Origin of the sequence: Aliarcobacter cryaerophilus ATCC 43158, assembly GCF_003660105.1 — a bacterium.
GTDB classification, from domain to species: domain Bacteria; phylum Campylobacterota; class Campylobacteria; order Campylobacterales; family Arcobacteraceae; genus Aliarcobacter; species Aliarcobacter cryaerophilus.
Genome location: NZ_CP032823.1, coordinates 1 through 57671, shown reverse-complemented (window position 1 = coordinate 57671; position 57671 = coordinate 1). Strand labels below are relative to the sequence as shown.

The 57671-nt window shown below is 28.0% G+C and carries 49 protein-coding genes and 1 other RNA gene (1 of these 50 running past the window's edge); 25 read left to right on the top strand and 25 right to left on the bottom strand.

What is annotated here, in order from left to right:
- From ACRYA_RS00250 to ACRYA_RS00215, 8 genes are all read left to right on the top strand, one after another.
- Positions 1-416 carry the 3' end of a tyrosine-type recombinase/integrase gene (locus ACRYA_RS00250; protein WP_121443255.1) on the top strand. 3310 nt of this gene lie to the left of the window's left edge, so 416 of the gene's 3726 nt are visible here — the last part of the coding sequence; its start codon lies off the left edge, out of view; its stop codon occupies positions 414-416.
- Positions 391-1131 carry a YaaA family protein gene (locus ACRYA_RS00245; RefSeq protein ID WP_105917787.1) on the top strand — a complete coding sequence of 247 codons (741 nt, stop codon included), beginning with the start codon at positions 391-393 and terminating at the stop codon, positions 1129-1131. Before ACRYA_RS00250 ends, ACRYA_RS00245 begins: the two co-directional genes overlap by 26 nt.
- Positions 1132-1253: 122 nt before the next feature.
- Entirely contained in the window at positions 1254-1871 is a 618-nt protein-coding gene (locus ACRYA_RS00240; protein WP_105917788.1) for a recombinase family protein, read from the top strand.
- A 78-nt stretch (positions 1872-1949) separates the two neighbouring features.
- Entirely contained in the window at positions 1950-3176 is a 1227-nt protein-coding gene (locus ACRYA_RS00235) for a DNA cytosine methyltransferase (RefSeq protein ID WP_105917789.1), read from the top strand.
- A complete protein-coding gene (locus ACRYA_RS00230) occupies positions 3169-5253 on the top strand; it encodes a DUF262 domain-containing protein (protein WP_207796774.1) in 2085 nt (694 codons plus the stop codon). The genes ACRYA_RS00235 and ACRYA_RS00230 overlap by 8 nt, the downstream gene beginning before the upstream one ends.
- A 9-nt stretch (positions 5254-5262) precedes the next feature.
- On the top strand, positions 5263-6303 hold the full coding sequence (locus tag ACRYA_RS00225; protein ID WP_105917790.1) for an AAA family ATPase: 1041 nt from the start codon (positions 5263-5265) through the stop codon (positions 6301-6303).
- Positions 6300-7187, top strand: coding sequence for a type II toxin-antitoxin system RelE/ParE family toxin (locus tag ACRYA_RS00220; RefSeq protein WP_105917791.1), 888 nt, complete (start codon positions 6300-6302; stop codon positions 7185-7187). Before ACRYA_RS00225 ends, ACRYA_RS00220 begins: the two co-directional genes overlap by 4 nt.
- Positions 7188-7189: 2 nt before the next feature.
- Entirely contained in the window at positions 7190-8395 is a 1206-nt protein-coding gene (locus ACRYA_RS00215) for a DNA cytosine methyltransferase (protein ID WP_165786101.1), read from the top strand.
- Positions 8396-8498: 103 nt separating this feature from the next.
- On the opposite strand, the gene yaaA is transcribed toward ACRYA_RS00215, so the two are convergent.
- Positions 8499-8888: a peroxide stress protein YaaA gene (gene yaaA, locus ACRYA_RS00210; protein ID WP_105917793.1), complete on the bottom strand. Its 390-nt coding sequence runs from the start codon at positions 8886-8888 to the stop codon at positions 8499-8501.
- 13 nt (positions 8889-8901) lie between these two features.
- Positions 8902-9543, bottom strand: coding sequence for a Crp/Fnr family transcriptional regulator (locus ACRYA_RS00205; protein WP_105917794.1), 642 nt, complete (start codon positions 9541-9543; stop codon positions 8902-8904).
- An 81-nt stretch (positions 9544-9624) separates the two neighbouring features.
- Here ACRYA_RS00205 and ACRYA_RS00200 point away from each other — a divergent pair, with 81 nt between their 5' ends.
- A complete protein-coding gene (locus ACRYA_RS00200; protein WP_105917795.1) occupies positions 9625-9972 on the top strand; it encodes a nitrous oxide-stimulated promoter family protein in 348 nt (115 codons plus the stop codon).
- 1 nt (position 9973) lies between these two features.
- Here the strand turns inward: ACRYA_RS00200 and ung are convergent, their stop codons facing one another.
- The 3 genes from ung to ACRYA_RS00185 form a co-directional block, all read right to left on the bottom strand.
- Positions 9974-10621, bottom strand: a complete 648-nt coding sequence (ung, locus tag ACRYA_RS00195; RefSeq protein WP_105917796.1) for a uracil-DNA glycosylase — start codon at positions 10619-10621, stop codon at positions 9974-9976.
- Positions 10622-10697: 76 nt separating this feature from the next.
- Positions 10698-12089, bottom strand: coding sequence for an aldehyde dehydrogenase family protein (locus ACRYA_RS00190; RefSeq protein WP_105917797.1), 1392 nt, complete (start codon positions 12087-12089; stop codon positions 10698-10700).
- A 73-nt stretch (positions 12090-12162) separates the two neighbouring features.
- Positions 12163-13815 (bottom strand): acetolactate synthase large subunit, encoded by a 1653-nt coding sequence (locus ACRYA_RS00185; protein ID WP_105917798.1) that lies wholly within the window; start codon positions 13813-13815, stop codon positions 12163-12165.
- Positions 13816-14026: 211 nt separating this feature from the next.
- Between ACRYA_RS00185 and ACRYA_RS00180 the strand changes: the two genes are divergently transcribed.
- The 3 genes from ACRYA_RS00180 (at position 14027) to ACRYA_RS00170 (ending at position 16446) form a co-directional block, all read left to right on the top strand.
- Positions 14027-14671 carry an HAD family hydrolase gene (locus tag ACRYA_RS00180; RefSeq protein ID WP_228199751.1) on the top strand — a complete coding sequence of 215 codons (645 nt, stop codon included), beginning with the start codon at positions 14027-14029 and terminating at the stop codon, positions 14669-14671.
- Positions 14672-14732: 61 nt separating this feature from the next.
- Positions 14733-15170: a Dps family protein gene (locus ACRYA_RS00175; RefSeq protein WP_105917800.1), complete on the top strand. Its 438-nt coding sequence runs from the start codon at positions 14733-14735 to the stop codon at positions 15168-15170.
- A 124-nt stretch (positions 15171-15294) separates the two neighbouring features.
- A complete protein-coding gene (locus tag ACRYA_RS00170) occupies positions 15295-16446 on the top strand; it encodes a multidrug effflux MFS transporter (protein ID WP_105917801.1) in 1152 nt (383 codons plus the stop codon).
- 22 nt (positions 16447-16468) lie between these two features.
- Here the strand turns inward: ACRYA_RS00170 and ACRYA_RS00165 are convergent, their stop codons facing one another.
- From ACRYA_RS00165 to ACRYA_RS00130, 8 genes are all read right to left on the bottom strand, one after another.
- Positions 16469-17548: a sulfite reductase gene (locus ACRYA_RS00165; protein ID WP_105917802.1), complete on the bottom strand. Its 1080-nt coding sequence runs from the start codon at positions 17546-17548 to the stop codon at positions 16469-16471.
- A 10-nt stretch (positions 17549-17558) separates the two neighbouring features.
- Complete coding sequence (gene cysN, locus ACRYA_RS00160; RefSeq protein ID WP_105917803.1) at positions 17559-18953, bottom strand: sulfate adenylyltransferase subunit CysN; 1395 nt, start codon at positions 18951-18953, stop codon at positions 17559-17561.
- Between the two features lies 1 nt (position 18954).
- Positions 18955-19866, bottom strand: coding sequence for a sulfate adenylyltransferase subunit CysD (gene cysD, locus ACRYA_RS00155; RefSeq protein WP_105917804.1), 912 nt, complete (start codon positions 19864-19866; stop codon positions 18955-18957).
- Between the two features lie 41 nt (positions 19867-19907).
- Positions 19908-20609 (bottom strand): phosphoadenylyl-sulfate reductase, encoded by a 702-nt coding sequence (locus tag ACRYA_RS00150; protein ID WP_105917805.1) that lies wholly within the window; start codon positions 20607-20609, stop codon positions 19908-19910.
- Positions 20610-20617: 8 nt separating this feature from the next.
- On the bottom strand, positions 20618-20848 hold the full coding sequence (locus ACRYA_RS00145) for a DUF2061 domain-containing protein (protein ID WP_105914120.1): 231 nt from the start codon (positions 20846-20848) through the stop codon (positions 20618-20620).
- 30 nt (positions 20849-20878) lie between these two features.
- Entirely contained in the window at positions 20879-21811 is a 933-nt protein-coding gene (gene cysK, locus ACRYA_RS00140) for a cysteine synthase A (protein ID WP_105917806.1), read from the bottom strand.
- 131 nt (positions 21812-21942) lie between these two features.
- On the bottom strand, positions 21943-22356 hold the full coding sequence (locus ACRYA_RS00135; RefSeq protein ID WP_105917807.1) for an RrF2 family transcriptional regulator: 414 nt from the start codon (positions 22354-22356) through the stop codon (positions 21943-21945).
- Between the two features lie 6 nt (positions 22357-22362).
- Entirely contained in the window at positions 22363-23634 is a 1272-nt protein-coding gene (locus ACRYA_RS00130) for an O-acetylhomoserine aminocarboxypropyltransferase/cysteine synthase family protein (protein ID WP_105917808.1), read from the bottom strand.
- Between the two features lie 194 nt (positions 23635-23828).
- On the opposite strand from ACRYA_RS00130, the gene ACRYA_RS00125 reads away from it, so the two are divergent.
- The 3 genes from ACRYA_RS00125 (at position 23829) to ACRYA_RS00115 (ending at position 27335) form a co-directional block, all read left to right on the top strand.
- Positions 23829-24146 carry a cupin domain-containing protein gene (locus ACRYA_RS00125; protein ID WP_105917809.1) on the top strand — a complete coding sequence of 106 codons (318 nt, stop codon included), beginning with the start codon at positions 23829-23831 and terminating at the stop codon, positions 24144-24146.
- 9 nt (positions 24147-24155) lie between these two features.
- Positions 24156-25385, top strand: a complete 1230-nt coding sequence (locus ACRYA_RS00120; RefSeq protein ID WP_105917810.1) for a BaiN/RdsA family NAD(P)/FAD-dependent oxidoreductase — start codon at positions 24156-24158, stop codon at positions 25383-25385.
- A gap of 90 nt (positions 25386-25475) precedes the next feature.
- Entirely contained in the window at positions 25476-27335 is a 1860-nt protein-coding gene (locus tag ACRYA_RS00115) for a methyl-accepting chemotaxis protein (RefSeq protein WP_105917811.1), read from the top strand.
- A 114-nt stretch (positions 27336-27449) separates the two neighbouring features.
- Here the strand turns inward: ACRYA_RS00115 and ACRYA_RS00110 are convergent, their stop codons facing one another.
- The 3 genes from ACRYA_RS00110 to ACRYA_RS00100 are packed head-to-tail and all read right to left on the bottom strand — an operon-like array spanning position 27450 to position 33075.
- Positions 27450-28814, bottom strand: a complete 1365-nt coding sequence (locus ACRYA_RS00110) for an efflux transporter outer membrane subunit (protein WP_105917812.1) — start codon at positions 28812-28814, stop codon at positions 27450-27452.
- Positions 28807-31947 (bottom strand): efflux RND transporter permease subunit, encoded by a 3141-nt coding sequence (locus tag ACRYA_RS00105; RefSeq protein WP_105917813.1) that lies wholly within the window; start codon positions 31945-31947, stop codon positions 28807-28809. Before ACRYA_RS00105 ends, ACRYA_RS00110 begins: the two co-directional genes overlap by 8 nt.
- 3 nt (positions 31948-31950) lie before the next feature.
- Positions 31951-33075, bottom strand: coding sequence for an efflux RND transporter periplasmic adaptor subunit (locus tag ACRYA_RS00100; RefSeq protein WP_105917814.1), 1125 nt, complete (start codon positions 33073-33075; stop codon positions 31951-31953).
- A gap of 133 nt (positions 33076-33208) precedes the next feature.
- Between ACRYA_RS00100 and ACRYA_RS00095 the strand changes: the two genes are divergently transcribed.
- Positions 33209-33562, top strand: coding sequence for a hypothetical protein (locus ACRYA_RS00095; RefSeq protein ID WP_105917815.1), 354 nt, complete (start codon positions 33209-33211; stop codon positions 33560-33562).
- Between the two features lie 37 nt (positions 33563-33599).
- Here ACRYA_RS00095 and ACRYA_RS00090 read toward each other — a convergent pair whose 3' ends face one another.
- Both ACRYA_RS00090 and ACRYA_RS00085 read right to left on the bottom strand, forming a co-directional pair.
- Positions 33600-41999: an immunoglobulin-like domain-containing protein gene (locus ACRYA_RS00090; RefSeq protein ID WP_121443254.1), complete on the bottom strand. Its 8400-nt coding sequence runs from the start codon at positions 41997-41999 to the stop codon at positions 33600-33602.
- Positions 42000-42143: 144 nt separating this feature from the next.
- Entirely contained in the window at positions 42144-43325 is a 1182-nt protein-coding gene (locus ACRYA_RS00085) for a YbfB/YjiJ family MFS transporter (RefSeq protein WP_105918202.1), read from the bottom strand.
- Positions 43326-43421: 96 nt separating this feature from the next.
- Between ACRYA_RS00085 and ACRYA_RS00080 the strand changes: the two genes are divergently transcribed.
- Positions 43422-44249: a LysR family transcriptional regulator gene (locus ACRYA_RS00080; protein WP_105918182.1), complete on the top strand. Its 828-nt coding sequence runs from the start codon at positions 43422-43424 to the stop codon at positions 44247-44249.
- Between the two features lie 167 nt (positions 44250-44416).
- On the opposite strand, the gene ACRYA_RS00075 is transcribed toward ACRYA_RS00080, so the two are convergent.
- Positions 44417-45664 carry an MgtC/SapB family protein gene (locus tag ACRYA_RS00075; RefSeq protein WP_105918183.1) on the bottom strand — a complete coding sequence of 416 codons (1248 nt, stop codon included), beginning with the start codon at positions 45662-45664 and terminating at the stop codon, positions 44417-44419.
- Positions 45665-45830: 166 nt separating this feature from the next.
- Here ACRYA_RS00075 and ACRYA_RS00070 point away from each other — a divergent pair, with 166 nt between their 5' ends.
- From ACRYA_RS00070 to ACRYA_RS00045, 6 genes are read left to right on the top strand one after another with little or no spacing between them, the layout of a single operon-like run.
- The gene (locus ACRYA_RS00070; protein WP_105918184.1) at positions 45831-46613 is read left to right on the top strand and encodes a TOBE domain-containing protein; all 783 of its coding nucleotides are present in this window, start codon (positions 45831-45833) and stop codon (positions 46611-46613) included.
- 9 nt (positions 46614-46622) lie between these two features.
- Positions 46623-47369 (top strand): molybdate ABC transporter substrate-binding protein, encoded by a 747-nt coding sequence (modA, locus tag ACRYA_RS00065; protein WP_105918185.1) that lies wholly within the window; start codon positions 46623-46625, stop codon positions 47367-47369.
- Between the two features lie 12 nt (positions 47370-47381).
- Positions 47382-47774, top strand: coding sequence for a TOBE domain-containing protein (locus tag ACRYA_RS00060; protein ID WP_105918186.1), 393 nt, complete (start codon positions 47382-47384; stop codon positions 47772-47774).
- Positions 47767-48462 (top strand): molybdate ABC transporter permease subunit, encoded by a 696-nt coding sequence (gene modB / locus ACRYA_RS00055; RefSeq protein ID WP_105918187.1) that lies wholly within the window; start codon positions 47767-47769, stop codon positions 48460-48462. Before ACRYA_RS00060 ends, modB begins: the two co-directional genes overlap by 8 nt.
- Positions 48459-49313, top strand: coding sequence for an ABC transporter ATP-binding protein (locus ACRYA_RS00050; RefSeq protein WP_105918188.1), 855 nt, complete (start codon positions 48459-48461; stop codon positions 49311-49313). Before modB ends, ACRYA_RS00050 begins: the two co-directional genes overlap by 4 nt.
- Positions 49314-49324: 11 nt before the next feature.
- Positions 49325-50131 (top strand): class I SAM-dependent methyltransferase, encoded by an 807-nt coding sequence (locus ACRYA_RS00045; protein WP_105918189.1) that lies wholly within the window; start codon positions 49325-49327, stop codon positions 50129-50131.
- Here ACRYA_RS00045 and ACRYA_RS00040 read toward each other — a convergent pair.
- The gene (locus tag ACRYA_RS00040) at positions 50126-50542 is read right to left on the bottom strand and encodes a YqaA family protein (RefSeq protein ID WP_105918190.1); all 417 of its coding nucleotides are present in this window, start codon (positions 50540-50542) and stop codon (positions 50126-50128) included. The genes ACRYA_RS00045 and ACRYA_RS00040 overlap by 6 nt on opposite strands.
- 91 nt (positions 50543-50633) lie before the next feature.
- Here ACRYA_RS00040 and ffs point away from each other — a divergent pair.
- Positions 50634-50730: signal recognition particle sRNA small type (ffs, locus tag ACRYA_RS00035), an RNA gene on the top strand.
- Between the two features lie 17 nt (positions 50731-50747).
- Here ffs and ACRYA_RS00030 read toward each other — a convergent pair.
- On the bottom strand, positions 50748-51335 hold the full coding sequence (locus ACRYA_RS00030) for a DNA-binding protein (RefSeq protein ID WP_105918191.1): 588 nt from the start codon (positions 51333-51335) through the stop codon (positions 50748-50750).
- Positions 51336-51348: 13 nt separating this feature from the next.
- Entirely contained in the window at positions 51349-51726 is a 378-nt protein-coding gene (gene queF / locus ACRYA_RS00025) for a preQ(1) synthase (RefSeq protein WP_165786118.1), read from the bottom strand.
- Between the two features lie 115 nt (positions 51727-51841).
- Between queF and ACRYA_RS00020 the strand changes: the two genes are divergently transcribed.
- Complete coding sequence (locus ACRYA_RS00020) at positions 51842-52810, top strand: NAD(P)-binding domain-containing protein (protein ID WP_105918193.1); 969 nt, start codon at positions 51842-51844, stop codon at positions 52808-52810.
- 1 nt (position 52811) lies between these two features.
- Here ACRYA_RS00020 and gyrB read toward each other — a convergent pair whose 3' ends face one another.
- From gyrB to dnaA, 3 genes are all read right to left on the bottom strand, one after another.
- Positions 52812-55127: a DNA topoisomerase (ATP-hydrolyzing) subunit B gene (gene gyrB / locus ACRYA_RS00015; protein WP_105918194.1), complete on the bottom strand. Its 2316-nt coding sequence runs from the start codon at positions 55125-55127 to the stop codon at positions 52812-52814.
- A 12-nt stretch (positions 55128-55139) separates the two neighbouring features.
- Positions 55140-56210: a DNA polymerase III subunit beta gene (dnaN, locus tag ACRYA_RS00010; RefSeq protein ID WP_105918195.1), complete on the bottom strand. Its 1071-nt coding sequence runs from the start codon at positions 56208-56210 to the stop codon at positions 55140-55142.
- Between the two features lie 147 nt (positions 56211-56357).
- On the bottom strand, positions 56358-57671 hold the full coding sequence (gene dnaA / locus ACRYA_RS00005; RefSeq protein ID WP_105918196.1) for a chromosomal replication initiator protein DnaA: 1314 nt from the start codon (positions 57669-57671) through the stop codon (positions 56358-56360).

The following is a 57671-nucleotide window of genomic DNA, read 5'->3' as shown; positions in this document are numbered from 1 at the left end:
CACAATATAATTTGAATAAGGTAAAAAACGATACCTCTTTAGCTAATTATTCGAATCAAATGGAAAACTCTATTTTTGCCTTGATACCATCTCTTAATATTGAACATGGATATCTAGAGATATTATCTGAGACCTACAAAAGAAAAATATATGATAATGAAACAGTTGTTGATATCACTAACATCATGGCAAATAAAATTATCAAATACACTATAAATAATAATTCTTATACAGAAATTGAAGATTTAAATAATGAAGAAATTATAAAATGGTTTTTACCAACTTATCAAAAGATATCAATTAATTGGCAAACAAATGAAAAAAACAAACAAGAACTTGAAAATTTATTGAAATTACTTGAAAATAAAAAATTAAAATTGGAGTATAAAAATGAAAATCCTATTCTCACCAAGTGAAACAAAATTTAAAGGTGGAGAAACTAAAAAAATTAACAAAAACAGTTTTCTTTTTCCAGAATTATTTGAAGAAAGAATAAAAGTAGTAAATTTATATCAAACTTTTATTAATAATGCATCAAATGGAAAATTAGAAAAATTATTTGGAACTAAAAAAGAAGATATGATTGATTATTATAAAGGAAATCTTCTAGAAAAAGAAATTATGAAAGTTATAGAAAGATATGATGGAGTAGCTTTTGACTATCTAAAATATTCAACTCTAAAAAATATTGAAAAGGCATACATTGATGAAAATGTAGTTATCTTTTCGAATTTAATGGGTCCAATTCTTGCAGGTGATATGGGAATTCCAGACTATAAGTTAAAACAAAATGAAAAAATTGGAGATTTTGAATTAGAAAAATTTTATAATGAAAAATTTTCTAATTCATTAGATAATTATCTTAAAGATGATGATATAGTTGATTTAAGAGCGGGATTCTATGAAAAATTTTATACAATAAAGAAACCATATACAACAATGAAGTTTATAAAAGATGGTAAAGTTGTTAGCCATTGGGCAAAAGCATATAGAGGTATAATTTTAAGGTTATTAGCTCAAAATAATATTCAGAGTATAGATGAATTAATGAATATAAATATTGATAATCTTTCAATTAAAGAGATAAAAAAACAGAAGTTAAAAACAGAAATTATTTATAATATAAAATAAGTAAGTATAGATGAACATTAAAAATTGTATTATTGTAAAGTAAATACATATTTTTAAATTTGTCATAATTGTAAAGTTTAGATATAATTGTCATATTTAAACTTACAATCTGTGGAAAAGCAATGTCTAATTCTTTAGTTTATGTATACACTAGAGTATCAACATCAACACAATCTACAAAAACCCAAAGAAGTGAAATACTTGAATATGCACATAAAAACAATTTTTTATTATCTGAAATTGTAGAAATAGATATCACTTCGTCAAAAAATAAGAAAGATAGATTAATAGACAAGACAATACATGAATTGAAAAAAAATGATATTTTGATTGTCACTAAGCTTGATAGATTAGGTAGAAGTACAATAGAAGTTTTAAGAATTATCGAGGAGATAAAAACAAAAGGTATTGTTTTACATATAATTCAAGATGGTTTAATTGTAGATGGTAGTATTTCAAATCCTATAAATGACATGATGCTTACATTACTAAGCTGTTTTGCCCAAATGGAAAAAAATTTTATAAGTGAACGAACTAAATCGGCATTAGCTTTAAGAAAAGCTCAGGGAATAAAATTAGGTAGAAAAAAAGGTGCCATTGTTAAATCTATCTATGATAAACATTTAGACAAAATTAAAGAATTATTGAAAAAAAAAGTTTCTATCTCAAGCATAAGTAAAATTATTGAAGTTGGAACTAGACAAAGTTTAAATAACTATATAAAGTCTAAAAAATTATAATAATTTTTTAGATATTAGCTATGAATAAAAATAAATTTAATTAAAAATATTTAAGAAAATTAAATAATGAAAGGCTAAATGAAAAACTATATTAATAATAAAATATTTACTTTTGTAGATTTATTTGCTGGTTGTGGTGGTTTATCAGAAGGTTTTCTACAATTAGGATTTGAAGGTTTATGTCACGTTGACATAGATGAAAAAGCGTGTGAAACACTATCAAATAGATTAAAATATTATGGTGGAGAATCTAGTCAAATAAAGAAAAAGGTATTAAATTATGATTTAACAAATCATAACAATATTGATAAAATTATAAAACTATTAGATGGAAAAGAAGTAGATATTCTTTTAGGTGGTCCGCCTTGTCAAGCATTTTCATCAGTAGGAAGGGCTCAAGACCCTAATTCAATGAAAAATGACAAGAGGAACTATTTATATAAACACTATATTGAATGTCTTACAAGAATCAAACCAAAAATATTTATTTTTGAAAATGTTACAGGACTATTAACTTCAAAACCAAATGGTTATAGAATTTTCCCAGAAATAATTAAAGAGTTTGAAAAGAATGGTTATGATGTTTATAATGATGAAGAAAGGATTGTATTAAATTCTGTTAATTATGGAGTTCCTCAATTAAGAAAAAGAGTTATTCTTATTGGTATAAAAAAAGAACTTAAGATTAAATCAAAAGATATATATAATTTAATAGAAAAAACACATTATGGACCTTGTGAAGAAGATACTAAGTTGTTAAAGTTTGTTACAGTTGAAGAGGCAATTTCTGATTTACCTAAATTATTTCCAGGGGAAGGAAAAGAAGAAGTTTCTTTTAAATCAAATAGTAATAATGATTATATTAAAATAATGCGAAAAGAAAATACAGATAAGTTGTATAATCATGTTGCAAGAAAACATAATGAAAAAGATAGAGAAAGATACAAACTTTTAAGTAAAAATAATTGGTTACTGAAAGATTTAGTTGACTTAAGACCTGATCTAGTTAATTATGATCCTGATCACTTTATTAATAAATATAAAGTTCAACGGTTTGATAAACCAAGTTTAACAATAGTTGCCCATTTATCTAAGGATGGTAATTTATTTATTCATCCAGATTCTAGTCAGGAAAGAACATTTACTGTTCGAGAAGCTGCTAGAATACAATCTTTTCCAGATGATTTTCAATTTATTGGTGCAAGGACTAATCAATATAAACAAGTGGGTAATGCAGTACCTCCTTTAATGTCAAAAGCAATAGCAAAAGCTATTAAAAAAACTTTAGGAATAATTAATGAGTGAAGCAAAAAAGATGTATTGGAATATTCCAAATGTTCAAGTTATGAATACAGATAATGTTTATAATATATATGATAAATTTATTTCAAAGGTTTTTGGTAAAGATTATGATGAATTAAAAGAAATATGTCCTATAGTTTTTGATAAAAAAGAAAATCCTAGCTATTTTGGACAAATTATAACGCTAATAAATTTCTTAGGTTTATTACAAACAAGAAAAGAAAATAATAAATATATTGTTGAGCAGAATGAGTTTTTAGAAAATAATATGAGTGATTCACAGTTTATTAATATATATCTAGATTATTCATTAGCATATTTTCAATATCCAAGATTTAATCAAAATGAAAATAAAAATATGGAAATTAGAAAACCTTATTTATTAATTTTATCTCTTTTATTAGAGTTAGAAAAGATAAATAAAGAAGAAGCTTATTTAACAAAAACAGAATTTTATGAATTATTTAAGGTCTCAAATAATTTTTTTAAATCATATAGAAATATAAATGTAGAATTAGCATTAAATATAATAGAACGAAGAAAAAACAATTTCTTAGATATACAAAAAATAAGAGTTTTAGCTTATGATATAACTTATTTAAGAAATTCTAGTCTTTTAACTTTTGAAAGTTCTGATTATACTATTGATGAAGATTTTGCATTTGGTTTATCAAAAGAGTATGGAGTTATTAGTAAAATCAAATGGTTATTGAGAGATGAAATTAGAGAAGATGTTTGTGTAATTAATGAGAATTTATCTGATAAAGAAAATGCAACTGAGTGGGCGAAATTCTTAAATAATCAGGAAAGATTTAATAAATGGAAAGAAAATGCTTTTATAAATGTTATTTATAACGAATTAGGAGAGTCTGGAAAGGAGACAGGAATAGAAAATGATTCTTCTGATGAAGAAATTTTTACTACACCTTTTAATCCTGACGAAATATCTATTCAAACAAAAGCTGTTGTTCTTGAAGGATTATTGAGAAGAATTAAAAAGAATGAAATAAACTTAAAACCTGCTTTTCAAAGAAAAACGGTTTGGGATATAGAAAGGAAAAGTAGATTGATAGAATCTATGATGTTAAATATTCCTTTACCAATGTTCTATGTTTCAAGTGATAAAAATAATAATTGGACGGTTGTTGATGGTTTACAAAGATTATCAACTATTAAAGAATTTATTTTAGGTAATAATGATAATAATAAAAACGAATATGATGGAAAAGGTTTTAAATTAAGAAAATTAGAATTTTGGAGAGATTTAGAAGGATTTAATATTCATGACAGTGAATTTCCTGGTAAACCTTATAATAACATAATGGAAACAGAATTAAGTTTTACAATTATTAATCCAGATACTCCAGAAGAAGTAAAAAGAAATATTTTTAAAAGAATTAATACAGGAGGAATGCCTTTAACTTCACAAGAAATTAGGCATGCTCTATATCAAGGTGATTCAACTATTTTATTAGAAGAATTGGTAGGGAATGAGTATTTTTTAAATGCAGTAGAGAAGATAGATGACACGAGGATGTCAGGTAGAGAATTAATTTTAAGATTTTTAAGTTTTTATCTTAGAGACCATGTTCATTATATTAAAGATTCAAGTATGGATAATCATCTAAGTACTACAATGAGAATTATTAATATTTTGAATAAATTATCTTTTGAGAAACTACAAGATGAATTTAAAAATGAAAAAAATCTAGATTTAAACAATTTATATATGTCTATTAAGAAAGTTAGTATAAAAGAAATAAAAAAAGATTTTGAACTTGCAATGATTAGAAATAAACAACTTTTTGGTTCCCACACTTTTAGGAAATCTTTTCCTGGAAAGAGAAGAACTTCAATTAATAAAACATTATTTGAAGTATTTAGTAATTTATTATTAAATTTAGATGAAAATAAATTTAGTACATTATTAAAACATAAAAATGAATTTTTATTAGAATATAAAGAAAAATTTCTTTTAACTACAGAATTTTCAAATATGATAGGAAGAGATTCTCATAAAATGTCATCCGTTAAGGTTAGATATTCAATATTATCTGAAATGATAAATAAATATACATAAAGGTAAAAAATGTACATTACACAGTTAAATCTAAAAGACTTTAAGTCTCATAGAGATGGTAAAATCAAATTTAAAAATATTACTTTATTAACAGGATTAAATGGAGCAGGTAAAAGTAGTATATTCCAATCTTTAAGAATGTTTTGGCAACTTTTATATTCTGGAGATTTAGTGTTAAATGAATATGGTGAATTGTCTACATTAAAGAATACTAATAGTAAAGAGAAGTCTTTTAATTTAGAATTGTTTTTTTCTGAAGAAAAATCATTAAATGTATCTGTAAATCTAGAAAATGACACTATTACTCATATTGGTTCAGAGGAATTTAAAAAAGAAAATATACATTTGATATATCTTAGTGCTAACAGATTGGGACCAACAGAATTTCAACATATAAGAAATAGTAGAACCTCATTATATAATAATGTAGGAGTTAATGGTGAATTTACTTTAGATATTTTGTCAAAATTTAGAGATGAGCTGTTACCTGATGAATTTAAAAAAGATATTGAAAAACAAAATACAATAATTAATCATGTAGAGAAATGGCTTCAAGAGATTTCTCCTAATGTTAAGCTTGAAACAGAATTGAATAAAAAAATGAATGTAGCATCATTTTCTATTAATGGATATACACCTTATAATGTAGGATTTGGGATAAGTTATACTTTATCAATTCTTGTTCAATTAATATATTCAATATATCTATTTGATAAACATAAAATTAAATCTCTAATATTAATAGAAAATCCTGAAGCTCACTTACATCCTAAAGGACAAACAAAATTAGCTGAGTTTATATCAAGAATAACTAATTTTGGCATTCAGGTTATTATTGAAACACATAGTGATTATATTTTGGATGGTTTAAGGTTATCTGTAAAAGATAAAAAAATTGGAAAAGATAAAACACAATTACATTATTTTGAACTTGATGAGATTTTAAATACAAAAGTTTTATCTCCTGAAATAGGAGAGGAAGGTCATTTAGATGAGTGGCCAGAAAATTTCTTCGATACATCTTTAAATAATAAAATGAGATTAATGTGAATTTATTAACTTTAAATACCTTGAGTAATGAGGATATTGATACAAAAGAAGAAGTAACTAGGTTACTTCTTGAAATGGCATTAAGTATAAAAAAATTTTTAAGTTATGATGAATATAAGTTAAGTCGTTTTTATACGGAAGAAAAAGATATATTAGAATTTGAAATTATTCAGAATTATAAGTTTAAAGATGCAATAAAATTATTAAAAAGAGAAGTGCTTGAGCCTTTTTCTCTTTTTTTATCAAGAAAATGTGATACTGACTGTTTAAATAAAATCACTGATGATGAACTGAAAAATATTCTAGATGGTGATTTATATTTTGAAGATGAGCCATATGATGGACAAAAGTATATCATACTTTCTTATTGTTTGGAAAAAAGGACTTTTTTATTAAGCTTTGGAAAAAATAGATGGACAAAGTATAAAGTTGTTGCAAATAAAGTAAAAGCAGATGGTAGTTCAGAAAAAGTTGTTTTAAATAATATTGCTAATAAAGAACATGTATTATCTCACTATAAAGATAAAATAATAGAACAATTGCCACAAGAAAATATTTTGTATTCAGATGAATTTAAAAAACTATATGCAACTGATTATTATGCAGATTCAAGAGAAAAAATTGTTGATAAGATAACAGAATCTATGAATAGTGAATTTAGGATCGATGGTTTTCTAGTTAAAGTAATTGATAGTGATATTTTGCAAATTAAAGTTGGCACAATGGGTGGTCTACAACAATCTGCTATAAGAATTTTATTTAAGAAAGAAGTTAATAAAGTTTATATTCTTCATATATTTACAAAGCAAGGAGAAAGCACTTATGATTATGTCCCTGAGGTTACTTTAGCCAGAACTAACTATACAAATTTGAGTAAGAATTGATTGTGAAATATAAATTTATTGATTTGTTTTGTGGTGCAGGAGGTTTTGCAAAAGGTTTTGAAATGGCTGGTTTTGAATGTGTAGGTGGAATTGATAATGTTAAAGCTGCTATTGATACTCATTCATTTAATTTCCCAAAATCGAAATCAATTTGTAGGGATATTAGAAAAATTGAACCTGAAGAGTTTCATGAAATAATTGGAAAAGGAAATAAAATTGATGTTATTATTGGAGGACCACCATGTCCTACATTCTCAACAATTGGACATGCAAAAATTCAATCAATTTCTAGAATGAAAGACAAAGATATCACAGATGATCCTAGGAATGAACTTTTTATGGATTATTTAAAGTATGTTAAATATTTTCAACCTGAAATTTTTGTAATGGAAAATGTTCCTAATTTTATGACTAAATACAAAGGAAAAACATTTGAAAGAGTTAAACAAATAATTGAAAATGATTTACCTGAATATGAAATAGTAAGTCCTACTCAAATATTAAATGCAGTTTTTTATGGTGTACCACAAGTAAGAAAAAGAATGATACTAGTTGCTTGTAAAAAAAATTTAACTTTTAAATATCCAACACCTACGCATTGGTATGATGAGTCGCTTAGCACAAAATCTACAAATACGTATGAAAAATCAAAGATTTTAAATAAAACTGGCTTACCCCTATATATAGATGTAAAAACAGCAATTTCTGATTTACCAATAATTACAGATAATTGGAGAATAGATGAATGTGAATATTCTTATAGTAATAAGTTACATCCTTATCAAAAATTAATGAGAAAAAACACTAAGAATACTGTACGAAATAATATATGTAGAATGTCTAATGATAGAGCAAAGAAAGTTTTTGAGTATATGAATCAAGGAGATATTTATATTGATTTACCTAAAGAAATAAGAAATATCTTACCTTTTCGAGAAGACATTTTTAAAGATAGACTTAAAAGGTTGGTAAATACTAATCCCTCATGGACAATCTTAGCCCATATTGGAATGGATGGTTATATGTATATTCATCCAGAAGAATTAAGAACCTTATCTGTTAGAGAAGCTGCTAGAATTCAATCTTTTCCAGATGATTTTGTATTTATTGGTGGACAAGGACAAACATATATCCAAGTAGGGAATGCTGTTCCTCCTTTAATGTCATTTGCTATTGCAAAAAATGTTAAAAAAGCTTTATCAAGATAATTAAGTTATAATGACTTATTATTTCAATTATATAATCAAATTTTTGTAAATATATTGAATTAATACTTATAGAATAAATATGATATTTATATTAATTCAATTATTAATTATATTGATAGTTTCTAAAACTTGCTTTTAGAACTCCAAAAAGATTTGAGAAAATCAAAACATTATCATCTATATATTTTTGTGAACTTTTTTCTAAATTACTATAATCTAAATAATCATAAGCAACACCTTCATATCTTTGTATTGCTTTTAAAAGTGGACTTTTAAAAATATCTGTTCTATATTTTTCTATTACATCACCTTTTTTTGTACCAAATAGTTTCTCTAATTGTGATATTGAAGCAGTTTTTAAAAACTCATTATAAGAGTTTACTATTTCAACTCTTTTATTAAAAAGCTCTGGAAATATAAAACTATCTTTATCAAAAATCTTTTTATCTCCACCACTAATTTTTGTCTCACTAGGAGAAAATAAAATTTTCATATATATCCTTATATTAATTACTTATAAAATTTTGTATTTTTTTATAATCTAAAATTTTGATATAGCCTTTTTCATTCTCTATAATATTCTCTTTTTTTAGTTTTGCTAGTTGTCTTGAAAAAGTCTCTGGAGTAATATTTAAGATTTGAGCTATTTTTACCTGTTTTAGAGTTTTAAGAAGTTCTTCATTTTCATACAAAAATTTTGCAATCTTTTCCATACTGTTTAAGCTTACATTATAATCTATGAAATTTTGTAAAAACTTTATCTTTTTTGTTAATGATTTTATAAAAAACATTGAAATCTCTGGTTTTTGCAAAAACTCCTCTTTAAACTTTTTATAATCTATTAAAATAACTTCTGCATCAGTATCAAAAGAACAATTTGCTAAAAAATCCATCTCTTCATAATTCATAATTTCAGCAATAAGTGCAGGACCAATGAGATTATGAATTACAACTTCATTGTCTTTAAAATCGTGAGTATATAACTTTGCAATTCCAGAAACTAAAAGATGAAGATATTTTGACTCATCACCTTTGTAGAATAAAATTTCATCTTTTTTGTATGTTTTTTTAATAGATATATCTTTTAATTTATCTAAATCCTTCTCTTCTAAAAAATTAAAATATTTATAATCCCCATATTTATTCATTTTCTCTCCTTCTTGACGCCTATCAATTATCTATTAATTATTGTATGCAAATATTATATAAAGTAAAATTAAAGATATAAAATGACGCATGAAAAATACAAAATTGAGATAGATGTACTCAAAAAATTTTATGAACTTTATTGTAAAGATAAGCATGAAGGCAAAAAAAATATTCTTATTAAACTTTATTATAAAGAGAAAGAATTCAATTTAGAACTTAATCTTTGCAGTAAATGTTTTGAAGATATAAAATACTCTTTTGATAGATTGCAAGGCTGTCCTCATGAGATTAAACCACGTTGTAGAAGATGTCCATCTCCATGTTATGAAAAATCTAAATGGAAAGAAACAGCAAGAGTTATGAAATATTCAGCTATAAAACTCTCCCTTGGAAAAATCAAATCAAGAGTTATGAATCTTTTTAATTAATCTACCAAATAATAGATTCTTTATTTAAAGATTTTAAAATATCATTTGTTTGTGAGAAGTGTTTACAACCAAAAAATCCTCTATATGAACTTAGTGGGCTTGGATGAACTGATGTTAATATGTGGTGCTTATTTTTATCAATTAAACTACTTTTTTTAATTGCGGGTGTTCCCCAAAGTAAAAAAATTATATTTTCACAGTTTTGACTAATATATTTAATTATATTATCTGTAAAAACTTCCCAGCCTAAATTTTTATGACTAGCCGCTTTTGCTTCTTCAACTGTTAAAACACTGTTTAAAAGTAAAACACCCTGCTTCGCCCAAGAAGTTAAATCCCCATCAATACAAATTGATGGCTTTTGTAAATCATCATTTATCTCTTTTAATATATTTTGCATAGATGGTGGATTTTTTATATTTGATGGTGTTGAAAATGCCAAACCTTGAGCCTGTCCAGCTCCATGATAGGGGTCTTGTCCTAAGATTACAACTTTTAGATTATCAATCTTTGTTAGAGAAAATGCTTTAAAAATATTCTCTTTTTCTGGAAAAACTGTTGTTGTCTCATATCTTTTATTTATCTCTTTTTCTAAAGATTTATAATAATCTTTTTGTTTTTCTAAATCAATTACATCAAGCCAATCCATTTATTATCCTAAATTTAAAAATAAAAAAAGCTAAGGTTATAAAAACCTTAGCTTTTAAATTGATATTTATCAAAAATTATAAAACTGGTGATTTTATAACCATCATTTTTTCAACACTCATATCATGCATAGAGTGAGGAATTCCACCCATTCCTAATCCTGATACTTTTGCTCCACCAAATGGCATCCAATCAACTCTAAATGCTGTATGATCATTTACCATAACTGCAGTTGCATTTAATCTTTTTACAGTTTTTAAAGCTTTATCAATATTTTTTGTAAATACTGCTGCTTGGAATGAAACATCTAGTTGGTTTGCTCTATCAATTGCTTCATCTAAATCTTTATAAGAATAGATACAAACAACTGGTCCGAATACCTCTTTTGTAGATATTAAAGCATCTTCTGCTGGATTTAAAATAACTGTTGGTTCAAAACAAGATGCTCCAATTCTTTTACCACCTGTTAAAATTTTTCCACCTTTAGCAACTGCTTCATTAACCCACTCTTCGATTCTATCAACTTCACCATTATTAATTAAAGGTCCAACTTCAGTTTTTGGGTCTAATTGATTTCCAACTATTAGTTTTGAAGCAGCAGTTGCAAGCTTAGAAGCTACTTCTTCACAAATTGACTCTTGAACAAATACTCTTTGAACAGATACACAAACTTGTCCAGCATGGTAGAAACCACCTTTAGCAAGAGCTGGAATCATATCTTCTATATCAGCATCAGCTTCAACAATAACAGGAGCAACTCCACCATGTTCTAAAACAACTCTTGTTCCATCACTAGCTTTTGAGTTTAAGTACCAACCAACACTTCCTGAACCAATAAATGTTAGAAATGCAGTTTTTGGACTAGTTGCTAGTAATTCTCCACCTTTTCTATCGCAAACAACAGATTGAGCCCAACCATTTGGAAGACCAGCTTCTTTTAAAATCTCTACAAGTTTTACTGCACTCATAGGAGTTTGTGTTGCTGGTCTAATAATTACTGGACAACCAGCTGCAATAGCAGGGATTACTTGGTGAACAGCAAGATTAAATGGGTGATTAAATGCAGAAATTGCAGCAACTACACCAATTGGTTCTTTAAATGTATAAGCTAATCTATTTGCACTTGTATTTGTGTGCCCCATTGCAACTTCTTTACCTTCAAATACACTTAAATGCTCAATAGCTATTTTAATACCATTTATTGCTCTTAAAATTTCAACTTTAGAGTCAATATAAGGTTTTCCACCTTCACTTGCACAAAGAATTGTAAGCTCTTCAACTTGAGAACTCATAATTTTCATAACATTTTCTAAAATCTCAACTCTTTTATATTTTGGTAACCATCCATCTTTGTTTACAAAAGTTTTATGTGCTAAATCAATTGCAGCTTCAACTTCTTCGTAAGTATTAAAATTTACACTTCCTACTACTTTTCCATCAAATGGTGATGTAACATCTATTTTGCTCATATTTTTCCTTTATATATATTTTAAGATTAAAAAAAGGGGCTTTAAATCTAAAGCCCCTTTTTGAAAGTATGATTTATATCATACAAGTTTTTTGTGGTAATAACTCATTTAAGATTGAGTGGTTTAAAGAGTAATCAACTGCAAGGTCAATTAAGTGAAGACCTTTTGAGTTAACACACTCTTTTAAAGTTTTTTCAAAATCTTCTACTGAAGTTGGTCTATAACCTTTTGCTCCATAAGACTCTGCATATTTAACAAAATCAGGATTTCCAAGATCAAGTCCAAATGACTCAAATCCCATACCTGTTTGTTTCCATTTAATCATTCCGTATGCATTATCATTTAGGATAATTACAGTCATATCAATACCTAATCTGATTGCAGTTTCCATCTCTTGTGAATTCATCATAAATCCACCATCTCCACAAACAGCAACAACTTTTTTATCTGGATTAATCATTTTTGCCATCATTCCAGAAGGAAGTCCTGCACCCATAGTTGCAAGTGCATTATCAAGTAAAAGTGTATTTGGTTTTGCACATCTATAATTTCTTGCAAACCAGATTTTATAAACACCATTATCTAAAGTTACTATATCTTCAGCAGCTAAAGTTTGTCTAATAGATCTTACAGCTCTTTGAGGTAAAATTGGGAATCTATTATCACCAAAATATTTTGATAATCTTGTTCTAATTTCATCTGCTAATCTTGTATAATAATCAAAATCCCAGTGAGGTTGAACAGTTATTTTATCAGTGAATTTTTTGATATTTCCAGCAATATCACCAATAACGTCCATTTGTGGGAAATATGTATCATCTACTTCACTTGGGAAGAAGTTTACATGCATAACTTTTGTTGCACCCTCTTTATTTGACATAAAAAATGGTGGTTTTTCAATAACATCATGTCCAACATTGATAATTAAGTCAGCTCTCTCAATTGCACAGTGAACAAAGTCATCTTTTGATAATGCAGCAGCACTTAAACACATTGGGTGGTTTTCATCAACAACACCTTTACCCATTTGAGTAGAGAAAAATGCCATTCCAGTTTTGTTAACAAAATCTGTTAATGTATTTCCAATTCTTGTTCTGTTAGCACCTGCTCCAATTAATAAAAGTGGTCTTTTTGCTTTTTCAATCATAGCAACTGCTTCAGCAATAACCTCATCAACTGCAACTGGATATTTTACATTATGTACTGGATAAATAGTTGTATCTGCATCTACTTTCTCTTCAGCAATATCTTCAGGTAATTCAATATGAACAGCTCCTGGTCTTTCAGTAGTAGCTATTTTAAATGCATCTCTTACAACAGAAGGGATATTATTTGCATTTACAATTTGTTTTGCAAATTTAGTCATTGGTCTCATCATTCTTACGATATCAATGATTTGGAATCTTCCTTGTTTTGATTTTTTAATTGGTTTTTGACCAGTAATCATCATCATTGGCATTCCACCAAGTTGTGCATAAGCTGCACTTGTAGCAAAGTTAGTTGCACCTGGGCCAAGAGTTGCTAAACAAACTCCAACTTTTCCTGTTAATCTTCCATAAGTTGCGGCCATAAATCCTGCACCTTGCTCATGTCTTGTTAAAATAAGTTTGATATTTGATTTTCTCATAGCTTCCAAGAAATCTAAGTTTTCTTCACCTGGAACACCAAAAATGTACTCAACACCTTCGTTTTCTAATGCTTTTATAAATAAATCTGATGCATTCATCTTTCTTTCACTCCGTTTTGATTAATAGTTTTAAAATAAATCTCATAGCTAATTTTAAATATAAAAAATATTATATTTTTTCATACTTAATAAACAAATGATATTATAACCATATTAAAACTATTCTTTATATAATATTAACTATATTTACACATCTTATAACTTTATATTAACAAAAAGTTACACTTTAGATAAAAGGAGAATTTATAGAATGAAAAAAACAGTTATATTTGACCTTGATGGAACACTTTTGGACTCGATTGAAGATATAGCATCTAGTATGAATAAGGTGCTAGAAAGCTTAAAACTTCCAATTCATAAAATTGAAGATTATAAATATTTTGTTGGTGGAGGAGTTGATATTTTAGTTGAAAATGCTTTAAAGAATGAATCAAAAGAGATAAAAGATGAAGTAATAAAAAGATTTAAAGTAGAGTATGATGGAAAACTACACTCAAAAACTATACCTTATGATGGTATTTATGATTTATTAGATGAATTAAAAAAATTAGATATAAATTTAGCAGTTTTATCAAATAAACCTCATGAATTTACAGTTTCATATGTAAACCATTTTTTTAAAAATTATGATTTTAAAGAGATTCATGGACAAAAAGAAGATGTTCCAAAAAAACCAGACCCCAAAGCTGCTCTTGATATTGTAAAATGTTTTAATAGCTCTTGCGAAAAAAGCTATTTTATAGGAGATACAAAAATAGATATGCAAACAGCAAAAAGTGCAAATATGACTGCAATTGGTGTTTTATGGGGATTTAGAGATGAAAAAGAGTTAAGAGATTTTGGAGCTGATTTTATAGTTTCAAATCCTATTGAGATTTTAAAAATCCTTAAATAAATCTTGACAAGCATATTTTTTGATACTATAATAGTTTAACAAAATTTCAAGGAGTTATAAAATGTCAAAAGTAATTAAACAGTTAAAACAAATTCAAGCAGATGCACATGCTTTATATATAAAAGTTCATAATTATCATTGGAATGTAAAAGGTATGGATTTTCACCCAGTTCATTCTTATACAGAAGGGCTTTATAATGAAATGTCAGTTCTTTTCGATGATATGGCAGAAAGAACAATTATCTTAGGTGATAAACCATATTTAACTATTGAAGAGTTAAGTAAAGCTACAAAAATTGAGACTGAAAAAGGTGATAGCTTTAAATCAAGAGAAATAGTAGAAAAAATAACTGCTGATTTTGAATACCTTTTAAAATCTTTCAAAAAACTAAGTATTGCTGCTAGTGAAGAAGATGATAAAGGAACTGAAGCATTTGCAGATGAAAAAGTTGCAAAACTTGAAAAAGATTTATGGATGTTAAGCAGTATGCAAAAATAGGCATAGCCTATAAAATCTATAAAAGAGGATTTTTATCCTCTTTTAACTACAATTTTACTATCAATTTTTTAATTTCTAATCTTTAAAATCAAAAAAATTTATAATATTTTACAAATGAGTTTTTATGCGAAAATCTATTAATCATCTATATTTAATTATTCTTATATCTATTTTATCTTCAGTAGCGCCTATGGGAATAGATACATATTTACCATCAATCCCAGAAATTGCAAAATATTTTGACGTAAATATTCACAAAGTTGAATTATCTTTATCTATATTTTTAATAGGATTTGCTATAGGACAAATTTTTGGAGGTCCAATTTCTGATAGATATGGAAGAAGGATTGGTTCTATTGTTGGACTTTTAGGATATGCTCTTTTTAGTTTCTTAATAATCTTTAGTTCATCTATTTATGAATTATGGATTTATAGATTTTTAGAAGCATTTTTTGGTGGAATTACAGTTGTAAATGCAACTGCTGCTGTAAGAGATAGATTTAGCGGACAAGAAGCAGCAAAAGTTTTTTCACTTATTGGAATGGTTAGAAGTTTAGCTCCTCTTTTGGCTCCTGTATTTGGTGCTGTTATAATTCACTTTTTCCCATGGGAAGGTATTTTTATCTTTTTAACAATCTATGCTTTACTTGTTGCATTTTTTATTTATAAAGATTTACCAGAAAGTTTTACATATACAAAACAAAATATTATTGAATCATACAAACTTGTTTTAACTCATAAAAAAGCCATGAAAGCTATGTTGGTACTTGCTATTAGCTTTGGTGCTTTTTTTATTATTATTGCAAAAACATCGTATATTTATATTGAATATTTTGGTATAAAAACAGACTATTTTCCACTATTTTTTGGTATAAATTTTATTATTTTAATAGCTATGATAAATGTAAATGTTAAACTTCTTAAACATTATGAAGCTAAAAATATTGCAAAATATGCAACATTAATTCAATTTTGTGTTGGTATTATATTTTTATTAATTCACAAAGATATGAACTTGATTTTTACAGTTATTATAATAGCTTCATATATGAGTATGATGGCATTCATTTTTGGAAATTGTATGTCTTTAGCTATTGAGCATTTTTCAAAAAATGCAGGAGTTGCTAGTGGAGTTATTGGTGTTTTACAATTTGGATTAGGTGCAATAATATCTTCTATTGCTCTAAATTTTGATAACAATGGATTTTTTGTGATAGCTTTTAGTATCACTTTTTTATCAATTATCAGCTTTTTAATTATTAGAAGTTATAAATAGTTGATTTTTTCAACTATTTATTTTATTCTAAAACTAATCCACTTTTTTTAAGAGAGTTTACTAGAATATCACTATTTTGACTTGGTAAATCTAAGATTATAATATTTGATTTATGAGTAATTTTTAGCTTTGTTGCACTATATTTTTTCATATTTTCTATTAGATTTTTTAAATCATCTTTAGTAAGCTCTTTTTTTAAACTTTTTAGCCCTATAAAAGAGTAACCATCTTTTGAACTTTTATTTATTCCCATTCTAGGTTTTTTTGGTTGGTTTAATATCTTTATTTCTTGATTATCTTCTATTTTGATGTCCAAATTCGAACTTAAAATATCACAAAAACTCTCAATTGTAAACTCTTTTATAAACTCTTTAAAGTTGTTACTTTTTTCTCTATTTCCAAAATCTCTATATACGCTAGCTATTACTCTTGCGGTTTTTATAATTTGAGAACTACTTATTTGAGCTACAACCTTATCCAAAATCTTTAAATCAAAAACTATTTTATCTTTGTTATTTTTAAAAGCATTAAAACTAACATCTGGGGTAAATCCAGCATCACAACCTTCACGATAACCACTTATTGCAAATTGCAATTTGTTTGGAAGATTAAAGAAATTTTTATTCTCTACAAAGCTCTCATTTAATTTTTTTGCTAACTCTTCTACATCAAAGATTTGTGTAGTATCTAGACCATTTACAGGACATGTCAAAACTTTTTTTATGCTATGACTTGACTCAAAAAAGCTAGATAGTTCGACTTTATTTAAAATATTAAAAATCTCTGGAATATCTCTTAACTTTATATCTTCAAACTCTATTTTTTGACCATCTTTGAAAGATATTTTTAATAGTGAAAAAATCTCTAAAATATTTAATATTGACTCTAGTTGAGATAAATTTAGCTCTCCTAGATTTAGAGGGATTTTAAGAGAAAAACTTGTTTGTTTTTCATCTTTTGCATAAATTCCATGCCACTTAAATCTCTCTAAATCATTTTGGGATATTTTTTCTCCAAAAACAGCATAATAAAATAGTGAAGCCAAAATATCTTCACTAGTTATATCTTTTTTTAATTTTTCAATATTTATATTTATTGACATTTTAACTCCATTAAAAAATCTCTTTGCACTCCCAGTGCGGAAAATGTTTTCTCACAAGTGAATTAAACTCAATCTCAAAAGCACTATAAGAGCTATCTTTTTTGCTTTGATCGCTTGATTTTGCTCTAATCATTCCAGCACCAACAGTATTATTTGTAACTCTATCTATTATTATAAAGCTTCCCATTGTTTTTATTTTATCATAAGTGTCGTATGCAATTATTTGCTCTAAATCAAGTTTAGCTCTTGCAATCTCATTTAAATTTAAAGTATTTGTTGCACTTCTTTCAAGAGTGTTTACATCAGTTTTATAATAAAATTGACTAATAGTTCCAACTGTTGTACTTGTTGCTCTTTTAATAAAATATTGTTTTCCTTTTATTAAAGGATCTTCACTAAGCCATACAACATCTACATCAAAATTATTTGCCTCATCTGCTTGTTCATCACTTTTTACAATAACATCACCACGACTAATATCTATCTCATCTTCAAGTGTCAAAGTAACTGCTTGTTGTGCATAAGCATAAGGAATATTTCCTTCATAAGTTACAATTTCTTTTATTTTTGAACTTTTTTTAGAAGGTAAAACTGTAATTTCATCACCAACTTTTATAACTCCACTAGCAATAGTTCCACAAAAACCTCTAAAATCAAGATTAGCTCTATTTACATATTGAACTGGGAATCTAAAATGAGTTAAATCTCTATCACTATCAATTTGTACATTTTCTAAATGTTCTATTAATGTTTCACCTTTATACCAAGGAGATTTTGAACTTCTTTCAACTACATTATCTCCATTTAAAGCAGATAATGGAATTAAAGTTATATTACTTGAAAGCCCCAGCTCTTTTGCAAATTTAAGATAATCCTCTTTAATTTTATCAAAAACATCTTCTCTAAAATCCATTAAGTCCATTTTATTAACTGCTACAACAATATGTTTAATTCCTAGTAACTTATTTATAAAAGAGTGTCTTTTTGTTTGAGTTTGAACTCCATATCTTGCATCTATTAGAATAATCGCTAAATTTGCAGTACTAGCTCCCGTTGCCATATTTCTTGTATATTGTTCATGACCTGGAGTATCAGCAATAATAAACTTTCTTTTTGGAGTTGTAAAGTATCTATATGCAACATCAATAGTAATACCTTGCTCTCTTTCACTTTGAAGCCCATCTACTAGAAGAGATAAATCAAACTCATTGTCTGTACTATTATTTTTTTTACTATCTTTTTTTATACTTTCAAGCTGATCTTCAAAAATACCTTTACTATCGTGAAGTAATCTTCCAATTAAAGTAGATTTTCCATCATCAACATTTCCACAAGTTATAAATCTAAGAAGTTGTTTATTCTCATGCTCTTTTAAATAAGCTTTTATATCATCTATTTTTTCCATTTTAAAAATACCCTTCTATTTTTTTCTTCTCCATAGACCCAGCGCTATCATTGTCTATAACTCTTCCTTGTCTCTCACTTGTTCGGCTTAGAAGCATCTCTTTTATTATCTCTTCAAGAGTTTGAGCTGTTGAATTTACAGCTCCAGTTAGGGGATAACATCCTAAAGTTCTAAATCTAACCATCTCCTGTTTTATAACATCATCTTTTTCTATTGGCATTCTGTCATCATCAACCATTATTTTTACACCATCTTTTTCAACAATAGGTCTTGAAGCAGCAAAATATAGTGGAACTATTGGAATTTGCTCTAAATAGATATATTGCCAAATATCAAGCTCCGTCCAGTTTGAAAGTGGAAAAACTCTAATACTCTCATCTTTATGAACTCTTGCATTATAAATATTCCAAAGTTCTGGTCTTTGGTTTTTTGGATCCCATCTGTGATTTTTATCTCTAAATGAATATATTCTCTCTTTTGCACGAGATTTTTCTTCATCTCTTCTAGCTCCTCCAAAAACAGCATCAAACTTATATTTGTTAAGTGCTTGTTTTAGTCCTTGAGTTTTCATAATATCTGTGTGAATAGCTGAACCATGAGTAAAAGGGCTAATATTCATCTCCAAACCTTGTGGATTTGTGTGAACCAAAAGTTCAAATCCTTCCTCTTTTGCTCTTTTATCTCTAAACTCTATCATCTCTTTAAATTTCCATAAAGTATCCACATGCAAAAGTGGAAATGGTAATTTTGCAGGTGCAAAAGCTTTTAGAGCTAAATGCAACATAACTGCTGAATCTTTTCCAACACTATACATCATTACAGGATTATCAAACTCTGCAACAACCTCTCTAATAATATGTATTGATTCAGCTTCTAGCTGCTTTAAATGTGTTAATTGTTTTGTATCTAACATTTAATTCTTATCCTTTTGTTCGTTTAATTAAGAAATTTAGACTATTTCTTATGAAGTCCACACTCTTTATGTTCTGGATTTTCCCACCACCATCGACCTGCTCTTATATCTTCACCATCTTTTATAGCTCTAGTACATGGTTCACAACCAATACTAGGGAAACCGAGATCATGAAGTTTATTATATGGAACTTTATTCTCTTTTATATAATTCCAAACATCATCTTCACTCCAATTTATAAGTGGATTTAGTTTTATAACTTTAAAATTTTCATCCCACTCAACTATTGGAATATTTTCTCTTGTAATACTTTGAGATGCTCTAAGACCTGTAATCCAAATCTCAACATCTTTTAAAGCTCTTTTTAATGGCTCTATTTTTCTTATATTACAGCAATTTTTTCTATTTTCAATACTTTCAAAGTGACCATTTACACCTTGAGTTTTATATAAATTTTCTACATTTTCATATTTTGGAAAAATAACTTCTAACTTTACACCATATTTTATATTTGTTGCATCCATAACTTTATAAGTTTCACTATGTAATCTTCCAGTATCTAGAGTGAATACTCTACTATTTCTATTTACTTTAAATATCATATCTGTCAATACTTGATCTTCTGCACCTAAACTTGAACTTAAAGCTACATTATTATGATTTTCCAATATATATTTGATTAAATCACTTGTATTTAAAGATAGGATTTTATCTTCAATATCTTTTACTTTTTCTAAACTCATAAGCTGCCTTAAATTTGATAGTCGTTTTCTGTTGGTTTTACTGTACCAAATTTTATTCTATTCCAAGCTCTTTCATGAAAATAGTATAAAATCATCTTTGTAATAACTTCAATTGTCCCAATCGAAGCCGCCATAACTAAATTCCCTGTTACAAAATAAGATACTATAATAGTATCAAGTGTTCCAACCGTTCGCCAAGATATTGCTTTTGCGACCGATCTATATGGTTTTTCGTGCATATATTTCCTAAAAAAGTCTATATAGAAGAATTATTCTTCTATATAGTCATATAAACCAGAGCTTAAATATCTCTCACCTGTATCACAAAGAATCGTTACTATTGTTTTACCTTTATTTTCTGGCCTTGAAGCAACTATTTTTGCTGCTAATGTATTTGCTCCTGAAGATACTCCTACTAAAAGTCCTTCTGTTTTTGCTAACTCTCTTGAGCTTTCAATTGCATCATCATTTGCTATTTTTATAATCTCATCATAAACTTTTGTATTTAATACATCTGGTACAAATCCTGCTCCAATTCCTTGAATCTTATGTGGTCCTGGGTTACCACCACTTAACACTGGCGATGCTTCTGGCTCAACTGCAATTATTTTTATATTTGGGTTATGAGCTTTTAAAACTTCACCTACACCTGTTAAAGTTCCACCTGTTCCAACACCAGCTATAAAAATATCAATTTTTCCATCTGTATCTTTTAAAATCTCTTGAGCTGTTGTCTCTCTATGAATTGCTGGATTAGAAGCATTTTGAAACTGTTGTAAGATAATTGAATTTGGAGTTTCATCTTTTATCTCATTAGCTTTTTCAATAGCACCCTTCATTCCTTTTTCAGCAGGAGTAAGAACTAATTTAGCACCTAAAGCTTGAAGAAGTCTTCTTCTTTCAACACTCATTGAAGCTGGCATTACAAGCACAAGTTTTAATCCTAAAGCTGCACTAACACTTGCAAGTGCAATTCCAGTATTTCCACTTGTTGGTTCTATTAAAGTTGATTCTTTATTTATAAGACCATCTTTAAGAGCAACTTTTATCATATTTGTTCCAATTCTATCTTTTACACTTGAGCTTGGATTCATAAATTCACATTTACCTAAAACTGTAGCTCCACTTATATTACTTGCATCTTGTAGTTTTACTAATGGAGTATTTCCTACTAATTCTGTTACATTATTTGCATATTTCATATTATATTCCTTTCATATTGTTCCCGTATTAAAGAGAACCTAATTTTAATATTTGTCTACTTTTTATAGTGCGGATTAAAATCCACTAAAAAATAGCAAAAACCTAAAGGGCTTTTAAAACAAAGCCTTACTTAAATGTTATAATGTAAAAACTCATTATATTTTCCCTCATATTTATCTAAATCAGCCAAAGTCAAATCAAAAATTCTTTTTGTTTTCTCTTTTGACTCTTCAAAAAATAGATTTAAAATCGGGTTATCAACCTTTGAATCAACAATCTTTATATCATCTTCAAGGGCGATTAAAATATCAACTATTTTTATATCTTTTGCACTTTTTGCCAAAAGGTATCCACCTCTAGCTCCTCTTGTGCTTATTAGTAAATCAGCACGTCTAAGTTTACTTAAAAGTTGCTCCAAATAGTTTTGAGGAATTGAAGCATTTGCTGAAATATCCTTTATTTGCATGGGAGTATCATCTTTATGTTTGCTTAACTCATAAATAGCAGCCAAACCATACACCCCCTTTGTTGAAATCAATGGCATATCAAACTACTTGTTTAATGCTTGATTTAAATCTTCAATTAAATCAGCACTATCTTCAAGCCCGATAGATAATCTAATTGTTACAGGAGTAACTCCAGCTTTTAGCAAATCCTCTTCATTCATTTGAGAGTGAGTTGTAGAAGCTGGATGAACAATTAAAGATTTACTATCTCCAATATTTACAACAATACTAAATAATTTTGCACTATCAATAACTTTTTTAGCCTCTTCAAAATTACTTACTTCAAAAGATATAAGACCACTTGCAAGTCCATTTTTAAAATATTTTTGCGCTTTATCATAATATTTATCACCTTTTAATCCTGGGTAACTAACTTTTTTTACTTTTGGATGTGATTGTAAAAACTCAGCAACTTTTAAAGCATTATTAGAGTGTTTTTCAACTCTCAAACTTAAAGTCTCTAAGCTTTGAATTAAAAGCCATGAGTTAAATGGTGCAGGAGTTGCTCCAATATCTCTTAAAAGCGATAATCTAGCTCTTAAACAAAAGTTTGGAAGCGGAACATCTGTATAAACAAGTCCATGATACGAAGCATCAGGAGTTGTAAAGTGAGGATATCTTGCACTATTTTGTTTAAAGAATTCTGCTAAATTATCTCTTTCAACTATAACTCCACCTAAAGCTGTACCGTTTCCACTTGTATATTTACTTGTAGAGTGAAGAGATATATCAACACCCCAAGAGATAGGATTAAATAAACTAGCAGTTGCAACAGTATTGTCACAAATAGTTATAATTCCATATTTTTTTGCTACTTCAACTATTTTTTCAATATTTGGAATTGCAATTTGCGGATTTGATAATGATTCAAAAAATATACCTTTTGTTTTATCATCAACTAAACTCTCTAAATCACTAGCATCATCACTTTTAAAAGTTTTTACACTAATTCCAAATCTTTTTAGAGTAAAATGAAACAACGTTACACTTCCACCATAAAGCTTATCAGAGATTAAAATATTATCTCCAGCTTCTGCAATATTTGCAATTGAGTAAAAAACAGCACTTGCGCCACTTGCAGTTACTAAAGCAGCAGCACCATTTTCAAGTTGAGCATATCTTTGTTCTAAAATATCGTTTGTAGGATTATTTAGTCTTGTATAAATTGGTCCTAACTCTTTTAGTGCAAATAAATTTGCTGCATGTTCTGCATCTCTAAAAGCATAAGCTGTTGTTTGAGAAATAGGAATTGCCATCTCACCATTTCCACTTTTTTTGTCATAACCTGCATGAATTGCAATTGTATCTTTTTGCATTTTTTATCCTTTTCAAATTAATCAAGTTTAAATATGTTGGAATTATAATATTTTTTTTTTACAATGTCAAGCTTTTTAATCAAATTTATATGATTATAGTATTTATAGGCTTTCTGAATTATCTGGAGTAATTTAATCAACTACTTAAGTATTTTTTTGTTAGAATACTATAAAATAAGAACTAAGAAGATAAATTGATAGAAAAATATAACATTTTCGATGAACTTCCCGTAGATAAAAATGAAGAGAAATTTTTTCAGATTTTTCAAAATGATAAGATAAAAATAGAAAAAATTGTATCAAATGGACAAAAATCTCCAGATAATTTTTGGTATAAGCAAGAAAAAAATGAGTATATTTTGCTTCTTGAAGGTTTTGCAATACTTGAATTTGAAGATTTTGAAGTAGAGCTTTTTAAAGGCGATTGTTTAAATATAAAAGCTTTTCAAAAGCATAGAGTAAAGTTTACAAGCCAAGATGAACCAACTATTTGGTTTGCAGTTTTTTATTAAAGGAAAATTTTGAAAATAGCAATTATAGGCGGTGGAGCTGCTGGAATAATGGCAAGCATAACTGCTAAAAGATTAAATAAAAATATAGAGATTGATATTTTTGATGCAAATAAAAGTATCGGAAAAAAAATACTTGCAAGTGGAAATGGAAGATGTAATATCTCAAATACTACAATTACTTCAAAAAACTATTTAGGTGAGAATCCTACTTTTGTAGATTTTGCTTTAAAAGAGTTTGATTTTAAAACATTTGAGAAATTTTGTAAAACTATTGGGCTATTGCTTGATATTAAAGAGAGTGGAAAGGTTTACCCTCTTTCAAATGAAGCAAAATCTGTAACAAATCTTTTTTCTATTGCTTTAGATGAGTTAAATGTAAATATTCTTTATGAACAAATTGTTCAAAAAGTAGAAAAACAAAATGATAAATTTGTCATTTATGCAAATGATAAAGAGTTCAAATCTTACGATAAGGTTTTAATCTCAAGCGGATTAGCAGCGGCTCCACAACTAAACTCAACTGAAATTGGTCTACAAATCGCTTCAAGTTTTGGACATTCTTTTAATCCTACATATCCGAGTCTTGTTGGACTTCAAACAAAAGATACTTATAAAGGAAAACTTCAAGGAGTAAAAAAAGAGTGTAGTGTGAGTTTATATATAAATGGAAATTTTGAGCAAGATATTTTTGGAGATGTTTTATTTACAGCTTATGGAGTATCTGGTTTTGCTATTTTAGATATTTCTCAAAGAGCTGTTTTGGCTTTGAGTAAATTCTATGATGTAGAGCTTAGAATTAATTTTTTTCCAAAAACTGCAGTAAATGATTTAGCAAATCAAATACAAACTCTGTTTAAAAATTTACCAAACCAAAAAGCAGTTGATATTTTAACTGGTCTTGTTTCAAATAAAATAGCTCCAATACTTTTAGAGATTTGCAAAATTGATTTAAATACAAAAGCCCATGAGATAAACACAAAACAGATAAAATCACTTGCTCATCAGCTAAACTCATGGAGATTAAAAGTAATAGATACTCAAGGTTTTTCTCATGCAGAAGCTAGTGGTGGAGGAATAAGAACTCTTGAAATAGATAATAAAACATATGAAAGCAAAATTGTAAAAAACCTATTTTTTGCTGGAGAGGTTTTGGATATTGTTGGCAATAGAGGAGGATACAATCTTCACTTTGCATGGGCAAGTGGTTATTTGGCTGGGAAAAGTTTATCAAATATTTAATCGAACATTTTATATAGATAAATGAATTAAAGCAAATTTATAAATAAATATAGATAAAATTCCCAAATTAATTATTTATAAGGGAAAGTTATGTTTAAAAACTTATCAACAAAGACAAAATTGGCTTTGTTTCCAGCTATTTTTATAATAGCTACAATTGTAACAGCTATCATATATAGCTCATCTATCAGTTTTGTACAAGATAGAATTAAAATATCTTCACAAACTACTCTTTTAATTGATGAGCTTTTAAAAGGGAGAATCACTATCTACCAATTTATGCTAAATCCAACACAAAATGGAAAAGATGCAATAGATAAACAGTGGGCAAAGCTAATAGATGAAACACTTACATTAAAAGAGCTTTTTGTATCAAAAGAGAATAAAGATTTGTGTGATATTGTAGTAAAAGATCTCAAAGATTATTTAGCAGGTGTTGAAGTTCTTGCTAAACACTCTTTTTCAACAAACAAAGAAGAGACAAGAGCAGAGTTTGGCGAAACTATGAAAAATATTATTAAAATAGTTCAAAATGTTGAAAAAAACTATGAGCAGATGAATAGTAGAAATGCAGATATAAGAGATGATGCTATTACTAAACTTACAACAAATCTATCTTTAGTTGCAGTTTTTGCTATAGGAATTTTTATTTTTATATCTATCATGATTTCAAATAGCATAGCTGGTTCTTTAAAAAATTTCAAAGATGGACTTTTGAGCTTCTTTAGCTTCTTAAATAGAAAATCAGATGATGTAACAATACTTGATGCTAGTTCTAAAGATGAGTTTGGTGATATGGCTAAACTTATAAATGAAAATATAGATATAGTTCAAGATACGATAGAAAAAGATAACGAACTAATAGATGAAGCAAAAAAAGTTATGCTGCGAGTTCGAAATGGTTGGTATTCTCAATCAATAGATAAATCTACTCCAAATGCTTCTCTTGAAGAGTTTAAAAATGAGTTAAATGAGATGATAATTCATACAAAAGATAGATTCCAACATATAAATGAAGTTTTAGCTTCTTACTCAACTTATGATTATAGACCTGTTTTAAAACTTGGAGATGAGGATGAAGAAGGTGGTGTTCTTGAAAAAATGATAAATGGAATAAATGCACTTCAAATAGCTGTTGTTACTATGCTAAAAGATAGTTTAGCAAATGGTATAAAACTTGAAAACTCTTCAAAAAGTTTAATAAATAATGTAAATACTCTAAATCAAAGCTCAAACGAAGCAGCTGCAAGTCTTGAAGAGACAGCTGCTGCTTTAGAAGAGATTACAAGTACAGTTACAAGCAATTCTAACAATGTTATTCAGATGTCAGGATACTCAAATGAAGTAAGTAATTCAGCCAAAAAAGGGCAAGAGATGGCAAGAAATACTGCTGTTGCTATGGATGAAATTACAAAGCAAGTAACAAATATAAATGAAGCAATAGCAGTAATTGACCAAATTGCATTCCAAACAAATATTCTTTCACTAAATGCTGCAGTTGAAGCTGCAACTGCGGGAGAAGCAGGAAAAGGTTTTGCTGTTGTTGCTGGAGAGGTTAGAAATTTGGCAAGTAGAAGTGCTGAAGCTGCAAAAGAGATTAAGAATATTGTAGAAATGGCAACTTCAAAAGCACAAGAGGGAAAAAATATCTCTGATTTGATGATAAAAGATTATGAAGAGCTTTTAAGTAATATTGAAAAATCATCGCAAATGATAAATGAGATTTCAAATGCAAGTAAAGAGCAACAAGCAGGAATTTCTCAAATCAACGATACAGTTACAATGCTTGACCAAAAAACTCAACAAAATGCAATTATTGCTTCAAAAACTCAAGATATAGCAAATGAAACAGACACTATTTCAAAAAATATTGTAGATGATGTTTTAGAAAAAAGATTTTTAGGTAAAGATAAAATAGTTGAAGAGACTAGAAAAAAAGTTATAGTTTAGAAAGAAGTATTGACTTGTATCAATAAAATATAGAATTAGTGTTTATTAATTTACACTTGATACAAATATCAAAAAAAGAGAGAAGATAAATAGGAAACTCTTTCTATTTATTTTTCACTCTATTTCTCCTCCTAAAGTTTTGAAAATCTCAACTCTATTCTCAAGCTCTTCAAGATAAGTTTGCGTTAAACTTTTTTGTGAGTTTATATATGCTTTTTGAGCTATAAGCATATTTAGATAACTTCCGTAACCTATTTTATATGAACTTAAAGCAATATTATATGCATCTTGTATGGAATCTGTTAGCTCTTTTTGATTTTGAAGTTTTGTATAGATATTTTTTCTCACCATCAAAGCATCATTTACCTCTTTAAAAGCTGTTTGAATACCTTTTTGATACTCATTTAAAGCTATCTTTTTTTGAGTTTCACTCAAATCCAGCTTTGCACTATTTTCACCTGCTGTAAAAATTGGAAGATTTATAGATGGACTTATTTGCCAAAAACTATTTGGAGTTGAAAAAAGATTATTCAAACTAGAACTAGAATATCCTGTATTTGCAGTAAGAGCAATAGTTGGGAAAAATGCAGCTCTTGCTGCTCCAATATTTGCATTTTTTGCTCGTAGCTGATACTCTAACTCTTTTATATCAGGACGATTCAAAAGAGTATTTGAACTAATTCCAGATTTTACCAAGGCTAAATAGCTATCATCTTTTCTTAAATTATTTGGAATTAAACTTTCATTTAAAGTAGAACCCAAAAGTAATTCAAGCGAATTTATATCTATTTGAATTTGATTTTCATAAGCTATTATTTCATTTTGACTCTCTTTTAACATAGCAAAACTAGAAAGTACATCTTCTTTACTAATAACTCCAGCAGTAAACTTTTTTTGTGTCAATTCATAAACACTACTTAGATTTTCATCTATTTTTTTTTGTAAATTTAGATTTTCAATATTGCTTGCCAAACTTAAATATGAATTTATAGTTTGTGAAACTAAAGAGAGTTTTGTTGAACTAAAAGCATATTGAGTTGCTAAAAAACTATTTTTTGCTGCCTCGTTTAAACTTCTATTTTTACCAAATAAATCAAGTTCAAAAACAGTTCCAACAGATGCTTTATAGTTGTTTTTTATGATTCCTTCTTTTTTTTCTCTGGAAAAACTACCATTTGCATCTATTTTTGGATACAAATTTGACTCTTCAATTCTATAAAGTGATTTTGACTCTTCTACTCTTAAAAGTGCAATTTTTATATCTTTATTGTTTTCCAAAATAAGATTTACAAGAGTTTTTAAATTTTCATCTATTAAAAAACTATTTAAACTAATATTTGAATTATCTTCTGCTATTTGATAGTTTTTAAAATTTTTAGCAACTACCTCATCACTATTTATGTCTAACTTTGGAGCTAAAGATACACAAGAACTAAAAAGCATCGATAAAGCTACAAGGCTTATAGATTTTCTAATCATTTTTAACTCCTTTTGGAAATAGTTTTGTAATTATTACAAAAAATAGTGGTACAAAAAATATTGCAAGAATTGTTGCACTTATTGTTCCACCTAAAATTGCAGTTCCAATTGCAATTCTACTATTTGCTCCAGCTCCACTTGATATTGCTAGAGGAATAATTCCTGCAATAAAAGCCAAAGATGTCATAATAATTGGTCGAAGTCTTAATTTTGAACCTTTAATAGCAGCTTCTATTAAAGGCATACCATCTTTATATGAACTATTTATGAACTCAACTATTAAAATTGCATTTTTACTAGCCAATCCCATAACCGCTAAAAGTGCAACTTGAAAATATACATCATTACTTAAATCTCTTACATAAATACTTAAAACTGCTCCAAAAACTCCCAAAGGAACAACTAATAAAACAGAAAAAGGAACACTCCAACTCTCATAAAGTGCAGCTAAACATAAAAATATAACCAAAAGAGAAATTCCATATAAAATCAAAGTTTGATTACTTGCAAGTCTTTCTTGATATGAAGCTCCACTATATGTATGCATTGTTCCATTTGCATTTTCATTTGCAATTTTATCCATCTCATTCATAGCAACACCCGAGCTAATTCCAGCTGCTGCACTTCCTTGAATCTCATAAGACATAAAACCATTAAAGCGTGTTAGCTCTTCAGGTGCATAAACCCAAGAAAAAGAGCTAAATTCACTAAAAGGAACCATTAATCCACTACTGTTTCGTACTTTCCATTTATATAAATCTTCAGGACTACTTCTAAAAGGAGCATCAGCTTGAATATAAACCCTTTTGATTCTAGTTTTATCGATATAATCATTTACATAAGTTCCGCCCCAAGCAGCACTTAATGTATTATCAATATTTTTTAAATCCAATCCTAAAGATAGAGCTTTGTTTGTATCATAAGATATTTTTAATTGTGGTGACTCTTCTGTTCCATCTGCTCTTATTGAGTTTATATTTGGATTTTTATTTGCCTCTTCAATTATCTTATCTTTTGCTTGTCTTAAACCTTCTCTAGTCAAATTTGAACTAGCTAATAATTGAAACTCAAATCCATCACTACTTCCAAGACCTTGAATAACACTAGGATTTATAGCAAAAACTCTTGCATCTCTTATAAAATATTTACTATTTGGATCATTAAAAGCTTTTGTAGCTCTTTTACTTATCTCATCTACATGATTTGATTTATCTCTTAAATCCCAGTTTTTTAATGATACATAAGCAGTTCCTACATTTTGTCCACTACTTCGTGAACTAAATCCAGAAATTGTAAATATAGTATTTAAAGCATCTGCTTCTTCTATCATAAAATAATCTCTTACGACATTTGCAACATCAACTGTTCTAGAAGCAACCGCACCAACAGGTAAGGTGTATTGAATCATCAAGCTTCCTTGATCCTCTTTTGGTAAAAAACTAGTAGGTAGTTTTATAAAAATATATGTAGAAGATATGATTATTACCAAATAAAACATTATCCACTTTTTTTGACTATACAGTAATTTTTCAACCCAAAATTTATATTTGTTTGTAAAGTTCTCAAATTTTGTATCAAACCAAAAGAAAAATCCACTATTTTTTTCTTCTATTTTATTTTCATCTTTTTTATGTGGTTTTAAAATTGTTGAACATAAAGCTGGAGTTAAAGTTAAAGCTACAATTACTGATAAAACCATAGATGAGATTATTGTAATAGAAAATTGTCTATAAATTATTCCTGTACTTCCACTAAAAAATGCCATAGGTAAAAATACAACAGATAAAACAGTTGTAATTCCTATTAATGCACTGGTTACCTCTTGCATAGAAAGAATAGTTGCCTCTTTTGGATTTAAACCTTTTTCATTCATATTTCTTTCAACATTTTCAACAACAACAATAGCATCATCAACCAAAAGCCCAATTGCAAGAACTAAAGCAAACATTGTTAAAGTATTTATTGTGTAACCAAAAATATTTAAAATAGCAAAAGTTCCTAAAAGTACAACAGGAACTGCAATAGCAGGAATAAGTGTAGCTCTAAAACTTTTCAAAAACAAAAACATTACCAAAATTACTAAAACAATTGCTTCTATTAAAGTTTTTACAACTTCATTTATTGAAGCTTGTATAAAACTTGTTGTATCTCTAGGATAGGCTATTTTGTAACCTTGCGGTAACATATTTTCACTCTGTTTTAAAAACTCTTTTACTCTATTTGAAGTGGCTACCGCATTTGCTCCACTTGCAAGCTGAATAGATATTCCAGATGCTGGAAAACCGTTTAAAGCTGTAACATTACTATAACTTTGAGCCCCTATTTCAACTCTTGCAATATCTTTTATCTTTACAATACTTCCATCTAAATCTGATTTTAAAACAATATTTTCAAATTGACCAACATTTTCAAACATACTTCTTGCAGTAACCACCACAGAGAGTTGTTGATTATCCAAAGTAGGCATTGCTCCCAATCTTCCAGCACTTGCTTGCGAATTTTGAGCATTTATAGCATTTTCTACATCTTTTGGAATTAGTTTATATTTTTCTAGTTTATATGGATCTAGCCAAATTCTCATAGCATACTGACCACCAAAAACTTGAACATCTCCAACCCCATCAATTCTAGAGATACTATCTTGAAGATTACTTACTAAAAAGTCACTAATATCTGTTTTATCTGCCAAGCCATTTGAATCATACACAGATGCCATCATCAAAAAATCACTTTGAGATTTAAAAACTCTTACACCTTGTCTTTGTACATCATCTGGAAGTCTTGATAAGATTTGATTTACTTTATTTTGTACTTGAACTTGAGCAATATCAGCATTTACTTCTTGAGAAAAAGTGATTTTTATTCTAGAGTTTCCTGCACTACTTGAACTTGAAGAAAAATATAGCATTCCATCAAGACCAGTTAGTTGTTGCTCAATTATTTGAGTTACACTATTTTCTACTGTTTTAGCATCTGCTCCACTATATGAAGCATTTATATTTATTTGCGGTGGAACAATATCAGGATACTGCTCAACTGGTAAAATATATAGACTAATAACACCACTTATCATAATAATAAGCGAAATAACCCAAGCAAAGATTGGACGAAAAATAAAAAATTTTGCAATCATTTCTTAATCTTTGTATTGTGAGTTTAAATTTTTTAAAGAGACTACACTTCTACTATTTATCTTATTTAATCCCTCAACTATGATTTTATCACTCTCTTCTAAACCATCAAGAATAAGCCATTTATTATCTACTGCTCTTTGTATTTTTACTATTTTCGTAGTAGTTTTATTTTCAGGAGAAATTAGCGTAACTATAGGATTTGCTTTTTGATCTCTTAAAACTGCTTGTTGGGGAATTAAAAATCCATCAACACTCTTTTGACTTTTTAGTATTGCTTTTGTCATCATTCCAGATAGTAAAAGATTATTTGGATTATTAAAGACTGCTCTTAAAGTTACTGTTTGACTACTTTCATCTACGCTTAACTCTCTTGCTTCTAGTTTTCCTTTTATTGGATACTCAAAATCGTTGTCAAACTTCAAACTAACTTCAATATCATCTTCTAAATCTACAACTGCTTTTAGATTTAAAATCTCATTGTATGATTGAGTTAAATCTACAAAAACTGTTTGTGTATCTCTTATATTTACAAGTTCATCACTTTGATTTGCATTTACTAAAGCTCCAACTGTTACATTTGAAATACCAATATATCCGCTAATTGGTGCTTTTATATCACATCTATTCAAATCTATTTTTGCACTTTCAAGCTCTGCTGCTCTTTGTTCAACCAAAGCTTTTGATTGTAAATATGAAGCTTTTATCTCATCTGCTTCTTGTTTTGAAATTCCATCAAACTTCAAAAGCTCAAAAGCTCTTTTACTCTTTGCCTCAGCACTTATCAAACTAGCCTTTGCACTATTTAACAAAGCAATAGCTTGATTCAAACTAGCTTTATAGCTTGCACTATCAATTTTGTACAAAATATCACCTTGCTTTACAAAACTTCCCTCTTTGAAAAGTTGTTTCTCAATAATTCCAGAAACCTGAGGACGAACAAGTGCCAACTCTTTTGCTTTGACTTTTCCTATAAGTTCAATTTGAAGATTTATTGGCTCTTTTTTAGGATTTATGTACCCTACTTCTATTGTATTTTGTGCTTTTTGATTTCCATCACTTTTTTGCTCACATGAGCTTAAAAAAAGTGTTATAAGAAATAAGGAAAATATAGTTTTAATAGTATGCAATGCTTTACCTTGAATAAGAATTTATGAATATTATTATAACTTTATTAACAAAATTTTAATATTTCTCTTTATTGAAGAAAAATTGTAGCAAAATATTGATAACATATAAACAAACAATTAAAAAAGGCAAAAAATGAGTAAAATCTTAGATGATTTAATACAATCTCAATACAACTATAATGTTGCATTTTATATACATTTAAAAGAGTTCAACCAAAATGTAAGAGATGAACTTGAAAAAAGAGTTAGTGAAGTTTTCTTCTTTTCAAAAGGTGTAAACTGGAAATTTGATAGCTTTGGAATAGAAAAAGCTGGTGAAAGAAAGAGCGAAATATTAGGATTTTTCATATTTAGAACAGCAGAAGTTGAAAAGCTAAAAAAACTTTTTGCAGATGAGTTTAAAGATTATTCAAATGCCATAAAAATATCTTGTTCTATTGCAAAATATGAAAAAATTAGTGAAGAGTTTTTTGAGATTGAAGTTTAATATTTGAAATGAGGCAAAAGCCTCATTTCTCAAAAGATTAGTTTGTAATACCGTCTGAAATTGGTTGTTCAACTTTAACTTGTAGTGTTGGATCTCCACTATTTACATAGATATCAAATCCTTTATCTACACCTTCTCCAGCTGTTTTAGACCAAGATTGTTCTTTACCATCTTCAGAGATAGTGTTTTTAAATGATACACTATCAAATTCATCTCCAGTAATTTTAATCTTGTTATCGTCTCCACTCATTTTTAAAACATCATCTAATGTAATGTTTGTAAGTTTGTGATTACCATCTGTTAAATCAATAGCTTCGATATTTTTGATTAAATTTCCTAAATTAGAGAAATCAATATCATTATTTTCTTCCAATTTAATAGTATCATAACCAACTCCTCCATCGATATTTATAGAAGTAGCATTATCAATATTTAAAGAAATATCATCATCATTATCCGTACCAATAATATTTATACTATTAGATATTTCTCCATTTATATTTACTTCTATATCTCCATTTTGATGACCATCTTCACTAGTAGCACTAATATTTGCTTTAATACTTTCTTTATCTGCATCATTTAGCAAATTATCAGAAACTAAAGTTAATTGAGATTTTCCATCTTCTCCAATTTTTATAGTATAACTTCCATCTTCATTTGCTTCATATCCTTTTATAGTTACTCCACTTGGAATATCTTTTAAAGTAATAATAGATAGTTCACCACTACCAACAGTTATTGAAGCACTTAAATCTAACTCATACTCATATTGAGTAATTTTTGTATATATTGGAGTAGTCTCTACCTGTACAGTTTCATATTTTGTAATCTCTTTTGTAGGGACTTCACCTGTGTACACTATTTTTGTTGGTACACCAACAAATATTGTTTCAGTAACTTTTTCTATCTCTGTTTTTGTTTGTACAAATCCACTTAAACCATCATAAGTTGCTCTAACTTCTGTAATAGTTACCCACTCATCTGTATTTGTTGAAGCAACTGTGAAGTTCATTTGAGCTTTACCATTTTCATCTAAATATACTTCATAAGTATATTTTTGACTTAATGTTCCATTTACATATTTTACATCAAAATCATTTGGATTATCTTTTTCTATATTTTTATCAAAACTAGCCTGATTGCTATAATCTTGATTTGATGAAAAATTATAAGCACCTTGTGGAACTCCATTTGCACTAACAACAAAAACATCTTTTGTAGAATCTTTATTAAAATTCCAAGTTCCTGAAATAGTTGCATCTACTTCTATAATTACTTTTTGGAATGCTTTATCTTTTCCAAAATCAAAAACTTGGCTATTTGCTTTAGCTTCTGGATTAAATCCTTTGATATTACCATCTCCAACTGTTGAACCTAATTTAGTTATGTCCTGAGTTTGAACTTGTTTTTCACTTACAGTACTACTCCAGCTAATTCCAGCTTTTTGCATACCCTCAACATCAAGTATCTTCCCACCAACTTGTACAGTCTCTTCATGTGGATCTACATGGTATTTAATAGCCTCTATTTTTAAACTTGTACTTGTACTTGTAATTTTTACTCCAACAGCATCTTTTGGTACACTATAACCTTTTGAATCTATTCCACTTTGAGTCGTAGAACTTCCAATAACTTTTCCATTTGAATCTACAAATTCTATTTTTCCTGAACCACTCGAAAGTTTTATTTCTATATTTGAAGTTGGTTGTTCCAAAGTATAAGTTTTATAATTATTTTTAGTTATAGTATCATTTTTTCCTAAATCAGTAACCTCTTTTCCAAGAACAATACCTTTTGTCTCTTTAGTTACTTCTATCATAAAGCTTTCAACTTGTTTATCTGTTAATGAAACAGTTTTAGTAACTTCTCTTTCAACTTCGATAGTTTTTTGCTCTTTTGCAATAGTATTATCTATAACATAATATTTACCATCTGCACCTACCGTAATACCAGTATAAGTCTTACCATTAATTGTAACTGTTAAGTCTTTTAAAGCTTCAGTATCTACTACTGTTTCAGTTTTACTTACTACTTTAGTTTCATAATATTTACCATCTGCTCCTAACTTAATACCAGCTTGTTCTGTTGCAGTTTTATTAACATCTTTAGTTGTTATAGTATTAGTTGTTGCACTACTTAACTCCATATCTAATTCAGCTTTAAATGGCTCTATTGTTACAGTTTTAATAGTATCATTTGCTGTAGCAGTTGCAAAATTATTCCCATCTGTATTATCATTTGTTTCAGTTGCTTTTGCTTCTATTTGAAGGTTAATATCCCCTTTATAGCTTTGTGGAACTTTCATAGTAAGAGAATCTTCAATTTTTAATAAAGCATCTCCAGTAGTTCCTGCTTTGAAATTTACACTCCAAGAACCGTCTGAATTTTTACTAACATCATATTTTGTACTCTCTAAAACAGCTCCTGTTGGTACATTTTTGATAACTACACTTAAAGTTTCACTTCCATCTATATCTTTTAGAGATGCTGAAATATCTACTTTATAAGCAACTGCTTTTATAATATTTTCTGGTTTTGAAGTTTCGAATACACTACCATCTCCCTTAACAATAGTTCCATCACCCAGTTTTATATTTTCAAAATTTTTAACTCTCCATTCATTACCATTTGCTATCAAAGCTTGATATTCAGTAAGAGTGTATCCTTTTAAATAAACTGAATCACTATTTCCTTCTCCTCCATCAACATAATTTAGAATTTTTCCACCTAACTCTAAATAGTCATCTCCTTTTCCTAAACTGATATTGTTTGTTGCATTTCCATTAACTATAACTCTATCATTCCCAGAATCTCCACCAACTTGAATAGAAGTAGCATTTCCTTTGATTTCTAAATAGTTATTTCCACTACCTAATTCAATAGTACCATTTGAATTACCTTCAATTTTTATTTTATCATTTCCATCACCAGTACTTATAGATGAAGCATTACCTTTAATTTCTAAGCTATCATTTCCAGCTCCAAGTTGAATATCATTATTCGCATTGCCTTCAATTTTTACTTTATCATCACCATCTCCAGCATCAATTGTTGAAGAATTTCCTTTAATATGTAATTCATCATTTCCTGAACCTAAATTAATATTATTAGTTACATTTCCTTTTATAAATACTCTATCATCTCCATTTCCTGTATTAATACCACCAGCATTTTCAGAGATATATACATTGTCATTTCCATCTTGAGTATCTATCCATTGTGTTTGATTCCCCTTTATATCAACATTGTCACTATTACTAGTAAATGGATTTTGCCATCCTATACTATTTTCATTATGAGTTGAATTAGTCATAATATCTTCTTTACTATTATAACCTTCCCAGAAGTTTTCAGTAACTATTCCACCTATACTATTATTTCCATCATTATTAGAATTTCCAGTATCTCCATCAACAACTATTGTAGTAGCTCCAATTTTTGTTACATCAATACTTACAATCGGTGCATCAGCAACCGCTTTTACATCAATAGTTGTTGTGTATTCTGTACTAAATTTTCCATTCCCATCACCAACTTGGAAATTAAAGCTACTATCAATATCTGTATCTTTATTTGGTACAAATTCAACTTTTCCTGCTCCAACTTGACCTAAAGTAACAATTTGATCTTTTGTAATCTCAACTTTTATATCCTCAGTAGCTACTGTTTGAGTTCCATCTGGATTAAATATTGTATCACCTACTGTAATATTTAAGAATAACTTTCCATTTGTTGGTAATTCAGTGATTTTAAACTCTTTAGTATTTGAGGAAACTTCACCAAGATCAGTTACTTTAAGAGTATAAGATACATCTTCATCTGTAGATATACTATCATCTGTAGATTTTAAAGTAGGTGTAAAATTAAAACTCGCTTCTGTAGGATTAACTTTTTCATAATTACCACCTTCTACTTTTACTACTTTTGCAACAATATTTGATAAATCTCCTAATTCTTTAGAATCTATAGTCAAAGTTCCTCTACCTGTTGAATTTAATTCAACAGAGTATTCTTTTCCATTTACTTCAACAGTAGCTGTTGCTGTTCCTTGAGGAGGATAATTTTCATCTACTTGAATATTAAATGTTATATCTCCTCCATTTGTTACAATATCAGTTACCTCAGGATTTAATACCTCTTTGTAAACAATTTTGTTGATTAAATAATCATCTTTATTTTGTGGTGCAGAAAACTCAACTTTATCAAATGATACTATTCCCCCATTTGAATCTGGTAACTCAAAAGTAAATGCTTTATCAACTCTATCTGAACTTCCTTCAGCTTCTTGAGTTTTTATTAAATTATTATTTTCATCATAATATTTAACAATAGCTTTTGTAGTACTAGAACCATCACCATCAACCGTAGCATAACCAACAACTTGTCCATCTTTTACAAATGTAAGTTTTGCTGTTTCATGGTTATTTCTCCAAGCAAAAGAGACATCAAGAGAGTTTACATCCTTACCATCTGTAAATTCAACAACAATTTTTTCTTCTACTCCTAACTCTTTTGTATCTCCATTTGAAAGGTTTGTACCTTCCACTCCAAATCCATCATGGTTTGTACCTTTAATTATTGATAAATCTGTTTCTTTACCATCACTATTATATCCAGTAACTTTAACTCCCGTTGTTCCATCAGTTACAGTAGTTACATCTATAATTTTTGGTGTTGTAACTGTTGCAGTAATTGTTACATCAACAGCATCTTCATCATTTAGTATATTTGTAACCGCTGGCGTATCATCGAATGTTAAATTCTCAAAGCTTCCACTACTTCCTGCATTTGCTTCACTTACACCAGTAATTTTAGCAGATAATGAATCAGATTCAATATATTTATCCTCACCACTTCCATCATTATTATCTCTATTTACTTTGTCTGCTATTACAGTTCCTGAATTACCATCTTTTGGAATTGTAATTGTTAATGCAGGATTTGTATCACTTGCTGGTTCTCCATTAGCTCCAACACTTAATGTTACTGTTATAGCATTATTTGCTGTTACTCCATCTGGAAGTTTTGCTGTATATGTAATTGCATTTCCTATATAAACTCCATCTACTTCATGATTATTATCTTCATTTACTTCTGCTGTTGCTGTTAAAGTTACTGTTGTTGTATCTTCTGTATCTTTTACTGTTATTGTTGTTTGTGCATTTGGATTTACTTTCTCAAAGTTTCCACCACTTATTTCTGTTACTTTTGCAGTAAGTGTTGGTTCTCCATTATAAACATCATTTGCTTTTACATCTACAGTTAATGTCGCTTTTCCATCTGCATCAAATGTTACATCATAAGATTTTCCATCTACTTCTACTTTTCCTGTTACAGTTGTTCCTGTTTGTGGTTTATTTGAAAGTTCTAATTCAAATGTTGCTTTTCCACCCTCTGTTGTATCTGTCCCAGTAATTTTTACTGTTGTTGTATCTTCTGTATCTTTTACTGTTATTGTTGTTTGTGCATTTGGATTTACTTTCTCAAAGTTTCCACCACTTATTTCTGTTACTTTTGCAGTAAGTGTTGGTTCTCCATTATAAACATCATTTGCTTTTACATCTACAGTTAATGTCGCTTTTCCATCTGCATCAAATGTTACATCATAAGATTTTCCATCTACTTCTACTTTTCCTGTTACAGTTGTTCCTGTTTGTGGTTTATTTGAAAGTTCTAATTCAAATGTTGCTTTTCCACCCTCTGTTGTATCTGTCCCAGTAATTTTTACTGTTGTTGTATCTTCTGTATCTTTTACTGTTATTGTTGTTTGTGCATTTGGATTTACTTTCTCAAAGTTTCCACCACTTATTTCTGTTACTTTTGCAGTAAGTGTTGGTTCTCCATTATAAACATCATTTGCTTTTACATCTACAGTTAATGTCGCTTTTCCATCTGCATCAAATGTTACATCATAAGATTTTCCATCTACTTCTACTTTTCCTGTTACAGTTGTTCCTGTTTGTGGTTTATTTGAAAGTTCTAATTCAAATGTTGCTTTTCCACCCTCTGTTGTATCTGTCCCAGTAATTTTTACTGTTGTTGTATCTTCTGTATCTTTTACTGTTATTGTTGTTTGTGCATTTGGATTTACTTTCTCAAAGTTTCCACCACTTATTTCTGTTACTTTTGCAGTAAGTGTTGGTTCTCCATTATAAACATCATTTGCTTTTACATCTACAGTTAATGTCGCTTTTCCATCTGCATCAAATGTTACATCATAAGATTTTCCATCTACTTCTACTTTTCCTGTTACAGTTGTTCCTGTTTGTGGTTTATTTGAAAGTTCTAATTCAAATGTTGCTTTTCCACCCTCTGTTGTATCTGTCCCAGTAATTTTTACTGTTGTTGTATCTTCTGTATCTTTTACTGTTATTGTTGTTTGTGCATTTGGATTTACTTTCTCAAAGTTTCCACCACTTATTTCTGTTACTTTTGCAGTAAGTGTTGGTTCTCCATTATAAACATCATTTGCTTTTACATCTACAGTTAATGTCGCTTTTCCATCTGCATCAAATGTTACATCATAAGATTTTCCATCTACTTCTACTTTTCCTGTTACAGTTGTTCCTGTTTGTGGTTTATTTGAAAGTTCTAATTCAAATGTTGCTTTTCCACCCTCTGTTGTATCTGTCCCAGTAATTTTTACTGTTGTTGTATCTTCTGTATCTTTTACTGTTATTGTTGTTTGTGCATTTGGATTTACTTTCTCAAAGTTTCCACCACTTATTTCTGTTACTTTTGCAGTAAGTGTTGGTTCTCCATTATAAACATCATTTGCTTTTACATCTACAGTTAATGTCGCTTTTCCATCTGCATCAAATGTTACATCATAAGATTTTCCATCTACTTCTACTTTTCCTGTTACAGTTGTTCCTGTTTGTGGTTTATTTGAAAGTTCTAATTCAAATGTTGCTTTTCCACCCTCTGTTGTATCTGTCCCAGTAATTTTTACTGTTGTTGTATCTTCTGTATCTTTTACTGTTATTGTTGTTTGTGCATTTGGATTTACTTTCTCAAAGTTTCCACCACTTATTTCTGTTACTTTTGCAGTAAGTGTTGGTTCTCCATTATAAACATCATTTGCTTTTACATCTACAGTTAATGTCGCTTTTCCATCTGCATCAAATGTTACATCATAAGATTTTCCATCTACTTCTACTTTTCCTGTTACAGTTGTTCCTGTTTGTGGTTTATTTGAAAGTTCTAATTCAAATGTTGCTTTTCCACCCTCTGTTGTATCTGTCCCAGTAATTTTTACTGTTGTTGTATCTTCTGTATCTTTTACTGTTATTGTTGTTTGTGCATTTGGATTTACTTTCTCAAAGTTTCCACCACTTATTTCTGTTACTTTTGCAGTAAGTGTTGGTTCTCCATTATAAACATCATTTGCTTTTACATCTACAGTTAATGTCGCTTTTCCATCTGCATCAAATGTTACATCATAAGATTTTCCATCTACTTCTACTTTTCCTGTTACAGTTGTTCCTGTTTGTGGTTTATTTGAAAGTTCTAATTCAAATGTTGCTTTTCCACCCTCTGTTGTATCTGTCCCAGTAATTTTTACTGTTGTTGTATCTTCTGTATCTTCTATAGTCACAACCGAACTATCGCTTGTATCTAAACTAACATAGTTACCACCTGTAGTACCTGTAATTGTGTAAGTTTCTGTACTTTTATCAATATAAACATCTTCACTATTTGGATTATCAAATGTTACACTACTAGTTGTTTGTCCAGCTGGTATAGTTATAGTTTGTCCATTATTTAATGTGATTATCAAATCTGTTTGTGGTGCATTTGTAACAGTTGCTGTAATAGTTATTTGATTACCTTCATTTATAGTTGGGTCTGATAAAGTAATCACAGAAACTGGAACTCTTGTATCCACTGGAGTTGTTGCACCAACTGGATTTAAAAGCTCAGTTGGAATTTGCTCTTGAGGATTTTCAGGATTTCCTTCACCAAAAGAAGTATCTCTTAAGTCACTTCTGACATCAGTTGAATCACCAGTTCTTGAGTTAAATTTACTTCTTAAAGCTCCTCCATCAGCAGCTCTTTCATCACCAGCATTTGTTGCTTGTTCTGTTACATCACCTGCTGCTGTCTCCATATCTGCTTCATCACTAGCTTCTGTATTATTCCAAGCGCTTAGAGTTTCATCTACCTCTTGTTTATCAAATGCTAACTCTTCATTTCCAAAAGTACTTGCTAATAAAGTAGCATCTAAAAGTTGTTCACCTTGACTTAGTGTTATTAGTTCATTTGTATCAAAAAGTATTTCTATTTTTGATAAATCTGTATTTGAGTTTGCAGCAACTATCGTATCATTTAAAGATACAGTGTCACCTACTTTTAACTCAGTTAAATTTCCTAGAGAATCTTTTACGAAAAATTGCCCCTGTGCAATTGATTGTATTTGTGCTAAATTTGCCATAATTATCTCCTATTAATAATAAAGTTAAATATTTTAACAGAATAAAAAAATTAATACATCACCCATTGGGGTGATTTTTTAATAATTTTCTAAATTTTTTTACTTATTTTTATATTGAAAGTTATTTTAGGTTTATTGGAATTTCTACTCTATATCTTTTGGCTCAAATTTTTTGGCCAATAGTAGCAAAATTGCTCCTCCCAAAACAATAAAAGCTGTAAGATATAGTGCATAATCATAGTTTCCATATTTTTCAATAAAATATACACTATAAAGTGGTGCAATTACCTGACCTATTCCGTATGAACTAGTCATTGCTCCCATTAAAACTACAGGATTTCCCCTTGAAAGCTGACCACCAAGGTTCATAAAAAGTGCAACTAGTCCTATAAAAGTACCTCCATACAAAACTCCACTTAGAAGATTTAAATAGATATTTGAGCTAAAAGCAGGTATTAAAATCCCAACTGATTGAAGTAAAAGCGCTATTATAATAATATTTGAACTTCCAAATCTATGAGCTAAAAGCATCCAAATAATACAAGATGGAATCCCAGCAACTCCAACTAGTGTCCAAGTAAGACTTCCATAACCTTCAAGACCTTTAAGGTTGTTTATAATATCTGGTAAAAATGTAGCTTGTACAACAAATCCAACACCTTCTGTAAAATATGCAATAATTAAAATTATCACAAAAGGAGTAAAAATAGAGATATCAAACTTTACTTTTACTGCATTTTGTTTTACTTCTTTATCAAATGATAAAATATAAACACTATAAAAAGATAAAATGATTGCAAAAAGAGCTAAAACTGCCCAACTATCTCTCCACGAATAATTTAAACTTAACACAAATCTTGCTAATAAATCTGTTGTTAAAATAGAAAAACCAATACCACTAAAATGTATACCCATGGCTTTTGTTTTGCTTTTAATCGTAAGTTTTTGCATAACAATAGATGTTCCAACAATCAAACACATAGCACCAGCAAATCCAGCTAATACTCTTCCTATCATCCAAAGTGTATTGTTATCACTATATGCCAAAATAAAAGTTGTAGAAATAGCTAAAAAAATACCAAATCTATACAGATATACTTTAAAATTTATATCTTTTACAAAAATTGAAAAAATAGAACCACTTAAATATCCAGCAAAATTTAGTGAAGCTAAAATCCCAACAAATTTGATAGTTAAATAATTATCAAGCATAGCAGGAATAAGTCCTGTAAAAGCAAATCTAGCTACTCCTAAACCAATAATTATTGAAAAAATCCCAGCGATTAAAATCGCGATATTATCATTTCGATTAAACAATCTTTGTATCATAATCTAGCTCTCTTATAATTTTTGGCATAATATCACGAATAGTTATTTTGTGTCAAATAATCAATAATGATAGGTGATATAAGGAAAAATGATATGGATTTGAATTTATTAAAAGTTTTTGTAAGTGTGGCAAATCACAAAAGTATCTCAATGGCAGCAAATGAGCTAAAATGTGCTCAATCAAATGTAACTTCAAGAGTAAAACAGCTTGAAAAAGTTTTAGGATTAGAACTTTTTCATAGAGTTCCAAAAGGTGTTATTTTAACATCAAGTGGAGAGAAATTTTACCCACAAGCTTTAGAAATAATACATAAAATGGAGAGTTCAATAGCAAGTTTATGCGAAGATAAACAAATGAGTTCTTTAAAGATAGGCTCTACTGATTGTAATGCTGTTGTGAGAATTTCTCCATTTTTACTAAAACTTCACGAAGATTTTCCAAAGATGCAATTAGAACTTTTTACTGGAACTACAAAAGATATTATGCAACTAATTTTAGATTACAAAGTTGATATTGCATTTATAAGTGGGGAGCCAACAAATGATAGTTTGATGATTTTAAAAAAATTTGAAGAGGAGATAGCTATTTTAGAGCCTCACGAAGAAAATACTCCAAATGTAACTTTGAGCTTCAAAGATGGTTGTGTTTATGATGAGTTTCTAAAAAACTACTACAAAGAGAAAAATATATATGTAGAAAAAACTCTTCCTTTTGGAAATTTAGAGACTATTCTTTCATGTATCAAAGTTGGTATGGGAAAAACTTTATTACCTACAAGCATAGTAAAAAAGATGGGATATGATAAAGATATAAAAATTACTATTTTGCCAAAAGATGAAGCAAATATACCAACTTGTTTAATTTGTAGAAGAGATAATATTCCAAAAATTAGTGATTATTTAAAGAAAATGGATATTTAATCAATAAGTGATGAGTATAGTGTTTTAGTTAAACTTCTGCTGTAAGTTTTATACTCATCATTTATCAATCGAAAAGATGGTGGATTATAACAAAAGTTTATTTTATTTACATTTATTTTAAAAACTTCTTTAAAAATTTAAACAAAATGTAACAATAAGTAAAAATATTAAATATATATACCAAAACCTATTGTTGCAACTCCTAGAGAAATAAGCCAAAAAGCACTTGAAACTGCTTTCTTCTTACCAAACCAAACCGCATATACTGCTTTTAATATATTGTTACTTCCAGTAGCAATCAACATAGCACTTGCAACTGCAGCTGCATCAATATTGTATTCTCCAGTCAATAAAGCCAAAATAAAAGGGTCTATATCTGTCATTCCTATAATAAAAGATAAAATATTTAAGCCTGTTGTTCCATAATTATTTACTACAAAATTTGTAATAAACATAGTAACAATAAATAAAATCGCAAATACAAAAGCAGTTCCCAACTCCAAAGGATTTGTATCTTCTGTCTCTATTGTAGAAGTTTCATTTGTTGCTTTTTTATAATAAACAAAAGATATGATCAAAGTAATAAGTCCAAAAACTATATATGGCGTAGCAATAACTTTAAGCACCTCAAGATTAAAAATTGCAGCTATTATAAGAAGTCGTAGATACATCATAAAAGTTGCACTTATTATAGAAGCTGTAAACATATTTGTATCTTCTACTGCTTGTGCTTTTTTTGACAATACAACTGTTGTAGCAGTTGAAGAGTAAGCTCCACCTAAAATACCAGTCAAAAGAACACCTTTTGATGGAAAAATATATTTTTGAACCAAATAACTAATATATGAGATTGTAGAAATAACAACAACTGTAAGCCATATTTTGTATAAAGATATTCCTAAATATGGAATATTATTATCAGTTGGAAGAAGCGGTAAAACAACTGCTGAAAGTAAAATAATTTTACCAAAAGTCTCTAATTCATAAATATTTATTTTGGGATGGAAAGTTAAGATTCTACTTTTTGAATTTAACAAAAATATAACTAATACAAATATTAAAGCACTTATCCAAAGAGGAAACAATCCTATAAGAGGTCCAAAACTATATACAATTATTGAAACTATATATAAAAGTATGCTATTTTTATATGTTTCTAGCATTTTTTTATATAAAATTGAGTATAAAAAAGTAATAGATAAAAACCCAACTATAAAAAGTGAAAAATTCTTTGGCTCTATCTCATATAAAATAAATCCTAAAATCCCCAAAAAAGCATATGTTCTTGTTGTACCAAAAAAAACTCTAGCATCATTTTCATGAAATTTTGTCAAATAAGCTCTTACTTCCAAGCCTATTATAAAACTAAAAATTACTACTGGAAAAATGTGTAGTAAAAGCTCGTGTATCTGCATATTTGTTCCCTATTTCAAAAATATCTTAAAAATTTAAGAGTTATATTTTTACTGTTTAATTTCACCATCATACAATAATTTTTAAAAAATTAATCATTATTTCTTAAGGTATATAAAGCTAACATTCTTTCGTTATATATCTTATAATATAACAGAAGGATTTAGTTTGGCAATATCATCAAATTTAACTTTAGAGCTTTTAAATCAACCTTTTTTACTTGAAAAAAGAATTGAACTTTTAAAAGCGATTAAACAAACAGGCTCAATAAATAAAGCAGCAACTCTTGTTCCTATGAGTTATAAATCTGCTTGGGAAGCTGTTGAGGCTATGAATAATCTATCAATTTCACCAATAGTTACAAAAGAAACAGGTGGAGCTGGTGGTGGTGGAACAAAACTTACAAACTATGGTGAAAATCTTTTGACAACTTATAGTTTATTAAAAGAGGAGCAAAGAAAGTTTTTAGAAAATCTAAATCGTATTACTGATTTAAACAGTGGAACACTAAAAACTATCAGAAGACTATCAATGCAAATAAGTGCAAGAAACCAAATAATTGGGACGATTGAAAAGATTTCATTGGGTGCAGTTAATGCTGAAATTCAAATGAAACTAAAAAGTGGAAAATCTATTATTTCAATTATAACAAATAGCTCCGTTGAGAATTTAGGATTAGCTATAAATGATGAAGTTGTTGCTGTTATTAAATCTAGCAATGTTTTGTTATCAACTGAAACTAATTTGAAATTAAGTGCTAGAAATAGTTTAAATGGAAATATTGAAGAGATAAATATTGGTTCAGTTAATGCTGAAATAGTTGTAAATATTGGAAATGAAGACAAAATTGTTGCTATTGTAAATATAAATTCTATAGAAAATATGAATTTAAAAATTGGTGCAAATGTTGATGCTGTTATAAAAGCATCTGATATTATGATTGGAAAATAAGGAAAAATTATGAAAAAAATTGTTTTAGCACTTACATTTTTATGTTCAACTATATTTGCTGGTACTATAAATATTGCTGTTGCCGCAAATGTTAGTTATGCAATAAATGACTTAATTGCAGAGTTTAACAAAACAAATCCAGATACAAAAGTTGAAGTTGTTCTTGGAAGTAGTGGAAAATTTACTACACAAATTCAAAATGGAGCGCCATTTGATATTTTTATGAGTGCTGATATGAAATTCCCTGAAACTTTAGAAAAAGAGAATTTAACTTCTACAAAACCAGTTATTTATGCTCAAGGAAGTCTAGCAATGCTTAGTATAAAACCTTTGGATTTTTCAAAAGGTATTGCTTTAGTTGCCAATAAAAGTATTGAAAAAATTGCTATTGCAAACCCAAAAACTGCTCCATATGGAACTGCTGCTATTAAAGCACTTAAAAATGCAAATTTACTAGAAAAAATTGAAAATAAATTTGTTTATGCTGAATCTATTTCTCAAGCAGTTACTTATGCAATTACAGCTGCTGATGTTGGGTTTATAGCAAAATCCTCTTTATATGATGAAAAAATGTCTAAATATAAAGAAAATATAAATTGGATAAGTGTAGATCCAAAACTATACACTCCAATTGATCAAGGAATTGTTGTTTTAAAAAAAGCCCAAAACAACAAAGAAGCTCATGCTTTTTATAATTTTATTTTAAGTAAAGAGGCTAAAGATATTTTTTTAAAATTCGGATATTTAGTAAAATGAGAGAAATAAATTATGATTGCAAGAGTTAAAGATATAAAAACCAAAGATAATTTAAATATTGTAGAGTTTGATTTTAATAATATTCTACTAAAAATGATGAGCTTAGAACTTAATAAAGATTTAAAAATAGGCTCAAAAGTTGAACTTTTAGTAAAACCAACAAGTGTGGCAATTTCAAAAAAATATATAGAAGATATTAGCCTTTCAAACCAAGCTCTTGCAAAAATAGTTGCCATAGAAAATGGGGAGCTTTTAAGCTCTCTATCATTAGAAATAAATGATACATTTATTGAAAGTATAATCACAAAAGAGTCTTCACAAAGACTTGATTTACAAAAAGGTGATATTATAAATATTTTAATAAAAGCTAGTGATTTATCTATTTACAGGATTTTAAATGATTGATTATTTACTAAGTGTTGATTATGCACCATTTTTACTCTCATTTAAATTGGCATTTATTACGACTTTAATTCTATTTATTCTTTGTTTACCACTTAGCTGGTATTTATCACAAACTAAATCAAAAATTAAACCATTTCTTGAAGCCCTTTGCACTATGCCTTTAGTTGTTCCTCCAACTGTTTTAGGATTTTATCTTCTTTGGGGCTTATCACATAATTCACCAATTGGAGAGTTTTTTAATGATTACTTTGGAATAAAACTTGTATTCAACTTTTATGGAATAATAATAGCAAGCTGTATATATAGTCTCCCTTTTATGATAAATCCTCTTCAAAGTGGGTTTGAAAGCTTAAATAAAAATATGCTTGAAGCTAGTTATATTAGTGGAAAAGGGAAATTTAAAACAGTTTTATTAATAGCTTTACCAAATATCAAACCATCGCTTTTAACAGCTTTGATAATAACTTTCGCACACACTGTTGGAGAGTTTGGAGTTGTTTTGATGATTGGTGGAAGCATTCCAAATGAGACAAGAGTCGCAGCAATTGCAATTTATGAATTTGTTGAAATTTTAGATTATAAAAATGCTCATATATATAGTTTGATTATGATTTTAATGAGCTTTATAACTCTGCTTGCTGTTTATATTTTCAATGGCAAACAAAAAAAGATAGGTTTTTCTAAATGATAAGTTTAAATATAAAAAAAGAGCTTCATGGAAGTAGTGGAAAAATGCTATTAGCTATAAATCTTAATTTAAAAAAAGGTGAATTTATAGCTTTAAGTGGAGTAAGTGGCTCTGGAAAAACAACAATTTTAAGAATAGTTGCTGGTCTTGAAGAAGCTACTGGAGAAATTATTGTAGATGATGAAATTTGGTTAAATGAAAATATTAAAAAATCTATTCAAAAAAGAGATATAGGATTTGTTTTTCAAGATTATGCTCTTTTCCCAAATTTAAGTGTCCTTGATAATCTACTTTATGTAAAAAAAGATAAAGATTTAGCCAAAAAACTTCTAAGATTAACAGATTTATATGAGCTCAAAAATAGATATCCAGACTCTTTAAGTGGTGGTCAAAAACAGCGTGTTAGTCTTTGTCGAGCTTTAATGAAAAGACCAAAAATACTTCTAATGGATGAGCCTCTTTCAGCACTTGACTCATCTATGAGAGTAAAACTTCAAGATGAAATTTTAGCACTTCATAAAGAGTTTGGAACTACAACTATTATGGTAAGCCATGATCCAAGCGAGATGTATAAATTAGCATCTAGAGTTTTAGTTTTAAAAGATGGAAAAATTATCGATGATGGATTGCCAAAAGATATTTTACTAAAAACTCAAGGAAGTCAAAAGTTTAGTTTTGAGGGTGAACTTCTTGATATTATAAAAGTTGATGTTATAAATATTGCTATTGTAGCTATTGGACAACAAATTGTTGAAGTTGTATTAAGTCATGATGAAGCAAGAAAACTACAAATTGGACAAAAAGTAAATGTAAGTACAAAAGCATTTACTCCAATTATAAAAACACTTTAAAGGATTAAAAAATGGCATTAATAAAAACAAATTTAGATAAATTAGATTTTTCAAAACTATATAAAAAACAGATAAAAAACTCAACTTTTAAAAGTAAAAGTAGCTCAGATTGGGACAAAAAAGCAAAAGAGTTTAACCAAAATGTAAAAGCTAGTTCATACACAAAAGATTTTATAAAAAGAGTTGATTTAAACGATTGTGAAACTCTAATTGATATTGGAAGTGGACCTGCAAATATTTCTTTAGCTCTTGCCAAAAAACTAAAAAATATTTATGCTCTTGATTACTCAAATAATATGCTAGAGTTTGCAAAACAAAATGCACAAGAGCAAGGTATAGAAAATCTTATTACAATTCACAAATCTTGGTATGACTCTTGGGAAGATGTTCCAAATGCCGATATAGTAATTGCAAGTAGGTCAATGGAAGTAAAAGATATAAAAAAAGCTTTAGAAAAACTAAATGAAAAAGCAAATAAAAGAGTTTATATCACTACTAAAGTTGGAGGAAGTTTTATAGACAAAGAGATTTTAAATCAAATTAAAAGAGATATTATTCCACGACCTGATTATATATATCTTTTAAATACTCTTCACAGTATGGGAATTTTTGCAAAAGTTGATTTTATAAAAACAAGTAGCAAAAAATTTGATACTTCAAATGAAGATGAGTTTATTCAAAAATTAAAATGGAGCTTAGGGAAAATATCTAAAAAAGAAGAAAAAATACTAAGAAAATATTTTAATACAACTTATAAATTAAAAGAAAAAGATGAAAGTTTAACTTGGGCATTTATCTCTTGGGAAAAATATTTATAGTAATTTAATTACCAAAACTATAAACAAATATCTTGATAATTTAGAAATGATTACTAAAACAATAAATTTTCTAAAATCATATCTCAAAACTCCAGCTATAAAAGTAATTGGATCACCAATTATTGGTAACCATGCAAAAAGTAAAGAGAAAGCTCCAAATCTATCAAAATATTTTTTGGAGCTATCTATATATTTTTGTTTAACTAACTTTTTATCTACTAAATAATCAACACCATTTAATCCGAGATAATAATTTAAACACGAACCTAAAACATTTCCAAAAGTTGCAACAAACAAAAGAGTATAGATATTTAAACCCTCTTTAATATTGTAAATTAGCAAAGCTTCACTTCCTAATGGAATCAAAGTTGCACTTGCAAATGCTGAAATAAAAAGTATTAAATATGTCATTTTTCTCTTTTATTATATATTAAAGTTATATTAGCTAGAATCTCAATCTTTAAAAGTAGCATTGAGAACACAAAAGTGTTTTGAATGCTCCTTTTTAGACCCTTTCAAGCATTTCTAAAGACAACGCCCCAGGATAGGAATATAGCAAGGCACCTTTTTTAGTGTTGTGATTGGGTATCTGGGAAGGAGTGCTTTTAGCACCTATTCAAATCAAATCTTCAAAACTATCATTTAAAATTAGAAGTTTTTTACTATTTTTATTGTAAATAAATCTTTTATCACCATTTTTTACAGCATTTAAAATAGTGTTTTTTATTTCCAAATCACTCTTTGAAGCTCTTTTTAAAATAATAAAAAACTCTTTTATTGTTATAAATTCATTTTTTTTCTCATTTTTTTGATTTTCAATTTGAGGTTTGTATATTGCTCTCATTTCATTAAAAGCACTTTGTAAAAGTTTTATTTCACTATTAAAAACTTCTATAATTCTTTTTTGATTTTTTTCAAGTCTTTTTATCTCCATAAAATGCTGATTTTTCATCCATTTTATAGACTTTTTCAAAATTTCTATCTGCTCATCTTTTGATTGAATTACTCTTTCAAAAATATTTTCTTGGCTATTTTGTTTATCATTTTTTAAACTATTTTTTATAGTTTCTTCATCTATATAAACAAATATTTTGCCATCTTTTTTCTCTGATTTTAGTTGATTTCTTTTAATACGGTAGTGAATACCCTGCAAAGAGATTCCTAAAATCTCTGAAGCTTCTGAAGTGGTTACCAATCTTTGCAAGGTTATTCTCTTTTTATATTTTCGAGCTATCTATTTCAATAACTGTATGAACATTTCCTCGTGGTTTAAAATCTGCAATTACTTTAAGCCATTTTGGTTCTAATTTTGAAAGAAGTGTATCAAAAATCTCATTTGCAGAGTTTTCATGAGATATATATCTATTCATAAATGAGTTTATATATATTTTCAAAGCTTTTAACTCAATAACTCTTTTGTTTGGTGTATATTGAATTTTAATAGTTGCAAAATCAGGGTAACCACTTCTTGGGCATTTTGCCATAAACTCTGGTAACTCTATATCAATTATATAATTTTTATCATGTTCATTTGGCCAAAAGTTTTCTGAATTATTTATATCAAACTCTAAAATCTCTTTTTCACCATATTTTATTTCCATTTAGTAACCTTTTTTTAAAAATTTTTGAAATTATTCTATCTAAATATCTCTTATAAAGCTAATTTACGAAAATAAAGATAAAATTTGAATATATTTATAAAGGCTAAAAATGAGTTCAAAAATATTTGATACAGTAATTGTTGGAGCTGGAGTTTCAGGATTAAGTTGTGCTATAGAGTTAAAAATAAAAAATATAGAAAATATTGCTATTGTTGAAAAAAGTAATAATTTTTTTAGCACAATAAGAAGTTTTTATAAAGATGGGAAAAGAGTTGATAGAAATTGGAGAAATCAAATAATTGAACTTCTTGGAAATATTAATTTTGAAGCTGGTTTAAAAGAGGATGTTTTAAACTATTTTGAAGAGTTATTAGAAAAATATAATATAAAACCTTTGTATAACAATGAAGTAGAGAAAATTATTAAAAACCAAGATGATATTTTTGAAGTTCATTTAAAATCAGATATTTTAAGAGCAAAAAGTGTTGTAATTGCTATTGGAAAAATGGGGAAACCAAACAAACCTGATTATAAAGTACCTATAGAAATTCAAAAGAGTATAAATTTTAATCTTGATAACTGTTCAAAAAATGAGAATATTTTAGTTATAGGTGGTGGAAATAGTGCAGCTGAATATGCTTACTCTTTAGCATTAGATGAAAATATTGTAACTTTGGCATATAGAAAAGAGAATTTTACAAGATTAAATCCTATAAATGAAAAAATGATAAAAGAGTTTGAAGCTAGTAAAAAATTAACTATAAAACTTAACTGTGACATAAATTGTTTAGAAGATGAAAATGGATTTGTTAAAGTAAATTATTCAAATGGTGAAAGTCAAAATTTTAATAGAGTTATTTATGCAATAGGAGGAACTGCTCCAATTGATTTTTTAAAACTTTGTGGAGTTAAAATTGATGATAATTCAAAGCCACTATTTAATGAAAATTTTGAGTGTTGTTGTAAAAATTTATATCTAGCTGGAGATATTACTTCAAAAAATGAAGGTTCTATCTCGAGTAGTTTAAATCATGGGTATTTAATAGCACAAAGAATAGCTAAAGAGTTAAATCTTTAGCTTAAACATCAAGATGTTCAACATCTTTTGCGTGAGACTCTATATAGTTTCTTCTAGGTTCTACTTCATCACCCATAAATAGAGTAAATGTATCACTTGCAATTTCTGCATCTTCTATTTTTACTCTTAAAAGTCTTCTATTTTCAGGTGTCATAGTTGTTTCCCAAAGTTGTTCAGGATTCATCTCTCCAAGACCTTTATATCTTTGAATATATGCACCTTTTTTAGCTAAGCTTTCAATCTCTTCAAGAAGTTCAATTAAATCACGACCATCAAATAGAGTTAAATCTCTATCTTTTAATTTAGTAAAAATAAATGTAGATTCACTAAAATAAGGCGATGCAAAAAGTTCTTCATCTATTATTAACTCTTCAAGTCCTGCATTTGTTTGAACAAAAAGTTGAATTTTTGTTTCATTAACAGTTTTTGAAAGTATGTTATAACCACGTGCCTCTAAAAATAGTTTAACTTTTTCATATAAAGAAGGGAAATCTAAATTTACTAAATCACTATTTTCAATTAAATATTTTAAAACTTCAATCAAAGAGTATCTTTTTGCTAATTGTTCAAGCATTGATCTATATCTTGCTACTTGTTTAAACAAATCAAGTAAATCATTATATCCCATACCTTCAAACTCAAAATTTTCAAGTCCATTTTCAATTAAATAAGCAGATAATGCTCCATTATCTTTTAAATAAATCTCATTTTTACCTTTTTTATATCTGTAAAGTGGTGGTTGTGCTATATATAAATAACCTTTTTCAATAATAGGTCTTAAAAATCTAAAAAAGAAAGTTAAAAGTAAAGTTTGAATGTGGCTACCATCAACGTCGGCATCCGTCATAACTATTATTTTATGATATCTTACTTTTTCATCATTAAAATCTTCACCAATTCCACAACCTAAAGCTGTAATTATATTTCTAATTTCATCAGATTTTAAAATTTTATCTAGTCTTGATTTTTCAACATTTAGAATTTTTCCTTTTAGAGGTAAAATTGCTTGATAAACTCTATCTCTTCCTTGTTTTGCAGAACCTCCCGCAGAGTCCCCTTCCACTAGATATAACTCTCTTATAGTTGGATCTTTACTTTGACAATCAGCAAGTTTTCCAGGAAGTGTTCCAACACTCATAGAATCTTTTTTTCTAGTTAGTTCTCTTGCTTTTTTAGCTGCTTCACGTCCTCGTGCTGCCATTAAAGATTTTTCCATAACAGCTCTTGCTTGTGTAGGATTTTCTTCAAAATATTTATCTAAGTTATCACCTGTTAGTTTTTGGGCAATAGGTCTTACATAAGAACTTCCTAATTTTCCTTTTGTTTGTCCTTCAAATTGAGGTTCTGGAACTTTTACTGAAACAACTGCTATTAAACCTTCTCTTACATCATCGCCAGTTATTTTTGCATCTTTCTCTCTTGCAGCTGCATTTTCACTTAAATATTTAGAAATACTTCTTGTAAGTCCTGCTTTAAAACCAGCTTCATGTGTTCCTCCATCAATTGTTCTAATATTATTTACAAAAGATAGTGTTTTTTCAATATATGTATCGTTATACATCATTGCAATGTCAACTTCTACACCATCTACTTTATCACTAAAGTGCATAACATCACACAAAGCTGCATCTTTATTTAAATCAGCAACAAATTGTTTAATACCACCTTCAAAGTGATAAACTTCTTTAATTTTAGATAATTCATCTTCAAGCGTAATAGAAATCATTGGATTTAAATAAGCAACTTCTTTAAATCTTTTTTTAAGAATATTAAATTCATATTTTGTAACTTCAAAAATAGAATCATCTACTAAAAATTCAATAGTTGTTCCAGTTTTTCTTGGACTATCTCCTATAACTTCTAAAATTCCTTGAGGTATTCCTTCTTTAAACTCTTGGTAATGAATTTTTCCTTCTCTATAAATAGTCATTTTAAGATGTTTAGATAAAGCATTTACAACTGAAACCCCAACTCCATGAAGTCCACCTGAAACTTTATATGTATCTTTATCAAATTTTCCACCAGCATGAAGAACTGTTAAAGCAACAGTAGCTGCACTTATTCCTTCAGTTGGATGAATTGCAGTTGGAATTCCTCTTCCATCATCTTCAATTTTTGCCCATCCATCTTTAGTAAGTGTTATTTTAATATTTCTACAAAATCCAGCCATTGCCTCATCTATTGAGTTATCAACAACTTCATAAACTAAGTGATGAAGACCATTTATATTTGTATCTCCAATATACATCCCTGGTCTTTTTCTAACAGCTTCAAGACCTTTTAAAACTTTAATATTACTAGCACCATAATCTGACATTTTATTTTCCTTTTATTTTTCTAAAACTATTGGCATTACAATTGTGATAAATTTGTTATCTTCTAAATAAAATGGAAGATTTGATTCATTAAATCCTATTTTAATCTTATCACTTGTTGTCATACTTAAAAAATCTAAAATATATTTTGCATTTACTGCTATGTAAAAATCATTTGGAATATTTAAATCTATATCAACTTGTGTATTTGCAACACTATCTGTATCTAAAGATTCAAAAATAATAGCTTGAGTTGTAAATGTAATTTTTATATTTGAATTTAAAGATGTAATAAGTTTTATAGATTCAATAAATATATTTTTTGGAATATATAGATTATTTTTAAGATTTAATGGAATAATTCTTTCATAATCTGGATATTTTCCGTTTATAAGTTTTGTAAAAAAAGTTGTATTTTCATTTGAAATTACTAAATTTGTATTATCGTAAGATATTTTTGCATTATCTAAAAATAGTTTTTGAATTTCAAAAATAGCTTTTTTTGGAATAATTAATTGTACTTCTTCATTTGACATATTTTCTAAACTATTCATTGCTAATCTTCTAGTATCTGTTGCACAAAAATTTATTTTTTGGCTTTTTATATCTAGTAAAGCTCCATTTAATTCAAATTTTGGATTGTTGTTATCTATTGCTGGAGATATTTTTTTAATTGAATTTATAAAATTGATTGTAGAAATAGATAAATCTTTTAAATTTTCATATTTGTTTATAGTTGGATATTCATTTGGATCATAGCTTGGTAATTTGAATATTGATTTACCTTGTTTTATTATTAAGTTATTTGAACTAGTTTCTAAAGTGATATCTTCATTTTTTAGTCTTTTAATAAATCCTAATAGATTATTTCCATTTACTGTTGTTTTTCCATCTTCAAAATTACTTATAGCATCAATTGTAACTTCAAGACCAATTTCATAGTCAGTAGCTTTTATAGTCATTTTGCTATTTGCAATTTCTAAATATAAATGAGATGTAATTGCACTTGAATCTTTTTTTTCTAAAAATGGTTGCATTTGACTTACAACATTTTCAAAAGTAGATTTGTTTATTACTAGCTTCATTTTTTTCTCCTATTTTTTATTTATTTTCAAGTATTAGTAGTAGTCTATGTGAAAAGATGTAAATACTGTTCTAAGCACTATAATATCGATGTTTAATATAGTGATTAAAATCTAATATATATTCACATCTTTTCACACATCTAACTATTACTCCTTGTTTATTAATTTATTTTTTAAATTTTGAATTATCAATTTAAAGTTTTCATCTTTTTCAATTAGCTCTGTTGTTTTTTTAACATTATGAGAAATTGAGCTATGGTCTTTCATCTCTAAGAATTTTGCAATATCTGGCATTGAATTGTGAGTTAATTCACGTGCAAGATATATAACTATTCTTCGTGCATTTGCTACACTAGAAGTTCTTTTTTTAGATTTTATATCACTTGGTTTTATATTCAATTCATTTGCAACTAAACTTATAATATCTGGTAGTTTTATATTTTCTTTATTCTCTTTTATTTGATCTTTTAAAAGATTTTGAACCATTTGTAGATTTATTTCAAGGTTAAGTAAAGATGCACTAGCATTTATTCTTATTAAAACACCTTCAATTTCTCTAATTGAACTATCAAGAGTTGTTGCAATAAATGAGACAATATCACGACTTAAGTTTATTCCATTTAATTCTGATTTTTTTTCAATAATTGCAATTTTTGTTTCTAGTTTTGGAATTTGAACATCTGTTGTAAGTCCCCATTCAAATCTTGATTTTAATCTGTCAACAAGCCCAGCTATTTGAGATGGAAGTCTGTCGCTTGTCATTACAATTTGTTTTTTTGCATTGTGTAGTTCATTGAAAGTATGGAAAAATTCCTCTTGAGTACTCTCTTTTCCACTTAAAAACTGTACATCATCTATCAAAAGTAAATCACAATTTCTATATTTTTCTCTAAAATGTTCCATATTTTTTTTATTTATTGAAAATATAAAATCGTTCATAAACTGTTCTATTGTTACATAAATTACTGTTTTATCATTTTCTAAAGCATGGTTTCCAATAGCTTGTAAAATATGAGTTTTACCCAAACCAGTTCCACCATATATAAAAAGTGGATTATACTGAACACCTGGTTTTGAAGCTACTGCTAAAGCTGCATTATAAGCCATTTGATTTGAAGGACCAACTATAAATGAATCAAAAGTATATGAAGGATTTAGTATCGTACTTTCTGGAGTATGATTTTGAATTTGACTATTTTGTGTCTCTTTTTTTGTCTTTTTTTCACCAATTAATCTAATTTCAATATCTGGTTTAAGATTTATATTTTTTTCAAAGCAGTTTTGAATAAGATTTGTATATTTGCTCTTTATCCAAGAAGCAATATATTTATTTGTTACTTCAAATATTACAAGATTTTCTTCAACAGATAATTTTTTTAAAACAAGTTGTTTTAAATATCTTTCGAAGTCATTTTTGCTTGTCTCTTTTTGAATAAGTGATAAAAACTCTTTATTTGTCAT

Bases quoted from the DNA above. Each gene is read 5' to 3' on its own strand.
- ACRYA_RS00170 (WP_105917801.1), top strand. From the start codon at position 15,295: ATGCGAAAATCTATTAATCATCTATATTTAATTATTCTTATATCTATT.
- dnaA (WP_105918196.1), bottom strand. From the start codon at position 57,671: ATGACAAATAAAGAGTTTTTATCACTTATTCAAAAAGAGACAAGCAAA.
- cysD (WP_105917804.1), bottom strand. From the start codon at position 19,866: ATGTTAGATACAAAACAATTAACACATTTAAAGCAGCTAGAAGCTGAA.
- ACRYA_RS00230 (WP_207796774.1), top strand. From the start codon at position 3,169: ATGAGTGAAGCAAAAAAGATGTATTGGAATATTCCAAATGTTCAAGTT.
- ACRYA_RS00245 (WP_105917787.1), top strand. From the start codon at position 391: ATGAAAATCCTATTCTCACCAAGTGAAACAAAATTTAAAGGTGGAGAA.
- ACRYA_RS00110 (WP_105917812.1), bottom strand. From the start codon at position 28,814: ATGATTAGAAAATCTATAAGCCTTGTAGCTTTATCGATGCTTTTTAGT.
- ACRYA_RS00105 (WP_105917813.1), bottom strand. From the start codon at position 31,947: ATGATTGCAAAATTTTTTATTTTTCGTCCAATCTTTGCTTGGGTTATT.
- gyrB (WP_105918194.1), bottom strand. From the start codon at position 55,127: ATGTCAGATTATGGTGCTAGTAATATTAAAGTTTTAAAAGGTCTTGAA.
- ACRYA_RS00175 (WP_105917800.1), top strand. From the start codon at position 14,733: ATGTCAAAAGTAATTAAACAGTTAAAACAAATTCAAGCAGATGCACAT.
- ACRYA_RS00190 (WP_105917797.1), bottom strand. From the start codon at position 12,089: ATGAGCAAAATAGATGTTACATCACCATTTGATGGAAAAGTAGTAGGA.
- ACRYA_RS00205 (WP_105917794.1), bottom strand. From the start codon at position 9,543: ATGAATAAATATGGGGATTATAAATATTTTAATTTTTTAGAAGAGAAG.
- ACRYA_RS00200 (WP_105917795.1), top strand. From the start codon at position 9,625: ATGACGCATGAAAAATACAAAATTGAGATAGATGTACTCAAAAAATTT.
- modA (WP_105918185.1), top strand. From the start codon at position 46,623: ATGAAAAAAATTGTTTTAGCACTTACATTTTTATGTTCAACTATATTT.
- cysN (WP_105917803.1), bottom strand. From the start codon at position 18,953: ATGGAAAAAATAGATGATATAAAAGCTTATTTAAAAGAGCATGAGAAT.
- cysK (WP_105917806.1), bottom strand. From the start codon at position 21,811: ATGAAATATGCAAATAATGTAACAGAATTAGTAGGAAATACTCCATTA.
- ACRYA_RS00180 (WP_228199751.1), top strand. From the start codon at position 14,027: ATGAAAAAAACAGTTATATTTGACCTTGATGGAACACTTTTGGACTCG.
- ACRYA_RS00020 (WP_105918193.1), top strand. From the start codon at position 51,842: ATGAGTTCAAAAATATTTGATACAGTAATTGTTGGAGCTGGAGTTTCA.
- ACRYA_RS00185 (WP_105917798.1), bottom strand. From the start codon at position 13,815: ATGAATGCATCAGATTTATTTATAAAAGCATTAGAAAACGAAGGTGTT.
- yaaA (WP_105917793.1), bottom strand. From the start codon at position 8,888: ATGAAAATTTTATTTTCTCCTAGTGAGACAAAAATTAGTGGTGGAGAT.
- ACRYA_RS00075 (WP_105918183.1), bottom strand. From the start codon at position 45,664: ATGCAGATACACGAGCTTTTACTACACATTTTTCCAGTAGTAATTTTT.
- ACRYA_RS00130 (WP_105917808.1), bottom strand. From the start codon at position 23,634: ATGCAAAAAGATACAATTGCAATTCATGCAGGTTATGACAAAAAAAGT.
- dnaN (WP_105918195.1), bottom strand. From the start codon at position 56,210: ATGAAGCTAGTAATAAACAAATCTACTTTTGAAAATGTTGTAAGTCAA.
- ACRYA_RS00225 (WP_105917790.1), top strand. From the start codon at position 5,263: ATGTACATTACACAGTTAAATCTAAAAGACTTTAAGTCTCATAGAGAT.
- ung (WP_105917796.1), bottom strand. From the start codon at position 10,621: ATGGATTGGCTTGATGTAATTGATTTAGAAAAACAAAAAGATTATTAT.
- ACRYA_RS00150 (WP_105917805.1), bottom strand. From the start codon at position 20,609: ATGAGTTTAGAAAAAGTAAAAGATATTGAAGATAAAATCCTATCTTTA.
- ACRYA_RS00165 (WP_105917802.1), bottom strand. From the start codon at position 17,548: ATGTCAATAAATATAAATATTGAAAAATTAAAAAAAGATATAACTAGT.
- modB (WP_105918187.1), top strand. From the start codon at position 47,767: ATGATTGATTATTTACTAAGTGTTGATTATGCACCATTTTTACTCTCA.
- ACRYA_RS00115 (WP_105917811.1), top strand. From the start codon at position 25,476: ATGTTTAAAAACTTATCAACAAAGACAAAATTGGCTTTGTTTCCAGCT.
- ACRYA_RS00145 (WP_105914120.1), bottom strand. From the start codon at position 20,848: ATGCACGAAAAACCATATAGATCGGTCGCAAAAGCAATATCTTGGCGA.
- ACRYA_RS00090 (WP_121443254.1), bottom strand. From the start codon at position 41,999: ATGGCAAATTTAGCACAAATACAATCAATTGCACAGGGGCAATTTTTC.
- ACRYA_RS00040 (WP_105918190.1), bottom strand. From the start codon at position 50,542: ATGACATATTTAATACTTTTTATTTCAGCATTTGCAAGTGCAACTTTG.
- ACRYA_RS00135 (WP_105917807.1), bottom strand. From the start codon at position 22,356: ATGCCATTGATTTCAACAAAGGGGGTGTATGGTTTGGCTGCTATTTAT.
- ACRYA_RS00045 (WP_105918189.1), top strand. From the start codon at position 49,325: ATGGCATTAATAAAAACAAATTTAGATAAATTAGATTTTTCAAAACTA.
- ACRYA_RS00240 (WP_105917788.1), top strand. From the start codon at position 1,254: ATGTCTAATTCTTTAGTTTATGTATACACTAGAGTATCAACATCAACA.
- ACRYA_RS00060 (WP_105918186.1), top strand. From the start codon at position 47,382: ATGATTGCAAGAGTTAAAGATATAAAAACCAAAGATAATTTAAATATT.
- ACRYA_RS00080 (WP_105918182.1), top strand. From the start codon at position 43,422: ATGGATTTGAATTTATTAAAAGTTTTTGTAAGTGTGGCAAATCACAAA.
- ACRYA_RS00095 (WP_105917815.1), top strand. From the start codon at position 33,209: ATGAGTAAAATCTTAGATGATTTAATACAATCTCAATACAACTATAAT.
- ACRYA_RS00235 (WP_105917789.1), top strand. From the start codon at position 1,950: ATGAAAAACTATATTAATAATAAAATATTTACTTTTGTAGATTTATTT.
- ACRYA_RS00050 (WP_105918188.1), top strand. From the start codon at position 48,459: ATGATAAGTTTAAATATAAAAAAAGAGCTTCATGGAAGTAGTGGAAAA.